This is a genomic window from Microbacterium songi, from assembly GCF_042747925.1.
In the GTDB taxonomy this organism is placed as follows: Bacteria; Actinomycetota; Actinomycetes; order Actinomycetales; family Microbacteriaceae; genus Microbacterium.
In genome coordinates this window covers 115,343-173,013 of record NZ_JBHZIE010000006.1, presented here as the reverse complement: position 1 = coordinate 173,013, position 57,671 = coordinate 115,343, and the positions used below count along the sequence as shown (strand labels likewise).

The following is a 57,671-nucleotide window of genomic DNA, read 5'->3' as shown; positions in this document are numbered from 1 at the left end:
CCCGGCGTGGTGCAGATCCTCGACAGCGCGGGCGAGGTGCTCATCTCGCACGAGGTCTCGACGGGCGACATCTGGCGCGCGACCCAGACAAAGCACATCCCGGTCATCGACTGGGTGCGGCTGGCCGCCGGACGCGCGCGCGCCACGGGCGTTCCCGCGGTGTTCTGGCTCGACGTCAACCGCGCACACGATGCGCAGCTGATCGCCAAGGTGCACCAGGCTCTCGCGACGCTCGACGCGCACGACGTGCAGATCCTGATCCTGGCTCCCGAAGAGGCGACGCGCTACACGCTGGCACGCCTCCGCAAGGGCGAGGACACGATCTCGGTCACCGGCAACGTGCTGCGCGACTATCTCACCGACCTGTTCCCGATCCTCGAGGTCGGCACGAGCGCCAAAATGCTCTCGATCGTCCCGCTGCTCGCCGGCGGCGGACTGTTCGAAACGGGCGCGGGCGGTTCGGCGCCGAAGCACGTCCAGCAGCTCATCGAGGAGGACTACCTGCGATGGGACTCCCTGGGCGAGTTCTTCGCGCTCGCCGCGTCGCTCGAGCACCTGTCCGAGTTCACCGGGAACACGAAGGCTCACGTGCTGGCCGAGACGCTGGATGCCGCGACCGGCACGTTCCTCGAGAACGACAAGTCGCCCGGTCGCAAGCTCGGATCGATCGACAACCGAGGCAGCCACTTCTACCTGGCGCTCTACTGGGCGCAGGAGCTCGCGGCCCAGAAGACCGATCCCGAGCTGGCCGCCGTGTTCGCGCCGGTCGCTGAGGCGCTCGCCGCGGAGGAGCAGAAGATCGTCGCGGAGCTGAACGCCGACCAGGGCTCGCCCGTCGACGTCGGCGGCTACTACCGCCCGAAGCCCGAGCTGGTCGACGCGGTCATGCGTCCGTCCGCGACATTCAACGGGATCGTCGACGTCATCAGCTGACGGCGGCGCAGCCTGACGAGGAGCGGATGCGGCCGCATCCGTTCCTCGTCCCCGGGTGTGAGCGTCCCTGACTTCTGCGAAGCAGGCGAAGCGTCGCGGGCGCCTGTCGTGTTCGCGCGGTCGGCGGCGAGAAGCGTCAACGGTGTGCAGAAGGCGGGCACGGCCCGCCGCTGATCCACCCCGCCAGGTCTTCCCTGCCACCACGTTCCACCCGGGTCTGTCAGGTGGCGCGGGCGCCGCGCTTCGCCGGTCAGCCGATCGGGCGCGGCCCCTGAACGACCGCGACCCCGCCGGCCGGCACGTGCACGGCGGCCGTCACCTCGCGGCCGGTGACGAGGTCGACTCCGGATGCCGCGACCTCGGCGTCTCGGTCGCCGTGGTTGATCGCGAACAGCCACGACGCCGCGGCGCCCACCCGGCGGACGGTCTCGACGCCGTCGACGACGGGCAGGCGCGGCGTCACCCGCGATGCGGCCGCGATCGTGTCGACGAGGTCGGAGAAGCCCTCATGCACGTCGGCGGAGACGTACCAGGCCTGCCCCGCGCCGACGGAGCGGCGGGTCACGGCGGGGAGCCCGGACAGCGAGCCCTCGGCGTAGGTGTCGACGACCTCCGCGTCGATGGCCCGTAAGCGCTCGGTCCAGTCGCGGGCGACGGCGCCCGAGGCGAGACGTGTGGCTGCGCCCTCGAGAAGCGGGGTGAACTCCTCGACGAACACTCCGAGCAGGTCCCGGAAAGCGCCCGGGTACCCGCCGAGGCGCACGCGGCCCTCGCCGTCGACGACACCCGACAGGTGGCCGATCACGACGGTCGCACCCGCCGCGGCCGCCGCGGCCAGCGCGGCGGCGGCGTCGTCGTCGGTCGCGTACATACCCGGGACGACCAGCATCTCGTAGCCGCTCAGATCGGCGGTCGGGGGGATGACGTCGGGGCCGTGACCGCGCCGCGACAGCTCTTCGTGCCACCGGCGGCCGGCGCGCTCGATCGGGTAGTCGTGCAGCGGGGGCTGAGCCTCCTCCCACGCCCATTTCGCGGGGATGTCAGCCACGATCGCGACGCGCGAGCGCTCCACGAGGCTGCCCGCCAGCGGAGCGAGGCGCTCGACGAGCCGCCCGAGCTGGACGACCTCGCGCCACTGCCGGGTCTCGGTGCCCGCGTGCGGAACCATCGCCGAGTGGTACTGCTCGACGCCGGATGCCGATGCGCGCCACTGGAAGAACAGCGCCCCGTCCGATCCGTGGGCGATGTGCTGCACGCTGTGGCGCGTCATCTCGCCGGGGGCCTTCGGCGGGTTGCGGGGCTGCCAGTTGACCGCACTCGTGGAGTGCTCCATCAGCAGCCACGGGCGACGGCGGTCCAAGCCCCGTGCGCGGGAGGCGACGAAGGCCAGATCGGTCTCGCGGTGCGGGTCGGCGGCCACGGTGTAGTGGTCGATGGCGACGACATCCAGGTCGGGCACCCAGTCCGCGTAGTCGGCGACGCTGCCGCCGACGGTGAGCATGAGGTTCGTCGTGACGGGCGTGACGACGCCGGCCGACCGCAGGGCATCGCGCTCGCGGCGGTACTGGTCGCGCAGGGCGTCGGAGCTGAAGCGGTCGTAGGCGAGCAGCAGCGACGGGCTCGTCCCCGATTCGCTCGCGAGCGGAGCGGTGATGTCGTCGAACCCGCGGTACCGCAGACCCCAGAACGCGGTGCCCCACGCGGCGTTCACCGCGTCGATCGTGCCGTAGCGGTGCCGGCACCACTCGCGGAAGGCCGCGGTCGACGCGTCGCAGTAGCAGAGCCGATTGCCGCCGCCCAGCTCGTTGCCCACGTGCCACATGCGCACGGCCGGGTGGGTGCCGTAGCGCTCTCCCAGCCGCGCAGCGATGCGGGCGGAGTAGTGGTGCCACGTCGGGTGGCTGGCGCACCAGCCGAGACGCCCGCCCTCGCGGAAGCGGATGCCCCGCCTGTCGACCGGGATGATCTCGGGGTGCGCGCGTTGCAGCCAGACCGGCGGAGCCGCCGTGGGCGTCGCCATGTCGATGCCGATGCCGGCGTCGCTCAAGCCGGCGACGACGCGGTCGAACCAGTCCCAGTCCCAGACATCGTCGTCGACCTCGAGGAAGCTCCACGCGAAGACCCCGAGCGTGACGGTGTTCACCCGGGCCTCGCGCATCAGGTCGAGGTCGTCCTGCCACACCGATTCCGACCACTGCTCGGGGTTGTAGTCGCCGCCGAAGAGAAGAGCGCCGTCCGTGATCGTCATGCGAGTCTCCTCGCCGCCTCCGCGTGATGGACGACGGCGGAGAGCGGATGCCTCGGCGACAGGTCGGCAAGGGCGACGGCGCCGTCGATCCCCACACCGCGCGGCTCGACGAGACGGATCGCGATGGGCGCGGCGCCCCTCGAAAGGTCGGCGGCGTCGAGCTCCCGATCGAACGACTCCCGCAGCAGGCGGGAGCGGAACACGCCTCCGATCGCGCACACCGAGAGCGTGGCGTCCTCGGGTCGGGCCACCCGTCGAAGCGACGCGATGACACTCTGCGCCAGCTCGTGCGCGGCCTGCCGCGTGATCTTCTCGGCGACCTCGTCCCCCTGGACTGCGAGGCGGGCGACATCGGCGGCGAACGACGCCACCACCTGCACGCGCCCTTCGTCTCCCTGCAGCTGGATGTAGGCCTGGGTGAGGTCGGGCCAGTGACCGCGGACGACCTCGGTCAGGGCCGTCGGCTCACCGCGGCCGTCGAACGCGCGCATGACAGCTTCGAGGGCCTCCCGGCCGATCCAATATCCGCTGCCGGCGTCGCCCATGAGATAGCCCCAGCCGTCGACCCGTGCGACGGCGTCGGCCCCGACCGCGAGAGTGACCACTCCGGTGCCCGACGCGACCACCGAACCGTGTGCGTCGCCGAGGGCGCCCAGGAACGACGTGGTCGAGTCGTGGGCCAGGACGACCTCGTGGATGCCGGTGTCGGCGAGCATCGACAGGAGCACATCCGGATCGGCGTCCCGATCGGTGAGCCCCGAGATACCCGCTGTGACCACATCGGCATGGGCCCCCGTGCGTGCGAGCGCCGCGCGCACGACGTCGGCCACCTGCGGCAGCAGCGCTTCGTGCGTGCGGATGCCGCCGAAGAGCAGATCTTCGGAGGACCGGCCGCTCACGAGTCGCACCTTCATGCCGCTCTGACCGGCGTCGATCGCCAGCACCGCTCTGGTGGTCATGCTCGTGCTCCCGTCAGCGCTGCCCCGTAGACCTCGCGCAGGTATTCTCCCGCGGGTTTGGCGTACGGGCAGTAGTCGTCGTTCGCGCCGGCGTCCTCCGGCCGATAGAGCGTGGCCGGCCAGTCCCAGAGCATGAACCCGCCCACCCAGGGGCGCTGCGCGCACGCCGTGAACATCGCACGGTAGTAGCGCAGCTGCTCGTCTCCCGACGGCTCTCCCGGCAGCGACCAGTCGTTCGGCAGATCCGGTGAGCCGGTGCGGCTCGGACAGCCCGCCTCCATGAAGAAGAACGGCTTGCCGGATGCCGCGACCACGGCTTCGATGCGGTCGAGCTCGTGCTCCCAGGTGTCGATGGGGTAGTAGCCGCTGGAAGAGACGAGGTCGACCGCATCCCACCACGCGACGTGGTCTTCCTGGTACTTGTCGCAGTTGTACGTGATCAGGCCGGAGTACACGGCGCGCACATCGGCGATCAGCGCCCGCCAGTGCGCCTCCTGGCCGTCGGCGCGCACCATCTCGCACCCGATGCAGAGCATCTCGCACTGCTCGGCGGCAGCGAGCTCGGCCGCGTGCAGGATGAAGGCGCGGTAGGACGCGAACCAGTCGCTCCAGCTGGGCTCGCGCGGCACGTCCCAGTCGAAGAAGCCGATGTGCGCACGCCACGTGCCGTCGGCACAGTTGACCACCGGCTTGAGGCACACCTGGAGCCCGAGGCTCTTCGCCTCGCGGATCGCCCAGACGATCTCGTCATCGGTCGCGGTCGGTGCTTCCAGGAAGCCGATCTCGGTGCTGAAGGGGGTCTCCTGCAGGGCCGAGTAGGCCAGGGCCGTCCAGTTGACGCCGTGCTCGGCCATCCGGGCCATCGAATCCGCGGCCGCAGCGGTCGCCCATGTGCCGCGGGTGCCGACCCATCCCCAGGTCATGCCGCACACCGGCGGGTACGGCCAGGCGGCGGCCGTGGGTTCGACCGTCACGAGGCGACCAGCTCATTGGCCGTGCGCAGGACTGCGGGGTGCGAGAGGGCGGGCGCCTGTGCCGAGGTGAGGCCGTGAACGTGGACCGTCACCGATTCGCCGGGCAGGAGCGTGATGAGTCCGTCGCCGGCGTGCGCGCCGGGCGCGACCTTGTCGACGAGGAGCGTCAGGTCGCGGACGAGTCCTCGCGTGGTCAGCGTGACATCGACTCCGCCGTCCACCTCGGTGACCGAGAGGGCGACCGTGGCGGTCTGGAGGGCGCTGTCTCGCGGCTCGGCGAAGAACCAGAAGCCGCGCACACCGTCGACCTCGGCCACGATCAGTTCGCGGGAGGTGTCGCCCGCGACGGCCACGTCGTCGGGCAGACGCACCGTCGCCGTGCCGCGTGCGTCCACCGCCACGCGGGTGACCGCGCGGGCGAGCTCCGTGCCGTCGAAGTCGAGGCGCCTCAGGGTCAGCTCCCCGTCCACGGACTGAGCTGTGTCGTTGCCGACGATGACCGACAGCCCGTCTTCGCGCGGCTGCACCGTCACGAGGACGGGAGCGAAGGCCGCGCGCAGTGCGTGGAAGAGGGGCTTCGGGCGCTCGTCGCCGTCGATGGCCGCCCAGGACGTCACCGGCCAGCAGTCGTTCAGCTGCCAGACGATGGCGCCCATCGTGTGCGGCGCCCAGGAGCGGAAATGCTCGAGCGCGGTGCGCACGGCGATCGCCTGGTTGAGCTGCATCGCCCAGTGCCAACGGTCCATGTCGTCCGGGAAGCGGAAGTGAGGCACGAGTCCGCCGGTGAGCTTGACGTTCCCCTCCATGGCCTTCTGGTGGACGATCATCCCGGGCGACTCGGGCGTGAGCGGGCTGTCGCTGATGGAGCGCGTGAGGGTCGTCCAGGTGGGCGGGCCCTGCCAGCCGAACTCGGCGACGAAGCGGGGACGGTGCTCGCGGTAGGTGAGCCAGTCCCGTCGGTTCCACTGCTCCCACAGGTGCATCGAGCCGTGCTCTTCGTCGTTGGGGTGCAGGCGTGACCGGTGCTCCGGCTCCCCACGATCGTCCGCTGACCCGCCGTCGCCCGGGCTGAACGGCGACCCCGGCGCGTACGGAACGTGCGGCGCGAGTTCATCGATCAGGCGGGGGAAGAGGTCGTAGTAGTAGTAGGCGCCCCAGGTCTTGCCGTCGAGGCGCTGCTTCCACCCCCAGTCCTCGTAGCCCCAGAGGTTCTCGTTGTTGCCCGTGAGGAGCACGAGCGAGGGGTGCGATGCGAGCCGCACGATGTTCTCGCGGGCTTCCGCTTCCACCTCGGAACGCAACGGCTCCTCTTCGGCATAGGCGGCGCACGCGAAGAGGAAGTCCTGCCAGGTCAGCAGGCCGAGCTCGTCGCAGAGCCCGTAGAAGTCGTCGGACTCGTACAGCCCTCCGCCCCAGACGCGGATCAGGTTGAGGTTCGCGGCCAGCGCCTGCTCCAGCCGGCGCCGATAGCGCGCGCGGTCCACGCGGACGGGCAGGGCGTCGTCGGGAATCCAGTTGGCGCCCTTCACGAACACCGGCTGGTCGTTGACGATCAGGGTGAACGGCGTGCCCGCGGCATCCGGTTCGGTGTCCCAACGCACGGTGCGGAAGCCGACACGGCGATGCGTATCGTCGAGCACGACGCCGCCGACCTGGTCGAGGACGACGTCCACGACATAGAGGGGCTGATCGCCGTAGCCCGCAGGCCACCACCGCCGCACGTCCTCGAGTTCGATCCGACCACGCACCCGGTCGCCGTCCACGTCGATGACGGCGATCGGCAGCGATCCGGCGTCGAGACCGGGTCCGTCGACGGCGATCCGCAGAAGCAGCGGGGCGGCCGCGGCATCCGCTGCTCGTTCCAGCGTCACGTCCACGTCGATCGTCCCGCCATTGCCGTCGGGCGTGGCGACGACCCGCACCTCGGCGAGGCGCGCGACCGACCAGGACTCCAGGGCGACCGGCCCCACGATCCCGCTCGTGTACGTCGCGATGCCCCAGTCCCACCCGAAGTTGCAGGCGGACTTGCGGATCGCGTCGTACGGGAGGGGGTATGGTCGCTCGCGCTGTCCGAGGGCGAGGCTCTGAGCGTTGGCGTACTTGATCGGGGAGCGGAAGAGGATCTGCAGGGAGTTCTCGCCCGGCGTGAGCAGATCGCCCACGTCGAAGCGGTAGGACCGATGCTGGTTGGCGGTCTGTCCGAGCAGAGTTCCGTTGAGGCGGATCTCGGTCACCGTGTCGAGGCTCTCGAAGACGAGATCCGTGCGATCTGCCGTACCCGGCTCCGCGGAGAACACCGTGGAGTACGCCCAGTCGACGAGTCCGATCCACGCGAGCGCCGACTCGTTGTCATCGAGATACGGGTCGGGGATGAGGTCGGCACGCAGCAGGTCGGTGTGCACGCACCCCGGCACCTCCGCGGCGACGGTCCGCCGTGCGATCGAGTCGGGCACGGGGCCGGCCGTCGCCTGCAGCGACCAGCCCTGGTGGAGTTCGCGCCGATGAAGGCCGGTGCGCGTGCGGCTCCCGGTCTGCGTCGCGCTCACTTGACCGCTCCCGCCGTGAGACCGCGATAGATCCAGCGCTGCAGAAGCAGGAAAGCGAGGATCGTGGGGATGATGACGACGATCGTACCGGCGGCGATGATCTCCCACTGGGCGCCGAACGGTCCCTTGAACCGGAACAGCGAGGTCGAGATGAACCCCTCCGACGGCAGGTAGAGGAAGGGGGCGTAGAACTCGTTGTAGATGGCGATTCCCTTGATGATGACGACGGTCGCAATGGCGGGTTTGAGGAGAGGGAGCACGATGCGCCAGTAGATGGTCCACCGGTTCGCTCCGTCGATCATCGCCGCTTCATCCAGCGAGATGGGGATCGACTGCATGAACTGGATGAACAGGTACAGCGCGATCACGTCGGTGCCCATGAACAGCAGGATCAGTGCGGTCTTCGTGTCGTAGAGCCCGAGACCGTTGATCAGCTGGAAAGTGGCCACCTGGCTCGTCACACTGGGGATGAGCGTCGCGGTCAGGAACAGGGCCATCACGAGCTTCTTGCCGCGGAAGGCGAACCTGTCGATCGCGTACGCCGCCATGGTTCCGATGAAGATCGTGCCGACGAGCGAGACCACCAGCACGATCGTGGTGTTGATGAAGCCCTGCAGCATCTCGCCGCTCGTGAACGCGGTGACGAAGTTCGAGAAGTTGAACCAGTCGGCGGGCGGGTCGAAGGGTCCGGTCGCTGCGTATTCCTGCTTCGTCTTGAGGCTGGCGAAGAGCACGACAGACAGGGGCAGCAGCGTGAAGAGCGCACCCAGGATGAGGCTCACGTATTTGGCGGTGGTCGCACTCATGCCGCGCAGCCGCGCGCCGGGCGACATGCCCTTGATCTGCCGACCTGCGGCGAGGGAACGATCGGCCGTGGTCGTCATGTCAGGTCCACCTTGTCGTCGGGGAAGAGCTTGCGTTGGATGATCGTCACGATGACGACGATCGCCAGGAGCACCACGGCCATGGCGGAGGCGAGCCCCACCTGCCGGAACTGGAAAGCGGTCTGCAGCGTTTGGATGACGAACGTGGCCGAGCCGTTGGCTCCGCCGGTCATCACGAAGGGGATCTCGAAGACGCTCAGCGCGCCGGCGACCGCGAGGATGAAGGACAGGCCGATGATGCGCCGGATGCCGGGGAAGATCAGTGCCTTGAACTGCTGGAAGCGGTTCGCCCCGTCGAGCTCGGCGGCCTCGTAGAGTTCACGCGGGATCGACTGGATCGCGCCGAGGAACAGCACGAAGTTCAGGCCGGTGTAACGCCAGATCGACGTGCCGGCCAACGACCAGTTGATGATGTCGGGGTCGCCGAGCCACTGCGGGGGGTCGGTCACGCCCACCCACGACAGGACGGTGTCCAGCGTGCCGCCCGGCTGGAACAGGTAGAGGAAGACGAATCCGATCGCGACGCCGTTGATCAGGTACGGGAAGAACAGGATGCCGCGGAACAGGTTCTGGAATCGCGTCGAGAAGCTCAGGATCGTCGCGAAATACAGCGCGATGCCCATCTGGGCGAACGTGGCGATGAAGTAGTAGAGGCTCACACCGAACACGCTGAAGATGCGCGGATCCGTGAACACCCGGACGTAGTTGTCGAGACCGACGAAGTTCTTCGTCTGGTCGATGCCGTCCCAGTCGGTGACGCTGAAGTAGAAGAGGTTCAGCGCGGGCCAGTAGGTGAAGAGCAGGAGCAGTCCGAGAGCGGTGGCCAGGAACAGCCACGGCGTGAGTTTTCCCAGGAAGGTCTTTCCCGTGATCGGTCCGCTCGTCTGCCCGCCACCGCCTGTTCCGCGGCGCGGGCCGCGGAACAGGCGTGAGCGGACGGGAGCGGAGAGGCTGGCAGGTGCGCCGCTCGGGGCAGCCCCTTCGGTGGTGAGTGCCATGATGCTTCTCCGTGTTCCCTGAGTGTCAGCCGGCGGCGAGCTTGTCGACCGAGGCGCCCCAGCGCTCGTTCAGCTCGGCGAAGTAGCTGTCCTTGTCGCCGTCGGCGGCGCCGCGGGCGATGTCGATCAGCTTCTGGCGGTAGATCGGCCCGTACAGGTCGATCTGCGAGTCGTTCGAGGTGTCGGCCAGCAGGCTCTCCTTGCCGGCGGGAGCGGCGTTGATCTCCATGAGGCTGACGCCCGCGTCGGTGAATCCGGCGAGGTTGTCGGGGAGGTCCTTCGAGATGAGCGGTGAGATCATGCCCTGCGCCTCGGTGTAGCCCGACTCGGTGGCGACCCACTGGATCCACGCCCACGATGCGGCCTTCGCCTTGGAGTACTTGCTGATCGCGAGGTTGTAGTCGCCGGCGATGACGGCGTACTGCGTGTCGTCGACGTTGGCCGGGAATGCCATGTAGCCGATGTCGTCGGCGGATCCGCCGTTCTCCTCGGCCGCGGCCTGCATCTGCGAGATGGCCCATGAGCCGAGGGGCATCGTCGCGATCTTGCCCGTCGCCAGGTCGACCTTGGACTGCTCCCAGTTGGTCGTCAGCGGGTCCTCCTCGGTGTAGCCGTCGGCGACGGTGTCGAACAGCAGGGAGTCGATCGCATAGACGTCGGTGCCTTCGGTCCAGGGCGCCTTGTCCTCGGCCATCGTGATGGGTGCGTCGGGGTCGTTCGTGACGACGCCGAGGTTGCCGAAGCTCTGCGTGAGCGGCCAGCCGTCCTTGTAGTTCGTGTACATCGGGACGGCTTCGGTGTTGTCCTTGACGAGCTTCATCGCGGCGAGCCACTCATCCTCGGAGGTCGGCATGGTCGTGATGCCGGCCTCCGCGAAGACCTTCTTGTTGTAGACGATGCCGTTCGCGTTGCCGCCGAAGGCGATGCCGTATTGGGTGCCGTCGTAGCTGGAGGCGGGGAGGAACCGGTAGGTGTCCTCGAAGTCCGCGGTCTTGCCGAGTGGCTCGAGGAACTGGCTGAACTGGTTCGGCGACAGCGTGGGGATGCCGATGACGTCACCGAAGTTGCTCGTGCTCAGGCGGGTCTGCATCTCACCGGCGTAATCGGTGATGCCCTCGAATGTGACATTCACATCGGGGTACTTCGCCGTGAACTCCTCTGCGTACTTGTCGAAAGTGCCGTCAGCGATGAGGTCGGTGCGCCACGTGATGACCTTGATGTCGCCCTTCACCTCGCCGTCGATGGTGTTGCTCGCGTCGCCGGCGCCGCCGGAGGCGGAGCAGCCGGTGACGGCGATCCCCGCTACTGCCAGCAGCGTGAGGCTCGCCATTGCCCTTCTAGCCATGTGATTTCTCTCCTTGTCAGATTCACCCTTGAACTGAGGATGCGGATGCCGCCGCACCATCGCGCAGGTTGTCGCGGGGTAACGATAAGCACCCCGGGGCGCCCTTCGCAAGCACCGTATGACAACGCTGTCTGAGACTGTCTTTTCGTTATCCGGAATCCAAGACTGGCTTCGGACCTGGGATTTATCCGACCTTCAGCGCGGCCGATCCCTCGTAATGTCTGAGAAATGTCCATCGTCGTCATTTCGCCCCGCGCCTGTTAGGCTGACCGCATTCGACGACGAAAGGCAGACCATGGTGGCGCAGCAGCGAGCGACGCTCGAAGACGTCGCCCGGCTCGCAGGAGTGAGTTCCAAGACGGTCTCCCGCGTCTTCGCCAGTCGCGAGCTCGTCGCCCCCGACACGGTGGAACGCGTCCTGGCGGCGGCCAAGCGCCTGCGTTTCCGGCCGAACACGCTCGCCCGGAGTCTGCGGCGCGGAGGTGCGACCAACACCATCGGGTTCATCATGGGCGAGCTCGGCAACCCGTTCTACTACAAGGTCGCAGCGGGCATCGAGAGGGAGCTGGCGGCTCACGGCTACGCCCTCGTGGTCGCCACGACCGACGACACCCCCGAGGGCGAAGAGCGCGTGGCCGACGCGCTGATCGCTCAGCGGATCGGGGCGCTGCTGCTGATCCCGGTCGCCGACGACCAGTCCTATCTCGAGGGCGAGCGTCAACTCGGCACGCCGGTGATCACGATCGACCGCCCCGCACGCAACCTCGTCGCCGACTCGGTCGTACTCGCGAACCATCGGGGCGTCTTCGACGCGACGACGCGGCTGCTGCAACGCGGCCACCGGCGCATCGGCTACGTCTGCAACCCCGCCTCGGTGTACACGCAATCGGAGCGGTTGCGCGGCTACCGCGATGCCCTCGCCGTCTACGGCATCCGCGACAGTGCGCGGTGGGAGCGCCTCGTCGACGATCTGAGCGTGCCGCCGGACCGGGTGGTCGGCGGCCTCCTCCGCGGAGAGGACCCGCCCACGGCGCTGATCGCAGGCAACAACCGCATGACGATCGGGGCCCTCCGCATCATGCGTGACGATGACCACGAGCGCCAGACCGCGCTGGTGGGCTTCGACGACTTCGACACCGCCGATGTCATCGGCGTGACGGTGGTCAGCTACGACCCGCAGGAGCTCGGGCGGCGCGCCGCGATGCTCGCCCTGGAGCGGATCGGCGATCCCGCGGCGTTCACCCGACAGATCGAATTGCCCACGTGGATCGTGGAGCGGGGAACGGGCGAGCGCCCACCCCAGGAAGGACGACCTCGTGCAGAACGTTGACACGACGGATGTCGAGCCGACGGAGGAACGAGACATGGGCGGTCTCATCCACCTGGAGGCGAATGGCGTCGCGGTGGTGCTGGATGCCGGACCCGGCGGACTCCCGTCGGTGCTGCACTGGGGCGCGCCGCTCGGAGGAGCCCGTCTGACCGGGCTCGCCGCGGCGGTGAGCAGGCAATCGTCGCCGGGGACGCTCGACGCCGCCTGGCAGCTCTCGCTGTCGCCGCAGGAGGGCGACGGTTGGACGGGCCGACCAGGGATGCAGCTGCGCCGTCACGGCGTCCAGCACCATCCGCGCTGGCACGTGCGGTCGATCGCCGCGGATACGTCGACCTGCGCGATCATCGCCGACGACGAGGCATCCGGACTCCGATTCGAAGCCCGTCTCACGGTCGAGCGCGGGGGAGTCGTGTGGGTCGCGCACACGCTGCGCCACACCGGTGCGGACGCCGTCGCCGTCGAGGTCGAATGGCTCGAAGCCACCATGCCCGTCCCCACGACGGCCGATACCCTCACCACTTTCGACGGCCGCTGGACCCGCGAGAAGCGGCCCGTCACGACACCCCTGCCGGCCGGCTCGACCGTGCGGCAGTCCCGCCGGGGGCGTCCGGGTCACGACTCGCCGACGATGCTGATCGCCTCGGAGAGCCGGCCCCTGTGGGGGGCGGGGCGCAGCTGGTCGACGCATCTGGCGTGGTCGTCGGATTCCTCCTACCGGGTGGACCGTGTCACCGACGCCGTCACGTTGATCGGCGCGGGGGAGCTGCTGCGTCCCGGGGAGATCGTCCTCGGTCCCGGCGACGAGTACGCCGCCCCGCGCGCAGCCTTCGTTCACTCCTCGTCGGGTCTCGACGGCCTGGCCGAGCGTGTGCACTCGTGGATGAGGGCGCGGCCGCAGCATCCGCGTACCCCCCGGCCCCTCGTGCTGAACACGTGGGAGGCGGTGTACTTCGACCACGACCCCGCGCGGCTCGATGCGCTCGCGGAGCGCGCTGCCGACGTCGGGATCGAGCGGTTCGTGCTCGACGACGGCTGGTTCCTCGGCCGGCGCGACGACACGACCAGCCTCGGCGACTGGGTCGTCGATCGCTCCGTCTGGCCCGACGGTCTGACACCGCTCGCAGACAGGGTTCACGCGCTCGGAATGCAGTTCGGGCTGTGGTTCGAGCCCGAGATGGTCAGCCTCGACTCCGACGTCGCGCGGGCGCACCCGGAGTGGCTGCTCCACGACCCGGGTCATCTCCGACATGACGAGCGGGTGTCCTGGCGGTCGCAGTACGTCCTCGACCTCGCTGTACCGGGTGCGTACGACCACGTGTGCGGGCAGATCTCGACGCTGGTGTCATCGTTGGGGATCGACTTCATCAAATGGGACCACAACCGGGACCTCGTCGAGAGCGTGCACGAGGGCCGACCGGGCGGGCACGCACAGATGCTCGCGGTCTACCGACTCATCGCCGAGCTCAAGGAGCGGCATCCCGGTCTCGAGATCGAATCGTGCTCGAGCGGTGGCGCGCGCACCGACCTCGGCATCCTGGACGTCTGCGACCGCGTGTGGGCGAGCGACTCGAACGATCCCGTCGAGCGTCAGGACATCCAGCGGTGGACCGGGCTGCTGCTGCCGCCGGAGCTCGTGGGCGCCCACGTCGGGCCGACGACGTCGCACAGCTCCGGCCGTACGACCGCGCTGTCGTACCGGATGGCGACCAGCCTGATGGGTTCGGCAGGCTTCGAATGGGACATCCTGTCGTGCGACGACGAGGAGACCGCAGCCATCCGCCGGTTCGGCGACCTGTACCGCGAGCTGCGCCCGGTGATCCACGCCGGGAGCGTCGTGCACCCCGACCTGCGGGATCCGGCATGGCGTGTGACCGGGTTCGTCGCCGAAGAGGAGGCCGTGGTGATCGTGGCGACGGTCGCCAGCCTCGAAGACGCGCGGGCCGAGAGGCTGCGCATGCCCGGGCTCGACGAGTCGCGGACGTACCGTGTGCGGGTGCGGCGTGAGATCGGGGACGCCGCGTACGGGTGGATCGCACCGGAGTGGTTCACGGCCGGCGAGATCGAGCTCTCGGGTGCCGTGCTCGCCCAGGTCGGCCTGCAGCTGCCGACGCTCTGGCCCGTACAGGCGTTCGTGCTGCACGTGACGGCCGTCTGACGCCGGGTTGCCGTGTGACGCCGTCCCCACCTTCTGCTTCGCGGGGCAGGAGGACGCTGTCGTCGTCCCAGGCACGGCGTTCAGGGCGGGTGCGCAGAAGTTCGGGACCGTGGAGCCGGTGAACCGGTCGCCGCGCCGCCGGATCAGCCCTGCTGGAGGAGCGCCAGCTGGGAGTAGAGCCCGCCCTATTCGACGAGCTGTTCGTGGGTGCCCGTCTCGACGATATGCCCGCCCCGGACGACCACGATCAGGTCGGCGCCGCGCACGGTGGAGAGCCGATGGGCGACCACGAGCGTGGTCCGTCCGTGCCGGGCTCGATCGAGGGCCTCGGTCACCTTCGCCTCGGAAGCGGGATCGAGTGCGCTGGTGGCCTCGTCGAGCACCAGGATGCGCGGGTCGCGGATGAGTGCACGAGCGATCGCGAGCCGCTGGCGCTGTCCGCCGGAAAGTCGCGAGCCGCGCTCGCCGACGAGGGTGTCGAGCCCATCCGGTGCGCCGTCGATGATGTCGAGCGCGTTCGCGTCTCGGAGCGCCCCCAGGATGTCGTCGTCGCTCACGTCGGTCGTGCCGTACGCGACGTTCTCGCGGATGGTGCCGGCCAGGAGCACCGTCTCCTGCGGGACGATCGAGATGCTGCGACGGAGAGCCCGGAGGTCGAGTCCGGCGAGGTCTGCGCCGTCCACGAGCACCGCGCCGGAGGTGGGGCGGACGAAGCCGAGGACGACGTTCAGGATCGTTGACTTGCCCGAGCCGGACGGGCCCACGAACGCGACGGTCTGGCCCGGTCGGATCTCGAGGTCGACGCCGTCGAGAGCCGGGCGGTCTTCGTCGTCGGGGTACCGCACCACCACGTCGCGCAGCGCGATCTCGCCGCGCACCCGCCCGGGGTCGGCTTTGCCCTGGTTCTGTTCCACGTCGAGCTCCTCCGCGACGTCGGCGATCGACCGGATCGCATCGAGCCCGCGCGTCAGGATCGGCGCGACGTTCATGAGCATGACGATCGCGTTGGTCAGCAATCCGAAGTACGTGCTCAGCAGCACCACCTGGCCCGGCGTGATCGAGATGACACCGGTGATCGCGACCGATGCCGCCCCGACGAGGCACAGCAGCCCGAGCACCTGGTAGGAGATCCACGAGATCGCGCCGAAACGCCCGTTGACCAGGTCGAGGTCGCGGCCGGCGCGTCGCACCGAGTCGGCGCGCTCCGCCACCCGGGCGGTCGCGACATCCTCCAGGCCGTGCCCACGCGTGATCGGCATGAGGGCGGCCATCTCGGTCACCTGGGCCGACAGCTGCTCGACCTCGCGGCGGAAGGCCTCGTTGCGCTCGGCGGCGCGCCGTCGGATGTACGTGATCAGCAGGGCGGCGACGGGGATCGCCAGCGCGAACACGACGACGAACTGCGGCACGCTGAGCGCAGTGACCACGATGGCGCCGACGAGGGTGGATGCCGCGGACACGACGGTCGGGAACAGCTGCGCGAGCATCAACTCGAGGTTCTCGACGTCTCGGACGATCTTGGTCTGCACCACGGAGGCGCTCTGCCGGTTGTGGTAGCCGAACGACAGCCGCTGCAGGCGCGCCGCCAGACCCGTACGGACCGCGTAGGCGACCGAGCGCGTCGCGTCACTGGTCAGGCGCACCACGATCATGCTGAACGGGTAGTTCAGCAGCAGCAGCGCCAGCGCCAGGCCGGCCCACACCCCCACGTGCCACAGCGGTCCGCCGGCGACCACGATGTCGATGATGGCCGCCGTCACCGGGGGGAGCACCCACGCGGGGCTGTCCTTGATGACGAACGCGAAGACCGCGAAGATCATGCCGCGGCGGTGAGGACGCAGGAGGCGGAACAGGGAGCGCAGCGGCTCGGCCCGTCGGACGCTGCGGGTCAGCAGCGCCTCGGAGTCGACGAGGGGGATGCGTCCGGTGCGGGGAGCGGGCATGAGTGCGTCTCTTCGATGGCTGACGGGGAGAACGCGCTGAACGTTCAGAACGTCAGCGCTGCGACTCACGATTGTAGTACTGAACCGGTTAATCTCGCCGTCCGCACGCGAAGTGAGAGGATCGGCTCATGACCCGCGTCACGATCAGCGACATCGCCGAGGCCGCGGGTCTGTCGAAGGGCGCGGTGTCATACGCCTTGAACGGCCGTCCGGGCGTCTCCGAGCGGACGAGGACGCGCGTGCAGCGGATCGCGGCGGATCTGGGATGGTCGCCGAACCTGGCGGCGCGATCGCTCTCGACGTCGACGGCCGATGCGATCGGTCTCGTGCTGACGCGCCCGGGAACGGCGCGCGGACTCAACTCGTTCTACCTGGAGTTCATCGCCGGCACGGAGCAGGTGATCGCGCAGCGTGGGGTGGCACTCATGCTTCACGTGGTGGCCACGCGCGAGGACGAACTGTCGACGTATGAGAAGTGGTGGCGGGAGGGACGCGTCGACGGAGTGCTGATCGTTGACCTCGACATCGACGACCCCCGTGGACCCGTCGTGCAGACGCTCGGGCTCCCCGCCGTCGCCGTCGGCAGTTCCGACCGCGGGCAAGCCCCCGCGCAGCATCTTCCCCACGTCTGGACCGACGACGACGCCGCGATGCGCGACGCCGTCCGCTACCTGGCCAGACTCGGGCACCGTCGGTTCGCGCGCGTGGGAGGTCGGTCGCTGCGCAGCTACACCGCGATCCGAGACGCGGCCTTCCTCGACGAGGTCGCGGCGGTCGGAGCATCCGCCGTTCCGGTCCTCGCCACCGACTACTCCGGCGAGGCGGGCGCGCGCGCGACGCGCGACCTGCTCACGCGCGCGCAGCCGCCGACCGCGATCATCTTCGACAGCGACGTTCTCGCGGTGGCGGGCCTCGGAGTCGCCCGCGAACTGGGGGTCGATGTTCCCCGAGAACTGTCGATCCTCGCGTGGGACGACTCCGCGCTCTGCGAGATCACGCACCCCCCGCTGTCGGCGCTGCGCCGGGATGTCGCGGGCTTCGGCGCGGCCGCCGCTCACACCCTCCTCGAGGTGATCGCGACCGGTCGGGGCGAGGATCGGGCCGTGGCTCCGGCGGTACTCGTCCCGCGGGCGTCCACCGGCCCATCGCTCGGCTGAGACCTCGGCGGCCGCCGGGCCCTCAGCCGTCGCGCGACGGGCGGCCAGGAGCGGACTCAGACGCGCGCGGCGAGGAAGGCGGTCTGCGCCAGCCACTGGAAAGACTGTCCGCCCTCATGCTCGTTGTGCGCGTACACCTCGATGTGCTTCTCGCCGGCATAGCGGTTGTAGGCGGCGTAGACCGTCGACGGAGGGCACACCGGGTCGAGCAGGCCGACGGAGAACAGCGCCGGGGCCGTGGCGCGGGTGGCCATGTTCGCCCCGTCGAAATACGAGAGGGTGTCGAAGACGCGATCCTCGGTACCGCGGTGCACCGAGAGGTAGCGGACGACCTCCTGGTACGGGTCTGCGCCGGTCATGCCCACCGCCCGCTCGAAGTGGCAGAGGAACGGCACGTCCGGCATCACGGCGACGAGGCCCTCGCTGAGCCCGGCGGCTGCCAGGGCGATGCCGCCGCCCTGGCTCCCGCCGCAGACCGCGACGCGGTCTGCGGCGACCACGTCGAGGGAGCGGACGGCATCCACGGCGCGCACGGCGTCGGTGAAGACCCTCCGGTAGTAGTAGTCCTCGGGGCTCTCGATCCCTCTCGTCATGAAGCCGCTCGATGACGGACCCGTCCCGTGCGGGTCGGCTGTCTCCCCGCCGCTGCCCCACATCGACCCCTGTCCGCGGGTGTCCATGAAGAGGTGCGCGTAGCCGCTCGCCGCCCACCCCAGCCGCTCGACCGGGAGCCCGCGGCCGCCGCCGTAGCCGTTGAACTCGACGACGGCGGGCAACGGGCCTTCAGCGGCCCGGGGGAGCGTGAGCCACGCCTTGACCGGGTCGCCCCCGAAACCGGGGAAGGTGACGTCGAACACGTCCAGCGCCGTGAACGGGGTGGGGTGGGGACGGACGACGAGGTCCCCGCCGAGGGCGCGCGACTCCGCCAGCGTGCGCGTCCAGAACGCGTCGAAGTCGCGAGGCTCGCGGACGTCGGGGCGGTAATCCTGCAGTTCAGGCAGCGAGAGATCGAACCGGGGCATCGTGACACCATACCCACTGGTGCGACGCGAGCACGTCCGTCGTGCCATGCAGCCGTGCCGGACGACGGCGTCAGTAGGTGACGGTGACCTCGGTGCCCATGGGTGCCCAGTCGAACACGTTGGCGGCCTTGTCGAGCGGCATGTTGATGCAGCCGTGACTCATGACGTTGCCGAAATTGTTGTGCCAGTAGGCGCCGTGCAGGGCCTCGTCGCCGTTGTAATACATGACGTCCGGCACGTTCGGCGTGTAGTAGTTCGGCGCCTTGGTCAGATCCTGGTTGCCCATGTTCTGCGATGTCAGCTTCGCGGTGATGCGGAAGTTGCCCGTGTGAGAGGAGAATCCGGCCTTGCCCGACGAGATCAGGAAGCTGTCGATGACCTGACCGTTCTCGTACAGGTAGGTGCGCTGTTCGCTCAGGTTGACCACGATGTTGCGCGAGGTCTTCGTGACCTGGGCCGGCACCACCGTGACCGGAGTGGCGAAGACGCCGTTGCCGTCCGCGAGCTGCGCGGCGTAAGCGGCGGCCACGCCGCTGGTGTCGCCCACCGTGCGGCCGTCGGCACCCGCCGTGATCGTGCGCAGCACCTTGCCCTGGGTGTCGGTGATCTCGGTGCCGTTCACCGGGTCGCGGTTGATCGCTGCCGCCAGAGCGTCGACCGAGGGTTGGATGGCGGCTTCGTCCACGTCGTAGCTGTACGTGCCGTCGTCGCCCGTCGAGAGCGTGATCCAGGATGCGGCGACCGCGCGATCGATCGGTACGGTGCGCTCTTCTCCGACGTAGAAGCCGGCGGTGTCGAGGATCGTGTTGAGCTGGGTGGCCGTGGCCGTGACGGCGTCCGTGGATGCGGAGGCGGGCACCACCGTCGGGGTCGCGGCGATCTCGACGCGTGACTCGCCGGCGGCGAAGCCCTTCTCCAGCGCGGCGCGGATCGACTCGATGTCGACCCCCGCGCCGTCGACGGCGGGGGTGACTGCGTACGACGCCGTCGCTGCGTCGAAGGCGATGGTCGCGTTGACGGGTTCGACGAAGAGAGCCGGTGCGACGGCGCGGAGGGCGTCGGCCGCTTTCGTCTCGTCCAACGTGACGGCCGGCGCGGCCGCCGGCTCCGCGTTCCAGGAGGACACCTTCCACATGGGACTGTCGGAGAACGCCTTTTCGGCGAGCGCCTGCGCGTCGACGGAGGCGCCGAGCTCGTCGCCCGTCACCTGCGCGTCCGTGGCCGCCGCCGAGACGCTGGCGCCCAGCTGGCCGGCCGTGACCTCGGCCGAGCCGTCGACGCCGGTGATGACGACCGTCGTGTCGGCGAGCTTCTTGCTGATGGTCTCGGCGGCCGACCCGACGGTCATTCCGCCGATGCCGACGCCTGCCACGGTCGTTCCGGGCGCGATCAGCACGAGCGATGCGACGACGAGCGACACGACAGCCGCGGCTGCCGGGATGCCGATCCACAGCCCGAGATGACGCTTCTTCTTCGACGGCTCAGCGGGCGCCCACTCGTAGGACTCGGTGTCGGCGGCGGCAGAATCCACGACGGCGGTGTCGGATCCGGATGGATCGTTCGACACGTCACCTGCGTTCTGCCTGGCAACCAGATCAGTCACGCCATCACCCCCGACTGTGAGAAAGCACTCATCTCATGGTACGGGACGAATTCGCTCGAACCGGCGCGGCCGACAACGTTCGTATCACGACCGGGTATTGTTCGCCCCGCCCCGCATCGGGGTGCTCAGGGCGCGCAGAGGGCCTGGAACTTCTCGCCGGTCTCCTGGAACTGCGTGCCCAGGTCGCTCAAGTCGCCGAGCTTGGTGACGTCGCCCTTTGCGACGGCGGCCATCACCTCGGCCGTTTTCGCGAACATCTCCTGCAGAGGGGCGACGACGCCTGCGACCTCGTCGTTCGTGATGCTCGGGGCCGCGTCGGCCAGCTTCGACGCGGCCGCGTTCATGCTCTCGACCACCGCGGCCGGATCCTGGGCGGCCACGGATTCGAACTCCGCGGAGGCGTCGGCGATCGTGTCCTGGATGAGAGCGCACGCATCCGTGACGGACTGGCCCTCGTCTCCGGTCTGATCGACGGCTGCGGGCGCGCCCGACGACGTCGGGGAGGCGTCCGACGTCGATCCGGTGCAGGCGGTGAGGCCCAGCACCGCGCACAGGGCGATGGTCAGACCGGCGATGGTGCGTCGCATGAGTGTCCTCTCGTCGACCTTCAGCCTACGGCCCGTGTCCGGCTGGGCAGCTGAGGCGGTCAATGTAACAAGTTTGTAAACCTGCCGCGCAAATAGGGTCGGGCGCTTGCGCCAGCGGCATTCGTAAGCTCTACTAACAAACATGTCTGCACCGGAAGCGCAGCGAGGCTCTTCCACTTTGGAACCCTCGCACACCTCAGGAACGAACCCTCGTTCGTTCGGCCCCGGGCGTGCGCTGCGCCAAGGCGGCAAGGTCCTGCCCGAGCATGCGCGGGGGCACAACCGCTCGCTGGTGCTGCAGACGCTCTTTCACCAGGGCGCCATGAGTCGCGCCGACCTCGCCCGCGAGACAGGCCTGACCCGGGTCACGATGTCCGACCTCGTGGCCGAGCTGATCGCCGATGGGTTCGTCGCCGAGAAGGGCACCCGTGAGGCGTCCGGTCCCGGCAAGCCGGCGATGCTCGTCGACCTCGACCGCGACGGACACCGCATCGTCGGCATCGACCTCTCGCAGACCGACGCGCTCATCGGCGCCGTGCTCACCCTGGACGGCGACATCGTCGTCCGCAGGGAGGAGCCGCTGCCGGCAGACTCGGGGCAGCTGGTCGAGACCGTGATCGCGCTTGCCCGCGAACTCGTCAGCGAGTCGCACGCTCCCGTGCTCGGTATCGGCGTCGGCGCACCCGGGGTGGTCGATGACCGAGGCGTGATCCTGGCCGCGCCCAACTTCGGGTGGGCGGGTTTCGATCTCGAGGGCGCCCTGCGCGAGGCGCTCGGACTTCCGGTCCTGGTCGCGAACGACGCCAATGCGGCGGTGCTGGCGGAATACACCTTCGGCGGCGCGGGCGACGATGTGCTGCTGGTCAAGGTGGGCCGAGGCGTCGGGTCCGGTTTGCTCTCCGGAGGGCAGCCCATGCGCGGCAGCCACTTCGCCGCAGGCGAGATCGGCCACGTCACCGTCGGCACGGATGGCGGGCCCGTCTGCGTGTGCGGAAAAGTCGGATGCCTCGAGGCCTGGCTGTCGGTGCCCTCGCTGTCAGCCCGGCTGGCCGCGGCATCCGATCCCTCCGATCGGGAGGGAATCCTGCGCGACGCCGGGGAGCGACTGGGCATCGCGCTCGCCCCCGTGGTCGGCGCCCTCGACCTGTCGGAGATCGTGCTCTCGGGGCCTGCCGAGCTGCTGGACGGCTCGCTGGCCGCGGCGACGGTCGAAACGCTGCGCACACGCACGCTCGCCCGATTCCACGACGGCGTCCGCGTGCGGATGACCGAGCAGGGCCAGGACATCGTGCTTCGCGGCGCGGCCGTCATGGTGCTCTCCGGCCAGCTGGGCGTGTCGTAGCGCCCACCCTCCGGGTTCGCCCGAGATCCCCCGGATGGGCCGCCCGGCCCACCCCCAACCAAGAGAAACAAGGAAGGCACCATGAAGAAGAAGCTCGGAGCCCTCGCCCTTCTGGGTGCGTCGGCCATCGCCCTCGCCGGCTGCTCCGGCAGCGCCGCCGGCGGCTCGTCGGACTCCGCGGAGTCGGGAACGCTCACCGTGTGGCTGGTCGGCACGGATACTCCGCAGGACGCCCGCGACTACTTGAAGACCACCTTCGAGGAGGAGAACAAGGGCTGGACGCTCGACATCGAGGAGAAGACCTGGGCCGACACGAGCGACAACTATGTCGCCGCGCTGTCCTCCAGTGATGCCCCGGACGTGGTGGAAGTCGGCAACACGCAGGCGCAGGGCTTCATCTCCCAAGGTCTGTTCGAGGACATCAGCGACATCAAGGACGCCCTCGGGGGCGACGACATGCTGAAGAGCTTCGTCGAGCTCGGTTCGGACGGCGACAGCCTCTACGCGGCGCCTTACTACGCGGGGTCGCGCGTCGTGTTCTACTCGCCCACGACGTTCGCCGGAACCGTCCCCACCACGCTCGACGAGTACGTCGCCGACGGAATCGCCGCCAAGACCGACACGAAGTCGGGCATCTATGCGCCCGGCAAGGACTGGTACAACGCCCTGCCCTACGTCTGGGCCCACGGCGGCGAGATCGCCGTGAAGGACGGCGACACGTGGGACGCGGAGTTCTCCAGCGACGACAGCATCAAGGGCCTGACCCAGCTGCAAGACGTCTACCTCAACGCGAACGTCGCTCCCGCCGACGGCGATGAAGCCGACCCGCAGGTGCCGTTCTGCGCCGGGGAGGTCGGATTCCTCTCGGCTCCGGCGTGGGTGAAGTGGTCGATCCTCGCGGCCGCCGACGCCAAGGCGCCCGGCTGCCCCGACACCTTCGGCACCGGCCTCGCGGCATTCGCGCTCCCGGGTGTCGAGGCCGGTTCGGTCGCTCCGGTGTTCGCCGGCGGCTCGAACGTCGCCGTCGCCGCCAAGAGCGATGCGAAGGACAAGGCCAAGGCCGCCCTGGAGATCCTCCTGTCCGAGGGCTACCAGAAGATCCTGGCCGAGAACGGGCTGATCCCCGCTCTCACCACCTTTGCGCAGTACTTGCCGCAGGACGCCATCACCGCGGAGGCCGCCAAAGCTGCCGCCGGTTCCAAGGCCGTTCCCGCGAGCCCGAACTGGGCCGAGGTCGAGTCCGCCGGGGTCATCAAGGACGCGCTCGTCAAGATCGCCCAGGGCGACGACGTCAAGACGGTCGCCGAGGGTCTGGACTCTCAGATCGAAGCCATCCTCAACAAGTAGCCCCCACGCACCGGGCAAGGGGTTCCGGCCTCGCCGGACCCCCTTGCCCGCTGGTGTGCCCCCCGAACGTGCTGCACCCCCCATTTCCCTGAAAGGAGGCGTCATGACGGAAGCGATCGTCACGGCGGCCTCGCGACCGGCTTCCGGCAGGAGCCCGCGTCCCCGATTGACCGCCCGCGAGGCATCCCGACGGCGCAGGGAGACCCGCGGCGCGTGGACCCTGCTCGCCCCGTCAGCCGTCATCCTCGCCGTCATGGTGGGCTACCCCGCGGTGCTGATGGTCATCCAGTCCTTCACGGATTACTCCATCAAGAACAAGGTGCAGGGCACTCTGCCGAACTTCGTGTGGTTCGAGAACTACGTCACGGTGTTCACAGAGTCGGACTTCCCGATCGTGCTGGTGCGCAGCCTCGGCCTGATGGTGGCGATGACCATCCTGATCGTGCTGCTCGGCATGCTCATCGCCGTGCTCATGACGCGACTCGGCAAGGGGTGGCGCATCACCGTGTCGGTCGGTCTGCTCCTGGCATGGGCCATGCCCCCGCTCGCGGCGACCGTCGTCTGGGGCTGGATCTTCGACACGCAGTACGGCGTCGTCAACTGGGCGCTGAACACCCTCACCGGAACGTCGGACTGGACCAACCATTCCTGGCTGCTCAATCCGTGGTCGTTCTTCATGGTGCTCATCATCATCGTGGTGTGGCAGGGCGTGCCGTTCGTCGCGTTCACGACTTACGCGGCACTGGGGCAGGTGCCCGCCGAGGTGCTCGAGGCATCCTCGCTCGACGGCGCCACCGGCCTCAGCAGGTTCCGGCTCATCGTGTTCCCCTACATCCGCAGCGTGATCACGGTGATCATCGTGCTCCAGGTCATCTGGAACCTCCGCATCTTCACGCAGGTGTATGCGCTGCAGAGCAGGGGCGGGCTGATCTCCGAGACCAACGTGCTCGGCACGTATCTGTTCCGCCAGGGAGTCGGAGAGTTCGCCGTCACGAGTGTGATCGGTGTCTTCATGGTGATCCTCCTGCTGGCCATGTCCTGGGGCTACGTCCGCACCACCCTGAAGGAGGAGGAGCTGTGAGCACTCAGGTCAATGCCGCCACCCAGCTCGGCACCGTGGGCGTCGAAGAGGTCCTCGAGGACGGCGGCGTCCCCCGGACGCCGCGCCGGCGCTCGATCGAGGCGCGACGACCCTCTTCCCGCAAGGTCGCGACGCGCACACTGCTGAACATCGCCGCGCTGATCGTCTTCGTGTGCTCGGTCTTCCCCGTCTACTGGATGCTGAACATGGCGTTCACGCAGGGGCAGCAGATCATCAGCCGCACCCCCGATCTGCTCCCGATCAAGTTCACCTTCCAGAACTTCATCACCGCGTGGACGAGAGAGGCCGCCCCCGGCCAGACCGACTTCCCGCACGCGCTGATGACCTCGTCGATCGTGACCGTCGGCGTGCTGATCCTGACGCTGCTGTTCGCCTTCCTCGCATCCATCGCTGTGGCCCGTTTCCACTTCCGGGGGCGCCGGGGGTTCATCGTCTCGGTGCTGATCATCCAGATGATCCCCGGCGAGGCGATGATGTTCACGATCTACGGCATGATCGACGACTGGCGTCTCATGAACACGCTGCTGGGTCTCGGCATCGTCTACCTGGCCTCCGTGATCCCCTTCACCATCTGGACGCTCCGCGGTTTCGTGGCGGGCGTGCCCGCCGACCTCGAAGAAGCCGCCATGATCGACGGGTGCACCAAGACGCAGGCCTTCTGGAAGGTCACCTTTCCACTTCTGGCTCCGGGCCTGGTCTCGACAGGGATCTTCGCGTTCATCCAGTCCTGGAACGAATTCACGATGGCTCTGCTCCTCATGAAGGGGTACAACCTCACACTGCCGACCTGGCTCAACTCGTTCCAGTCGGCGACCGAGGCCACGAACTGGGGTGCGGTGATGGCGGGGTCGACGCTCATCTCGATCCCCGTCGTGATCTTCTTCCTCATCGTGCAGGGACGCATGACCGGAGGACTGGTGTCCGGGGCGGTCAAGGGCTGATGGGTGCACGCTCACGTCCGTCCGCCCGCGGTGACCGCTCATGAGGGTCGGTCTCGACGTCGGCGGAACGAAGACCGACGCCGTCCTGGTGGACGCCGGGGGAACGATCATCGCCCGCCGGCGCCGCCCGACCGGATGGGGACCGGACGCGGTCACCTCGACCATCGTCGCTGCGGTCGGCGAGCTCGCCGCCGAGGCCGGTATGGGCCTCGACGAGATCGAATCGGTCGGCGTCGGTATGCCGGGGCAGGTCGAGCCGGGGAGCACCCGCATCGCGCATGCCGTGAACCTCGGAGTCGATCAGCTCGACGTGGCGGCAGCGGTGCTGCCCGCCCTCGGCATCGCCGTGCGCATCGAGAACGACGTGAAAGCCGCCGCCCTCGGCGCCTATGCCCTGCACGGCGCGACGGGCGCGATCGGCTACCTCAATCTCGGCACCGGCATCGCCGCCGGCATCGTCCGCGCCGGCGAACTGTGGCGGGGGGCGCACGGCACAGCGGGCGAAGTCGGTCACATCTCCGTCGATCCCCGAGGACCGCTCTGCCGCTGCGGCCAGCACGGCTGCATCGAGGCCTTCGCCGGCGGCGGTGCGATCGCCGCGCGGTGGGGCCGGGCCGGCGCCTACCCCGTCCGCGACGTGTTCGACGCCGCCGAGTCCGGGGATCCCGCGGCGCTCGCGCTCCGCGGGGGTCTCGCGACGGGCGTCTCCGCCGCGATCCGCGTGCTCGTGCTGACGGCAGACGTCGACACCGTCGTCCTCGGCGGGGGCGTGACGGCGCTCGGCGACCGATTGATGGCGGATGTCGCGGCTGCGCTCGATGCAAGCGCCCAAGCATCCCCGTTCATGCGTTCGCTCCGGCTCCGCGAGCGTGTCACACTGCTTCCCGCGGGCTCGCCGGCCGCCGCTCTCGGCGCGGCCCTCATCGGCGCCGCGCGCGACACAGAGGAGGTCATGGCTCATGGCTGAGGTCGTCATCGTCCCCACGCCCGCCGCGGGCGGCGAGATCGTCGCCGACGAGATCGTCCGCCTCGTCCGCTCCACGCCCACCGCGGTGCTCGGATTGGCGACGGGGTCGACACCTCTGCCCGTCTATGAGGCGCTCCGGCCGCGCCTCGCGGGGGTCGATGTCTCGCAGGTGCGGGGATTCGCCCTCGACGAATACGTCGGCATCGAGCCGCGGCATCCTGAGTCCTACCGCGCGGTCATCACGCGCGAGGTCGTCGAGCCGCTCGGGCTCGACCCCGACCGCGTGCAGGTGCCGGACGGATCACTGGACGGAATCGAGCACGCGGGGAGCGATTACGAAGCGGCCCTCCGGACAGCGGGGGGCGTCGACCTGCAGATCCTCGGGATCGGCACGGACGGGCACATCGGCTTCAACGAGCCCGGCTCTTCGTTCGCCTCCCTCACCCGCGTCAAAACACTCACCGCGCAGACACGCGAGGACAATGCCCGGTTCTTCGACAGCATCGATCAGGTCCCGATGCACTGCATCACCCAGGGCCTCGGCACGATCCTCCGCGCGCGCCATCTCGTGCTCCTCGCCTTCGGCGCCGGAAAGGCCGACGCGGTCGCGGGAGCGCTGGAGGGGCCGCTCAGCGCATCGCTGCCGGGGTCTGCGATCCAGCTGCACCCGCACGCCACGGTGGTCGTCGACGAAGCCGCCGCAACTGCTCTGCGCTTCGCGGACTACTACCGCTACACCTTCGCGAACAAACCGGAGTGGCAGGGGCTGTAGGGGCGGCTGGGCGCTGGAGGTGAGGGTCTCGAGTTCTTCCTGCGCGCGGCGGCCCCGGGACGGGCCTCAGGGCGCGAAGACCTTGCCGGGGTTCAGAATGCGGGCGGGGTCGAAGACCGCCGCGATGTCGCGCTGCAGCGCCCACTGATCGTCGCCGAGTTCGTCGGCGAGCCATCGCCGCTTGAGCACGCCGATGCCGTGCTCGCCCGTGAGGGTGCCGCCGAGGCGGAGCGCCGCGCGGAAGAGGTCGTCGGCGGCATCCCAGATCTCGGGCGGCACGTCGGGTCCGTCGAAGATGAAGTTGGGGTGCAGGTTGCCGTCGCCGGCGTGCGCGACCGCGGGGATGACGATGCCGTACTCGCGCTCGACCCGGGCGATCTCGTCGAACATCGCCGGCAGCGCCGATCGCGGCACCGAGATGTCTTCGATGAGGGCGGTGCCGAGCGTCTCCATCGCCGGATGCATCGACCGGCGGATCGCGAGCAGACGCTCACCTTCTTCGGGGTCGGCCGACAGCGCGACGCTGCCGCCGGCGCCGCGCAGGACCGCGGCGATCGCCTCGGCTTCGACGAGCGCCGCCGGGCCGTCGGTCTGGATCGTGAGCTGGGCCGCGCCCGGGAGCGGATCCGCCAGGTGGAGGAGGGCGTGGACGGCCGCGAGGGACGCGGCATCCATCAGCTCCATGATCGCCGGCTGCACGCCCGAGGCCGTCACGGCGGCAGATGCCTCGGCGGCGGTCCGCACGCTGGGGAAGGTGGCGGCGATCGTGCACACGTCGCCGGGGACGAGCCGACGGAGCTTCAGCGTGGCGCCGACGATCACACCGAGCGTGCCCTCCGAGCCGATCATCAGTGACGTCAGGTCGAGGCCCGTGACGCCTTTGACGCTCCGGTGGCCGAAGTGCATGAGCCGCCCGTCGGCGAGGACCACATCGACACCGAGCACCGCGTCGCGCACCACGCCGTACTTAGCGCAGAGCAATCCCCCCGCCCCCGTCGCGATGTTGCCGCCGACCGTCGAGATGGCGCGGCTGGCGGGGTCGGGGGCCCACCACAGGCCGTGCGCGCCCAGCGCAGCATTGAGGTCGGCGTTGATGATGCCCGGCTCGACGACGGCGAGCAGGTCGTCCGGACGCACCTCGAGGATGCGGTCCATCTCTCGCAATGAGAGCGCGATCTCTCCTGCGCCGGCGTTCGCGCCGCCCGCGAGCCCCGTCCCGGCTCCGCGGGTGACGACGGGGGTGCCGGTCGCGGACGCGATGCGCATCGTCTGCCGCACATCGTCGACGCACGAGGCGCGGACGACGGCGAGGGGTGCCCCGGATGCCGCGTGCCCCGACTTGTCGGCGCGCGCGGCCTCTTTCGCGCTCGTGGTGGTGTCCACACGATCGCCCAGCGCTGCGCGCAACAGGTCGAGGACGTCTGCCGCCGGCGGCGTCATGCGAAGCGTCGGCGACCGGCGAGCACCCCGACGGTGACCGCGACGACGGCGAAGCCGATGCCGAGCCACGTCGCGCCCATGCTCCACAGCACGATCGTCGTCGACGCGTAGACGAGCAGCTCGACGACGGCACGTACGAACGGGTGCACCGCGAACACGGCGCGCGGCGAGACGAAGAACGCCCACACGAGGATCGCCAGCGCGGGTGCGCCGATTCCGACGACGATGTTCCACGGGAAGGGCCACGCCGCGAAACCCCAGAATGCGAGGGCCGCGAAAGCGAACATCTCGCAGGCGAAAGCGAGGAGGTCGAGGGCCGAGAGCGGGCGCCGTGTACCGGCGGCTAGCGGCTCGGCCGGGGGCGTCGGGTGCACGCGCGCGCTGTCGGACATGTCCTCATTCTACCGGGGCACGCGTGCTCGGTGCCCGGGGCCGTGGGCCTCCGCGCTCTCAGTCGAGCAGGCTGAGCAGGCGGATGCTGCGGGTCGGGCCGGTCTCATCGCCGGAGAGGTATCTCAGGCCGAGCAGCGGGTTGCGCAGGAGTTCGGCGGCCGTCGGCCGGAGTGACAGCGTGGCGTTGCCCGCATCGTCCGCGACGACGGTCTGGCGTGGCTCGTCGCCGACGAGCAGCTCGACGGTGCTGCCGGGCGATGCGCTCACGGTGAGCGTCAGGGTGAGACGCGTGCCCTCGAACCCGATGCCCGCGCCGACGATCGCCGGCGAGCCCTCGGGCAAGGGTGGGGCGGTGGGCTCGGTCGGCTCGGTCGGGTCGGTGGGTCCGGTCGGCCCCGTGGGTCCGGTCGGGTCGGTCGGGTCCGTGGGACCGGTCGGGTCGGTGGGGTCGGTCGGGTCCGTGGGACCGGTCGGGTCGGTGGGGTCGGTCGGGTCCGTGGGACCGGTCGGGTCGGTCGGCTCCGTAGGTCCGGTCGGGTCGGTGGGTCCGGTCGGCTCCGTGGGCGTGACCGGAGCGGTGGGATCTACCGGCGTCGCCGGATCGGAGGGAGCGACCGGAACCACTGGTGCGGGATCGGCCGTGGCAGGCGTGGGAGTGTTCCCTGCACCGCCGCCGGCGGGCGCCGGGGGAGTGCCCGGTGTCGCGGCCTCCGCTTCGGACGGTGCGACCGGGGTCTCGGCATCCGGAGTCGTCCCCTCGTCCACCGGCGTCTGCGGAACCTCGGGGGCCGGGCCATCGAGCTGCCCGTCGTCGGGGCCTTCGATGGATGACGATTCGCGAGCGATGCCGGCGGCGGTGTCGGAGGTGTCGAGGGCGGGGACGACCACGGCCGCGGTGACGACGGCGCCGGCGACCACGACGGCGGCAGCCGCCAGGCCGACGATGGCGCTCATTCCGGAGAAGACGCCGCCTGCCGCCGCGGCGGTGGTGCCTGCCGCACCGGCGGTCGCCGCAGCGCCGATGGTGGCACCGGATGATGAACCGACCGCAGAGGACGCGCCCACGGACGATGCCGTGCCCAGGGTCGACGCACCGGGCGCAGCCCCCGCCGTGCCCATAGACGCCGTGCCCATGGACACCGCGCCGTGCACGACGCTCGAGGGCATCGCGGCGAGCGCGACCACGGCGGTGCCGCCGCTCTGCAGCGACGCCAGGTAAGCGCCTGCTCCGGTGACACCCAGCACGAGCGGGAGAAGGACGAGCGCGAGGTGGTCCGAGACGTGACGGGCTTCGGCGGCCACGATCGTGCAGCGCGTGCACCCGGCGAGATGGTCGTCGATCTTCCGGCCGTCGCGCTTGCTGACGTTGCCGCGCGCGTAGGCGCCGAGGCGTTCGATCGTCCACTGGCAATCGGACCCGTCGGCCACGCTGACCAGGTGCGCCTGGATCCACGCCTCGCGCAGTCCTTCGCGGGCGCGGAAGGCCAGCTGCGCGACCGCGGTCGCCTTCAGTCCGAGCAGCGGCGCGATCTCCGCGGGCTTCATCTGCTCGATCTCGGAGTACCAGAGCACCTCCTGCCACCGCGTGGGGAGGCTGCGGAAGGCGCGGTGCGTGATACTGCGGTCCAGTGCGTCCGAGGTCGCCTGCTCGGTCGTCGCCGGGTCTTCGACGGCGGCGAGTTCGTCGATGGTCGTCTCGCGACGCGCGCGCCCCCACCCGGCGGCGGTGTTGCGGATGCTGGTGAACAGGTAGGCACGGAACGACCCCGTGGGGCCGCCGCCCTTGAGGATGGACTGGTAGATGCGGGCGTACGCCTCCTGCACCAGATCGTCGGCGTCGAGGCTCGACGTCACGGAGCGGGCGACGACGATACCCGACCGGTAGTGGCGTCGCCACAGCTCGCCGAACGCGTCGCTGTCGCCCGAGCGCGCGCGCAACACCAGATCGGCGTCGGCGGGGGCATCCGAGGCATCGGAATCGCCGACGTCGTCGGCGTGCGGGTGCTCATGCATGGGTGATCCTGACGCGGTTCGGGCCGCAGTGTCGGGTGTGATGACGGCCTCACCTATGAGACGGGTCCGGGGGCCGTTTATTACGCGCTCCCACCATTCTGGCCCCGATAGGCGACGTCGCGGCCGCGAACCTGTTCCGTCGTCGCCCTCCAGCCGGTTCACGACGGTGCATGAGGAGGGGTGGCCGGCGTTCGTCCCGCTGCGCGCGCCCGGCGACGGGACGGCCGGCGTTCGTCTTCCGGCCTCGCCCGGAAGACGGCTCAAAAGAAAGTTCTGCGTTTCGCGTCATGGATCGAAGGGCATCGCATCTCATGGGTGAGAGACACCGTCTGAGCTCCCTGGGGTTGGAGTGCAGAGGCCAGTGGTGCGGGGGTCGAGAGATCGAACCGCTGGGAGCGGGTTTCGGATGCGTCTGGGGGGATGGCATCTGAAACCCGCCCTCTCGACCCGGGGACGAGGGTCGCTGCGCGGGGGCGCAGCGACCCCGCACCCCGCCGGTGAGCGGCCTGCTCTAGGCGACGGGCCGCCCGGCCGTCCAGACCTGCGCGACCCGCAGATCGGCGCCGAGGAGGGCCGCGTCCGCGAGGTACCCGGGGGCGAGTCGGCCGAGGTCGTGGCCGCGCCCGATCGCGGCGGCCGGGGCGCCGGTCAGCGCGTGGACGACGGCCGGGAGGGCGACACCGGCGTCGACACAGACGCGGAGCGCAGCATCCTGCGTCAGCGTCGACCCGGCGATCGACCCTCCGTCCACAAGCCGCGCCACGCCGTCTCGCACGTCGACCGGGCGTCCACCGAGCTCGTACCGGCCGTCGACGGATCCGGCGGCGGCCATCGCGTCGGTCACGAGGGCGATCCGGTCGGGCGCCGCCGCGAACGCGATGCGCAGGATGTCCGGGTGCACGTGCACCCCGTCGGCGATGAGTTCGAGGGTGACCCGGGGATCGGATGCCGCGGCTCCGACGGGGCCAGGATCGCGATGGCCGAGTCCAGGCATCGCGTTGAAGGCGTGCGTCAGGATGGTGGCACCGGCGGTGAAGGCGGCGGCGGTGATCGCGGCATCCGCCGTCGTATGCCCGACGGCGGCCGCCGCACCTGCCTCGACCACGCGGCGGACGGCGTGCAGCCCGTTCGGGAGCTCGGGCGCGAGCGTCACCTGGCGGATCGTGCCGCGGCCCGCCCGCAGCAGCGTGTCGAGCACGCCCTCTTCAGGCGCGCGCAGCAGATCCTCGTCGTGGGCGCCCTTGCGCTCGGCGGCGAGGAAGGGCCCTTCGAGATGGGAGCCGAGGATGTCGGCGTCGCTGTCCACGAGGTCGGCGATCATCGCCGTGCTCCGCGTCAGTTCGCCCAGCGGCGCGGTCACCAGCGAGATGACCGCTCTCGTCGTGCCGTGCGCGCGGTGCAGATCGCGGGCTCGACGGACGGCCTCCGGGCCGGCGTCGTACGAGGCGCCGCCGCCGCCGTGCCCGTGGATGTCGATGAAGCCGGGAGTGAGGATCGCACCGGCACCGGCGGTCGCTACGGCGTCGACCACGGTGGCCGCGATCAGGCCTCGCCATCCGTCGCCGTCCCCGACCGCTGCGACGCGGTCATCGACGACGTGCATCCACGCGTCCTCGCGCACGGCGCCGTCGGTGACGAGCCGTGCCGAATGGATGATGAGGCCCGCCATCAGGGCGCCCGAGGAAGGGTGATGCCCTGGGACGTCCAGAGCGGTCCGAGGCCGTCCACTCGGGTGCGGAACGAGTCCCACGTGCGCTCGACGCCGCGCGCGGGCGACCAGGAGATCTCGGCGGCCGCGGCGATCCGCGGGAAGGCGAGCGCGTCGAGATCGGCGAGGGTGCGGGGTGTCTCGCTCCACAGGGGCGCCTCGACGCCGAGGATGTCGCTCTCGTCGACCCCCTCGATGGTGGTGCCGGGATCCCAGGAGTACGCCCGCTCGAGGCTCGTCGGACCGTTCGCCCAGGTGAGGCCGAGCGCGCTGTCGGCGTGGGGTTTCATGTCGAGGTAGATCGCGTCGGCGGGGGAGAGGATGACCCGCGAGCCGCGCTGCACGAAGGTCCTGGTCTTCTCGCCGGCGCCGTCGATCGGTGTGGTGAAGCCCCAGTACTGACCGATCGTGGCCCGATCCAGGCCCGCGGCCGCCCCGGCCTCGTGCCAGGCGATCGGCGTCTTGCCGAGCGAGACCACCATCGACGACGCTCGCGTCATGAATTCGGCGAAGTCCGCGGGGTCGGTGCCCAGGGCCTCGTCGCCACCGATGTGCACGTAGGGGCCGGGGGTGAGCTCGGCCAGCTCGCCGAAGACGTCGGCCAGGAACGCGTAGGTCGCCTCGTCATGGATCTTCAGTGAAGAGAACCCGACCGCGACCCCGTCGTACGGCACGCCCGCCTCGGGCAGCGAACCGCCGGATTCCTGAACGGTCTCGAGGGTCTGAGCGCTCAGCACGGGCTTCTCCACGAGCTCGGGGTAAGCGACGCCGACGGCGTGGGTGTGCCCCGGAACGTCGAACTCGGGCACGACCGTCATGTGACGGGATGCCGCGTGCCGGACGATCTCGGCATAGTCCTCGTGGGTGAAGAAGCCCCCGGGATCGCCGCCGACCGAACTCCCGGACGACACCTCGGTCAGTCTCGGTCGTGAAGCGAGCTGCAACCGCCACCCCTGGTCGTCGCTCAGGTGCAGATGCAGATGGTTGAACTTGAGCGCCGCCGCCCGGTCGATGTAGGCCGTGACGGTCTCGACCGGGAAGAAGTGCCGGGCGACGTCGAGCATGACGCCCCGGTACGCGAACCGCGGTCGGTCCTCGATCGCCACCGTCGGGAAGAACCAGCCACCGGCGTCCTGCTGCACGAGCTGCACGAGGGTCTGAGCTCCGTAGAAGAGGCCCGCCGCGTCGGACGCGGTGATGACGGCGGATGCCTCATCGACGACGATCTCGTACGACTCCGGTGAGCCACCCGCGCGGAGGCGCAGATCGATGCGGGCCCATTCGGACTGCTCCGGAGAGGCCTCGACGGCGAGGCCGGTGCGTTCGCTCAGCCGCTGCGCGAGGCCGGCCGCGATCGAGGACTCGCCCGCGATCGTCGCGCCCTCGCGGAGGCGCAGCCCACGGCCTTCCGTCGCGGTGAGGGCGAGCGGGAACGGGACCAGCGCGAACGTCATGTAAGGAACCCTAACAAAACGGGAGGGCCCATGACAGGGGCCGAGAAAGGCTTCGCTGTAGAGCACGTGGGCCGCGGCATCCGGTATGCTCGCTGTGTCGCGACTGGCGTTGAGGTGGATACCACCGGGGAGCGACCGACACGGCATTCGACCGCACGCCTGGGCCGATGCGGACCTTCTTTTTCCGAGCCGTCGTCAAGGAGATCGCCATGACCGATCAGTACTTCAATGCCCCGCTGTCCGAGGTCGATCCCGAAATCGCTCAGGTGCTCGAGCGCGAACTCGAACGCCAGCGCGGCTACCTCGAGATGATCGCCTCCGAGAACTTCGTCCCGGTCTCGATCCTGCAGTCGCAGGGGTCGGTGCTCACGAACAAGTACGCCGAGGGCTACCCGGGCCGACGCTACTACGGCGGCTGCGAAGAGGTCGACGTCGCCGAAGAGCTGGCGATCGAGCGCGCGAAGTCGCTGTTCGGTGCCGAGTACGCCAACGTGCAGCCGCACTCGGGCGCCACCGCGAACGCGGCGGTGCTGCACGCCATCGCCCGCCCGGGCGAAACGCTGCTCGGTCTGTCTCTGGATCAGGGCGGTCATCTGACGCACGGCATGAAGATCAACTTCTCGGGCAGGCTCTACGACATCGTCGCGTACGGCGTCGACCCCGAGACATCCGTCATCGACATGGATGAGGTCCGGCGTCTCGCCCTCGAACACAAGCCCAAGGTGATCATCGCCGGTTGGTCGGCGTACCCGCGTCAACTCGACTTCGCCGCGTTCCGCGCCATCGCCGACGAGGTGGGCGCGTACCTGTGGGTCGACATGGCGCATTTCGCGGGACTCGTGGCCGCAGGGCTGCACCCGTCGCCGCTGCCGCACGCGCACGTCGTCTCCTCGACGGTGCACAAGACGATCGGCGGACCGCGGTCGGGTTTCATCCTCACGAACGACGCCGACCTCGCGAAGAAGCTCAACACCGCGGTGTTCCCCGGCCAGCAGGGTGGCCCTCTCATGCACGTGATCGCCGCGAAGGCGACCGCCTTCAAGCTTGCGGCGACCCCGGAGTTCAAGGAGCGCCAGGGGCGCGTGCTGAGCGGTGCCCGCATTCTGGCGGAACGGCTGTCGCAGCGGGACGTGCAGGAGGCCGGGATCTCGGTGCGCTCGGGCGGCACGGACGTGCACCTGGTGCTCGTCGACCTGCGGAACGCTCAGATCGACGGCAAGCAGGCAGAGGATCTGCTGCACGAGATCCACATCACGGTGAACCGGAACGCCGTGCCCAACGACCCGCGTCCGCCGATGGTGACCTCGGGGCTGCGGATCGGCACCCCCGCGCTCGCCACCCGCGGATTCGGCGACGCCGAGTTCGCCGAGGTCGCCGACGTGATCGCCCTGGCACTGCTGCCCGACGCCGATGTGGAGTCGTTGCGCGCCCGCGTCGCGGCGCTGACCGCCGCGTTCCCGCTGTACCCCGGGCTGGTGCAGTAGCACCGCTTGCCGGACCCCTATACCTACGGGCATAGTGATTCCAGCGCCCCGACTCACGCGAGCAACATCCGGCGGGCGAAGCGGCAGACTTCGGCCGTCGCTTTGACCCAGGAGCGGTTCGCCGCCGGGGGCGCCGCCCCACGTGCCCCACGATGAAGCGAGGACAGACGGATGACAGCGCAGAGATTGGACGGCACGGCCACGGCGGCCGCCATCAAGGACGAGTTGCGTGGGCGCGTGGCCGCCCTCGCCGCACGGGGCGTCGTGCCCGGGATCGCCACGGTCCTCGTCGGCGCCGACCCCGCGTCGCAGCTCTACGTGGGCATGAAGCACAAGCAGTCCGAGGCGATCGGGATGAACTCCATCCAGCGCGAACTGCCCGCCGATGCCACACAGGAGCAGGTCGAGGCGCTGGTCGACGAGTTGAACGCCGACCCCGCATGCCATGGTTACATCGTGCAGCTGCCGCTGCCGAAGCACATCGACACCGATGCGATCCTCGAGCGCATCGACCCCGACAAGGACGCCGACGGACTGCACCCGACGAACCTCGGCAGACTGGTCCTGAACGTCAACTCGCCGATCACGTCGCCCCTGCCGTGCACCCCCCGAGGCGTCATCGAGCTCCTCACCCGCAACGGCTACGACCTGCGCGGCAAGCACGTCGTCGTCGTCGGACGAGGCGTGACGATCGGCCGTTCGATCGGACTGCTGCTGACGCGTCGCGAGTTCAATGCGACGGTGACGCTCACGCACACGGGGACGGTGGATGCCGCGCAGTATCTCCGACAGGCGGATGTCATCGTGGCCGCCGCCGGTGTGAAGCACCTCGTCACCGCCGCCGACGTCAAGCCGGGCGCAGCGGTTCTCGACGTCGGCGTGACCCGCGAGAGCGACCCGGAGTCGGGCTCATCGAAGGTCTACGGCGACGTGGCCCCCGACGTCGCGGAGGTCGCGGGCTACCTGTCGCCGAACCCGGGCGGCGTCGGACCCATGACCGTGGCGCTGCTGCTCACCAACGTCGTCGAGGCCGCCGAACGTTCGGTCGCCTGACGTCGGCCGAGTGGCGAGGGCGTCAGCTCTTGCCGAGCTCGTCGAACATACGTCGCTGTTCGGGCGTCAGGCCGTCCTGCACCTCTTGGCGGGCGCCACGCGTCACGGTGGGCGATGCGCCCGTCGCTGACCAGGGGGCGACGGACGCGGCATCCGCCGACCTGTTCGTGGCCCTGTCGTAGAGCCGACCCGCGTGCCCCTCGATACGGTCGTCGACCACGTCGTAGATCGCCCAGGCGACCATGAGCAGGAGCGGCGGGATGACGTAGCCCCAGAACCAGCCGTGCACGTTGACGCCCGAGAAGATAACCGTGAACACCCAGATGATGTACGCGACCAGCAGCACCAGGAAGAACTGGACGACCTTCTCGCCCATCTTGGTGCGCTGACCCGCCGACCTGCCGGCCATACCCCGGAACCAGGTGGTGATGAGCGGCTTGATCCACAGGGAGGCAGCGGTGAGCACGACGGCCGCCCACACGACCGACCAGCCCACGGCCACCTGCGGGAGCACCAGTCCGATCAGCAGCAGCACCACGATGTTGAAGACGAGGAGCGAGACGAACCGGATCAGCCATGCGCGCATGTTGTCACTCTACCGACCGCCTCGGGAACGGCGGCGAGACGTGCTCCCCGCGACCGACCGGCTACGAGATGGTGACGTACTCGTCGAGATTGTCGTCAGGTAGCGAGTCCGCGACGGCGGTGACCTGCACGTCGACGAGCTGGGTGCCGCCCGACAGGGTGGTGAGGAAAGCCGAGTCCGAGGCATCCCGTCCCGTGGCGATGCGCACGAGCGTCGACCGCGGGGCGAGTGTGGTGGCGTCGACGACACGCCACGCGCCGTCGATCCACGCCTCGGCGACGGCGTGGAAGTCCATCGGCATCAATCCCGGCGCGTAGACCGCGACCAGTCGGGCGGGGATGTTCAGTCCGCGCAGGAGCGCGACGACGAGGTGCGCGTAGTCGCGGCAGACGCCCTGGCGGGCGAGCAGCGTCCGCACGGCGCCGTCGGTGGGCAGGCTCGACCCCGGGACGTATGAGAGGCGAGTGCCGACCCATGACGAGACGGCCTGCAGCAGCTCGTTCTCGGGCACGCCCTGGAACTCCGCGAACGCCGTCGGGGCGAGCATGTCCGATTCCGCGTAGCGGCTCGGGCGCGTGTACCGGATGAGGTCGGTCGGCGTGCCGATCGGCGTGTCGCCGTGCCCGAGGATGTTCGCAGCGTAGGTCACCTCGAGGCGGCCGACGCCCGGAGAGATGGTGTGCAGGCGTGTGCCGTGCGCGTCGGGGAGGTCGGTGACCTCGACGGGGGTGCCGTCGAGCACCGCCGTGAACGACTCGGTGACCGGGGTGTAGTGACCCGACACGGCGACGGCGAAGACCAGCTCGGCGGGCGCAGTGACGTCAAGGACGATGGAGCTCGAGACTTCGCGTTTCATGCCTCCATGGTGGCATGGATCACTGTGCCGCTTTTCGCGGCGAGGACGGATGCCGCGGCCCGCCGGGACCGTGTTCAGTAGCTTGCGCGGCCCGGCGCGACCGTGGTGTCGCCCGGCCCGTCGGCCTCGTGCGCCCACGCCGCCGCGAGTGCCTCCGAACCCCGCGCGAGCAGGGCGACGTCCGCGCCGACCAGCAGGAAGCGGGCACCGTCCTGCGCGTAGGAGCGCGCGACCACGGGGTCGAACGCGTTCACCCCCACCGGAATGCCCGTCGCCGCTGCCGCCGCGAACACGCGGCGGACGGCTGCGGTCACGTCGGGGTGCGTCTGCTGTCCGAGCAGACCCATCGACGCGGCCAGATCGGACGGTCCGACGAAGATCCCGTCGACGCCCTCGACCTCGGCGATGGCGGCTGCTGCCTCGACGCCGGCGGCGGTCTCGATCTGCACGAAGAGCGAGACGTGCGCGTCGGCGTTCTCGAGGTAGCCCTCGACGCGATTCCAGCGCGCCGAGCGCGCGAGCGCGCTGCCGACGCCGCGCACCCCGTGGGGCGGATAGCGCACGGCCGCTACAGCGGCCGCGGCGTCGGCCGCCGAAGAGACCATCGGCACGAGGATGTTCTGCGCTCCGAGATCGAGCACCTGCTTGATCAGCACGACGTCGTTGGTCGGCACGCGGACCACCGGGGTGATGGCGTAGCCCGCGACGGCGTGCAGCTGCGCGAGCACCGACTCCAGGCCGTTCGGGGAGTGCTCCATGTCGATGAGCGTCCAGTCCATGCCCGACCCCGCGCAGACCTCGGCCACAAGAGGGCTGCCGGAGCACACCCAGATGCCCGCGAGCGGGGCGGATGCCGCGGACAGAGCGTCCCGGAAGGTCGGCGCTAGACGAAGCGGCATCGGATCTGTCCCATCGGTCCATAGTCGCAGAGCACGTCGTCGCCGCGAGAGACCCACATGGGTCTCGTGAATGACCCGGCCAGGATGATCTCGCCGGCCTCGAGCCGCGCGCCGTGCTGGTGGAACTTGTTGGCGAGCCAGGCGACCCCGGTAGCGGGGTGGCCGAGCACGCCGGCGGCGACCCCGGTCTCTTCGATCTCGCCGTTGCGCGACAGCACCCCGGGCACCCATCGCAGATCGATCTCGTCGGGTCTCCTGTGCACGTCGCCGAGCACCATCCCCCCGTAGGCCGCGTTGTCGGAGATCGTGTCGACGATCGTCCGGCCCTCGAGCTCGATGTGGGAATTGAGCACCTCGAGCGCGGGCACGGCGTAATCGATCGCGCGGAGGGCGTCCTCCAGAGCGCAGCCGGGGCCGGCCAGCGGCTCTTTCAGCACGAAGGCGAGCTCGACCTCGATGCGCACGTTGGTGAACAGATCGACGGGGATCTCGGCCCCGTTCCGGTAGACGGTGTCGTCGAACATCACGCCGTAGTCGGGCTCGGTGATACCGGTGGCCTGCTGCATCGCCTTCGACGTCAGACCGATCTTCCGTCCGATGAGCCGGCGGCCGGCGGCGAGGTTCTTGTCGCGCCAGATGCCTTGGATGGCATATGAATCCTCGATCGTCGCGTCCGGGTGGCGCGCGGTGATCCGCGGGATCAGTCGGTGCGTGCGGTCGGCATCAGCGAGCTCGTCGGCGAGCTGGGCGATCACATCGGGGGGCAGCATCCGGTCTCCTTCTTCGTCGGTGATCAGAGCTGATTGCCGAGCTTGTACTCGCCCGGCACGGAGCCGGCGATGGAGCTCTCGGTCGGGCGCGTGTACGAGAAGCCGTCGGCGCCGATCGTGACGGCCATCTCGCTCGAGTCGGTGCGGGCGGCAACAGGCTGCGGGTTGCCGTCGAGGTCGAGCACGAGGGATGCCTCGGTGTACCAGGACGGAACGACCGGATTGCCCCACCAGTCGCGACGCTGGTTGTCGTGGACGTCCCACGTGATGACCGGATTGTCCGGGTCGCCCGTGTAGTAGTCCTGCGTGTAGATCTCGACGCGGTGGCCATCGGGGTCTCGCAGGTACAGGTAGAACGCGTTGCTCACTCCGTGGCGTCCGGGGCCCCGCTCGATCGCATCGGAGCGGCGGAGGGCCCCGAGCTTGTCGCAGATCGCGAGGATGTTGTGCTTCTCGTGGGTGGCGAAGCACACGTGGTGCATGCGCGGCCCGTCGCCTCCGGTCATCGCCGTGTCATGCACGCTGGGCTTGCGCCGCATCCACGCGGCATACACGGTGCCCTCGTCGTCCTGGATGTCTTCGGTCACCCGGAAGCCGAGCGTCTGCATGAAGTTGACGGCGCGGGGCACGTCGGGGGTGACCTGGTTGAAGTGGTCGAGCCGCACCAGTTCGCCCGGCGTGTGCAGGTCGTAGCGCCACGACATACGTTCGACGTGGTCCGTCTGGTGGAAGAACTCGTAGGGGAAGCCGAGGGGGTCCTCGACGCGGACGGAATCGCCGATGCCCTTCGTGAACCCGCCGGGTCGCCGTTCGACGCGGCATCCAAGCTCTTCGTAGAACGCCACCGCCAGATCGAGGTCTTCCGGGCCGCGCACCCGGTACGAGAAGGCGGCGACGGCGGCCACCGGACCCTGACGGAGCACCAGGTTGTGGTGGATGAACTCCTCCGTCGACCGGAGATACACGGCCGTGTCGTCCTCCTCGGTCACGTAGAGCCCGAGGATGTCGACGTAGAACGCCCGCGACGCGGCGAGGTCGGTCACGACGAGCTCCATGTAGGCGCAGCGCAGGATGTCCGGCGGCGAGGACAGGGGCGTGGGGACCGGGTCGTCACTGCGGATCGGCGTCTCCTGCGAGACGTAGAACCCGGACGAGGTGAGGGTGCGATCGTGGAGGTGGGTCATGTCAGCGTCCTTGCTACGGGTTCAGGCCTTGCCGAAGGTGGGATTGTGCACTTCGCCGAGGGTGATGTGGACGGCCTGCTGGTCGGTGTAGAAGTCGATGGAGCGATAGCCGCCCTCGTGTCCGAGACCGGAGGCCTTCACCCCCCCGAACGGGGTCCGCAGGTCGCGGACGTTATTGGAGTTGAGCCACACCATGCCCGCCTCGACCGACTGCGCGAAGTTGTGGGCACGCTTCAGGTCGTTCGTCCAGACGTAGGCGGCGAGTCCGTACTTCGTGCTGTTCGCGAGAGCGAGAGCGTCGTCGTCGGTGTCGAAGGGGGTGATCGCGACGACGGGGCCGAAGATCTCCTCCTGGAAGATGCGCGCGTCGGGCGCGACGTCGGCGAACACGGTCGGAGACACGAAGTTGCCGGTGTCGAAGCCGTCGGGGCGACCACCGCCGGCGACGAGGCGCGCCTCGGTCTTGCCGATCTCGACGTAGCTCATCACCTTGTCGTAGTGCTCGGGATGCACGAGGGCACCGACTTCGGTCGCCGGGTCGTGCGGATACCCGACGACGACGCGCTCGGCCTGGGCGGCGTAGCGCTCCACGAATTCGTCGTAGACGTCGCGCTGGACCAGGATGCGGGAGCCCGCGGTGCAGCGCTCTCCGTTGAGTGAGAACACCCCGAAGATCGTGGCGTCGATCGCGGCGTCGAGGTCGGCGTCGGCGAAGACGATGGCGGGTGACTTGCCACCCAGTTCCATCGACAGACCCTTGAGGAACGGCGCGGCGTTGGCAAAGATCAGCTGCCCCGTCGAGCTCTCCCCGGTGAAGGAGATCAGCGGGACGTCGGGATGCTTCACCAGGGCGTCGCCGGCGTCCTCACCGAGACCGTTGACGAGGTTGAAGACGCCGCGGGGGAGGCCTGCTTCCTCGAAGATGCCCGCCCAGAGCGATGCCGACAGGGGGGTGAACTCCGCCGGCTTCAGCACGACGGTGTTGCCCGTCGCGAGTGCCGGGCCGAGCTTCCACGACTCGAGCATGAACGGAGTGTTCCAGGGGGTGATCAGACCCGCCACGCCGATCGGCTTGCGGTTGACGTAGTTGATCTGGCGGCCGGGCACCTTGTAGGTGTCGTCGGCCTGAGCGACGATCAGGTCGGCGAAGAACCGGAAGTTCTCGGCGGCGCGCCGCGCCTGACCGAGCGCCTGTGTGATCGGCAGGCCCGAATCGAACGACTCGAGCTCGGCGAGACGGGCATCGCGCGACTCGACGATGTCGGCGATGCGGTGCAGGATGCGGGACCGCTCACGGGGGAGCATCCGAGGCCATGGGCCGTCGATGAAGGCGCGTCGGGCGGCGGCGACGGCTTTGTCGATGTCGGCCTTCTTGCCGGCGGCCGCCTTCAGATAGGTGCGGTTCGAGACCGGGTCGAGGACATCGAACGTCTCGCCGTCCTCCGAGTCGACGAATTCGCCGTCGATGTAGTGCTGGATGCGTGTCGGCAGGTCGTGGGGCACGCGCCCCGTCGTCGGTGCGGTCGCGGTGTCGGTCATGGTTCTCTCCTGTGGGGTCAGAAAGCCGGGAGCCCGAGCGACTCGTCGGGGTGCTCGTGGATCATGTACGCGTCGAGGGTGGCGGAGCGGTGTCTGCGGGCGACCTTCTCGATCTCGCCGAGGGGCGCACCCGCTTCGATCAGCTGCAGGATGGTCTCGTGCTCGCGCACCGACTCGGCCGCCCGGCCGGGGACGAAGCTGAAGGTGGAATCGCGGAGGTGGCCGAGGCGCGCCCACTCGGCGTCGACGAGCTCGAGCATGCGCGGGTTCGCGCAGGGCGCGAAGAGGATCGAGTGGAACTGCTGGTTCAGTCCGGTGAACGACCGCGGGTCGAAGTGATCGAGGGTGCGGATCATGAGTTCGTTGACCTCGCGTGCACGGCGGACGTCGTCCGCGGTGAGTCGGCGGGCAGCCAGCGCGGTGGCCGCGCCCTCGAGGATGCTGAGCGACTGCATGCTGAAGCGGTACTGGGAATCGTCGATCATCGACACGCGTGCCCCGACGTTGCGCTCGAAGGTGACGAGACCCTCCGCCTCGAGCTGGCGGATCGCCTCGCGCACGGGCACGACGCTCATATCGAGCTCGCCGGCGATGGAGCCGAGGACGAGTCGGTACCCGGGGGTGAACTCCTGCAGGGCGATGCGCTCCTTGACCCACTGGTACGCCTGCTGGGACTTGCTGCGCGTGTCGACGGGGGTCACGTGCGCACCGCCTGCGCGGCGTCGTAGCGCGCTCGCCACTCCGCGTTCATCGGGAACAGGCCGTCGATCGGATGCCCCGCCGCGACCTGCTGCGCGATCCAGGCGTCCTCGTGCTCCTGCGCGAGGGTCGCGTCGGCGACCTCGTCGGCCATGTCCGGCGGGATCACGATGACGCCGTCGCGGTCGCCGACGATGATGTCGCCCGGCTGCACGGTCGTGCCGCCGCATGCGATCGTCACGTCGTGGTCCCACGGGACGTGCTTGCGGCCGAGGACGGCGGGGTGCGCGCCGCCGGAGTACACCGGGATGCCCACGGCGGCGACGGCCTCGGCGTCGCGCACGCCTCCGTCGGTGACGATGCCGGCGGCACCGCACGCGTGGGCGCGGATCGCGAGGATGTCGCCCAGAGTGCCCGAGCCGAGCTCGCCGCGCGCTTCGATCACGATGATCTCGCCCTCGTCGACGGCGTCGAACACGCGCTTCTGCGCGTTGTACCCGCCGCCGTGCGACGTGAAGAGGTCTTCCCTGCCGGGCACGAACCGCAGGGTCTTCGCGGTGCCGATGAGTTTGGCGTCCGGGTGCATCGGCCGGACGCCGTCGATCGTGACGTTGTTCAGTCCGCGTTTGCGCAGCTGCGCCGACAGCCCGGCCACCGGGGTCCGCTCGAGCTTGGCGCGCAGCGCGGGGGAGAGGGCGGGTTCTCCTGTGACCGGGACCGCGGCCCGGGCCGAGCCCCAGGCCTCGGTGCGCTGCAGGTCGTCGACGGCGGGGAGGGAGCCGAGACCGGGGTCGAAGGCTCGGTCGCCCTGCGCGACCGTGGTCAGGAGTCGCCCCGTCGAGGGGCCACCCGGCACGTCGACCTCGACCTCGACGCGGTCGCCGGGAACGACCACGGACGACCCGGCGGGTGTGCCCGTGAGGATCACATCTCCGTACTCGAGAGTGAAGTGCTGCGACAGGTCGGCCACGATCTGTGCGAGCGGGAAGAGGAGCCCGGCGGTCGTGTCGTCCTGCACGAGGGCGCCGTTCACCCACGTACGCAGGCGCAGTGCGGCCGGGTGGATCGTTCGCGCCTCGAGCAGGGCGGGACCGACCGGCGTGTATCCGTCGCCGCCCTTGGAGCGGACGTTCGATCCCTTGTCGTTCGCGCGCAGGTCGTAGAGACCGAAGTCGTTCGCGGCCGTGACCCATCCCACGTGCGACCACGCGTCCTCGACGTTGACGTGGCGCGCCGGGCGCCCGATCACGAGCGCGATCTCGCCCTCGAAGGCGAGCAGCTCGGTGCCCGCGGGGCGTTCGATGACGGCGCCGGATGCTGCGACCGAGCTCGACGGCTTGAAGAAGTACGACGGATCGGCGGGCCGGCGGCCGCGCTGATCGGCGCGCGACGTGTAGCTGAGGTGCACCGCGATGATCTTGCCGGGGCGCATCGGCAGTCCCGAGAAGCGGGCGGCCGCGGCATCCGGTGCCGGTGTCGTCGTGTCGGTCATGAGCTCCCTCGCCCTTGCGTCGTATCTCAGATCGTATATGATCCTCGTTATCGGAGCAACCGTCGACCCGGCTGCACCGTGACAGCGAAGTCCGCAGCAGCGCTGCACCACCGACGAAGGAGTCACCACGATGTCCGCCCCCGCATCCCGTCCGCCCGCACCCTCCGGGTTCACCCCGACCGGCACGATCGCCTCGACCACCGATCGGCGTCGCGTCGTGTTCGCCACCGTCGTCGGCACCACCGTCGAGTGGTACGACTTCTTCATCTACGCCACGGCCGTCGGCCTGGTGTTCGGGCAGCTGTTCTTCGCCCCGCTCGGGGCGAACAGCGCGATCATCGCCTTCGCGACCGTCGGCGTGAGCTTCCTCTTCCGCCCCCTCGGCGCATTCCTGGCCGGCCACTTCGGCGACAAGTACGGCCGCAAGGTCGTGCTGATGTGGACGCTGATCCTGATGGGGTTGGCCACGGCACTCATCGGCTTCCTTCCGACCTACGACGCGATCGGGATCGCCGCGCCGATCCTCCTCGTCGTGCTCCGCATCCTCCAGGGCCTGTCCGCCGGCGGAGAGTGGGGCGGTGCGGTGCTCATGGCCGTCGAGCACGCCCCCAAGTCGCGGCGCGGGGCGTTCGGCGCTTCGCCGCAGATCGGCGTGCCCCTGGGTCTGCTGCTCGCCTCGGGAGTCATGGCCCTCATGGCGATGATCGCCCCCGGCGACGCCTTCGTGCAGTGGGGCTGGCGCGTGCCGTTCCTGCTGTCGGTCGTGCTGATCCTCATCGGGTGGTACGTGCGCCGTCGCGTCGAGGAGAGCCCGGTGTTCGCCGAGCTCGCCGAGCGCAAGGAGAAGGCGCAGATGCCCATCGTGCAGCTGTTCCGCAAGCATGCGCTGCTGGTCCTCATCGCCGCCCTCGTCTTCGCCGGCAACAATGCGGTGGGCTACATGACCACCGGCGGCTACATCCAGGGCTACGCGACCAACCCCGACGGGCCCCTCGCCCTCGAGCGCGGGCCCGTGCTGTGGGCGGTCGCGGGTTCGGCCGTCACCTGGTTGCTGTCGACGTTCTTCGCCGGATGGATCTCGGACCGCATCGGCCGCCGCACGACCTATGTCATCGGGTGGATCCTGCAGCTGGTCGGTGTGTTCACCCTGTTCCCGCTCGTGAACACCGGCGACATCGGGCTGCTGTTCCTCGGGCTCGCGATCCTCACGATCGGCCTCGGCTTCACGTACGGCCCGCAGGCGGCGCTCTACTCCGAGCTCTTCCCGGCGTCGATCCGCTTCTCGGGGGTGTCGATCTCCTACGCGATCGGCGCCATCCTCGGCGGCGCTTTCGCCCCGACCATCGCGACCGCTCTGGTGCAGGCCACGGGGACGACGATGTCGGTCACGTGGTACCTCGCCGGCATGACGGTCATCGGCCTCATCGCCACGCTCCTCCTTCGCGACCGGTCCGGCATCCCGCTCGGCCTCGATCACGAGGCGGAGCAGTCGGTGAGCCCGATCTACGGTCTGTCGAAGGTCTGAGCGCGATGCAGTTCCACCACCACGGCTACGTCTCGGGTGACCCGCGGGTGAGCGCCCCCGCGGGCACCGGGATCGACCGGCCAGCGGATCTGCCCGACGAGATCGACGTGCTCATCGTCGGATCGGGACCGGCGGGAATGCTGCTCGCCGCGCAACTGGCCCAGTTCCCGGACGTCTCGACCCGGCTGATCGAGAAGAGGGACGGGCGGCTCGTGCTCGGGCAGGCCGACGGCATCCAGCCGCGCAGCGTCGAGACGTTCCAGGCGTTCGGCTTCGCCGAGCGCATCGTCGCCGAGGCTTACAACATCGGGTGGATGAACTTCTGGGGGCCCGACCCGGAGAACCCTCGGCGGATCGTCCGGCGCTCGCGCACCGCGGATTACGCGTACGACATCAGCGAGTACCCGCACCTCATCGTGAACCAGGCGCGGGTGCTGGACTACTTCGCCGAGGCGGCGGCGCACGGCCCCGGGCGTATCGTGCCGGACTACGGCGTCGAGTTCGTCGGCCTCACCGTGCGCGACCGCGGGGAGTACCCCGTCGAGGTGCGGCTGCGTCACACCGCCGGCGAGCGCGCGGGGCAGGAGCGGACCGTGCATGCCAGGTACGTCGTCGGCTGCGACGGCGCGCGCAGCGGAGTGCGCGAGGCGATCGGCCGCACACACCTCGGGGGCAGCTCGGCGCACGCCTGGGGAGTGATGGACGTGCTGGTCGACACCGACTTCCCGGACTGGCGCATCAAGTGCGCGATCAATTCGGAGGCGGGCAACATCCTGCACATCCCGCGGGAGGGCGGCTACCTCAGCCGTATGTACATCGACCTCGGCGAAGTGGCGGACGACGACAACCACCAGGTGCGCCAGACTCCGATCGACGAGATCATCCGCCGGGCCAACGAGATCCTGCAGCCGTACACGATCGACGTGAAGAGCGTCGCATGGCACAGCGTCTACGAGGTCGGGCATCGCATCACCGACAAGTTCGACGATGTGCCCGAGGGCCTGGACCGCAGCCCGCGGGTGTTCCTCACCGGCGACGCCTGCCACACCCACAGTGCGAAAGCGGGCCAGGGCATGAACGTGTCGATGCAGGACGGCTTCAACCTGGGTTGGAAGCTCGGGAGCGTGCTCGCCGGCCTGAGCTCGGAGAGTCTGCTCGCGTCGTACAGCGCCGAGCGCCAGCCGGTGGCGCAGCAGCTCATCGACTTCGACAAGGAGTGGTCGTCGCTGATGGCACGGAAGCCCGAGGAGATCTCCGACCCGGAGAGCCTCGCGACCTACTACCTCGCCACGGCCGAATTCCCCTCGGGCTTCATGACGCAGTACGGCCCGTCGGCGATCATCGCGGACGGCGCCCGGCAGGAGCTCGCGTCCGGGTTCCCGCTCGGCAAGCGCTTCAAGTCGTCGCCGGTCTCGCTCGTCGCCGACGGCAACGTCGTGCACCTCGGTCACCACGCGAAGGCCGACGGTCGCTGGCGCATCTATGCGTTCGCCGACGCGGAGGGGCTGAGTGCTTCCTCGGCGCTCGCGACGTGGGCGGCGTGGATGGACTCGGAGGAGTCGCCGGTCGCCCGGTTCACGCCGGCGGGGGCCGATGCCGACGCCGTCTTCGACGTGAAGGTGATCTACCAGCAGGGTTACGAGGCCATTGACGCGACCGCCGTGCCCGCGGTGTTCCGACCGCGCACGGGCGCGCTCGGCCTGCCGGACTGGGAGAAGGTCTTCGCCGCCGGCATCAACCGGTGGAATCCGAGCGACATCTTCGCAGAGCGCGGCCTGTCGCGTGACGGCGTGGTCGTGGTGGTCCGCCCCGACCAGTACGTCGCCCACGTGCTCCCGTTGACCGCGACAGCCGAGCTCGAAGCCTTCTTCGAGGGGATCCTGCTGCCGCAGCGCGCAACCGTCGAAGCCTGACTGCGCGCCGCGATCGCCTCCGGCCGGTCCTCAGGAGTTCACGCGGATGATCTCCTCCTGGTACGGCGCGATCACCGTGCCCGAGATGCGCAGATCCAGCAGCAGGAAGGGGCGGGATGCCGCATCCTGCGTCGTCCATTCGGCGAGGCGGTCGAGGTCGGCGAGCGAGCGCACCACGACACCCTCGGCACCGACCGCTCGGGCGAGACCGGCGAAATCGACCTCGGGGATGCGCATCGGTTCCTCGGCCAGGCCTTTGAGTCCGTAGAGGTTGACCTCGGCGCCGTAGGCGGCATCGTTCCAGACGACCGCCACGCCGCGGCCGCCCGCCACACGGACGGCGCTCTCGAGGTCGGCGAGCGCCATCAGTCCGCCGCCGTCGCCGGTGGTCAGGACGATGGTCGCCTCGGGTTGGGCGGCCGCGGCCCCGGCGACGCTCGGCCAGCCGAGGCCTATGGACTGGAACGCGGTGCCGATCATCATCATGCGATCGGGGGAGGCGACGGGCCAGTACATGTTCGCCCAGCCGATGAAGTGGCCGCCGTCCGAGACGACCACGCGATCGTCGGGCAGCAGCTCACCGATCCGCACTGCGGCCGACCGTGGGTCGAGTCGTCCATCGGGGGCCAGCCCGTCGCCGTGGTCGCGGCGCAGGGCAGACGCGACGTCGACCGACTCGCGCCATCCGCTCGCCGTCGCCCCGCCGGCGCGCAGCTGTTCGACGAGCACACCCGCGATGACCCGCGCGTCTCCGCGCACGTAGCCGCCGACGTGCGGGTGCGTCGCCGTGGGCGCGATGTCGACTTGCACGACCCGCGTACCGGGGGCGAAGAGGTCGCCGAACCGCATCGTGAACTGGTTCAGCGATGCGCCGAACACGACCGCCACATCGGCTTCGCGGATGCGCTCCATCGCGCCGTGAGCGCCGAAACCGCCGGTCACGCCCAGGTCGTAGCGGGGGTCGGGGAACACGCCACGCCCGAGCGCCGTGGTCGCGGTGAGTGCGCCGGTCGCGTCAGCCAGTGCGCCGAGAGCCTCACGTGCGCCGGCCAGCCACGCCCCACGGCCGGCCAGCAGCACCGGCCGTTCGGCGTGGGCGAGGGTGTCGGCGAGGTCCGCCACGGCGCGTTCCGCGAACGATCCCGTCACCGGAAGGGGCCGGGGCAGTCGAGGCGCCGGGGAGGGCAGGACCGGGCCCGCCTCGAGGGCGGCGACGTCGTACGGGATCGCGAGCACGGTGGGCACCCGATAGGTGAGGGCGTGCTCGATGGCGATGACGGTCGTGGCCGCGGCATCCGTCCGTCCCACCGTGTAGGTGCGCGCACCGACGGCTGACGCGAGGGCGATCTGATCGACGTCCCAGGGCCGAGGACCCGACGTGGGCTCATCTCCGACGACCAGCACGAGCGGCACGTGCGCCTGAACGGCTTCGGCGAGGGCGGTGAGCGTGTTGGTGAAGCCTGCGCCGTAGGTCGAGGTCGCCGCGGCCAGGCGGCCCGAGGCGCGGTAGTGCGCGTCGGCGGCCACGACCGTGCCGGCCTCGTGGCGCATCGCGACGTACTCGGCATCGGTCTGGGTTTCGAGGGCGTCGATGAAGTAGGCGTTGCCGTTGCCCATGAGGCCGAACACGTGATGGACGTGCTGGGCGAGGGTGACGGCGACGTGCGCGGAGACGGTGGGCATGACGGAGCCTTTCGAGACGGTGACGGATGCTGATTCCCGTATGTGTCTCGCGCGCCCCGACGTCGAGGGTGGCTGCGTGCCCCTTTTGCGGGCACCGGTGATCTCACGCACCGGACGCGTTCATCCTACGGCGGTGCGTCCCGTCCCGCGCCTCCCGCCCTCTTCGCGTCCGTTCCCGCCGTCGTCGGGTGGGCCCGCGAGGGTCAGAAGTCGAAGAGGGTGGGGGCGGGTCCTGCCGCAGGGGCGGCGGAACGGGCGGGGTTCCGCGAGGTCGGGTCGGCGTCGGCCTCCTCGGCCGTACCGGCCGAGACCCCCCGCCGGTCCGCGGCGCCAGCGGTCACCGCACCCGGGTATCCCGGTCCGCTCTGCACGGGGGTGCCGCGTTGGTAGGCCTCGGCGGCACCGCGGGCGCGCACGTCGGCGGCCCCGTTCAGCGGGTGACCCGCGTGCCCCTTCACCCATTCGAACCGATAGCGCCGGCCGGCGATGGCGGCGTCGAGCGCCTGCATCAGCTCGAGGTTGAGCACCGGCTTGCCGTCGCCCTTCCGCCAGCCGCGCTTCTTCCAACCCGGCATCCACGTGGTGATCGATCTGATGACGTACTGGCTGTCGCAGAGGATCAGCAGGTCGTCGTCGACATGGGCGGTGGCGCGGAACAGCTCCAGCACCGCCGTGAGCTCGCCGATGTTGTTCGTGCCGTGCGCCCAGCCGCCGGCCGCCCACGCGCTGTCGTCGACATACCAGGCCCAGCCTGCAGGTCCGGGGTTGCCGAGGGCGGATCCGTCTGCGGCAGCGGTGATCGTCACGTGTCTCCTGAGGTCGAGGGACTTCCATCCTCGCCGATCCCGGCGGTGCCATCGGCCCGACCGCAGCGTGTACGTCGTGGCCCATCCACATCGTGTCACTCGCCGTCGCGGCGAGCGCGAGGCCGTTCCCACCTCCCCAGAATAGGAGGAGCGAAAACGCTGGATCGTATACGATGCACAGAGCGGATGCTGCGGGCTGCAGCATCCCGTCGTGCGACGAGGGAGTCCCCATGAGTGAGAACCGCGAAACCCCGCTGCTGGCCGACGTGCCCGACGGGCTCTTCATCGACGGCGAGTGGCGCGCGGCCGAGGGCGGCAAGACGCTCAAGGTGTACGACCCCTCGACCGGCGCGGTGATCAAGGAGATCGCGTCGGCCTCGCCGGCCGACGGCATGGCCGCGCTGGCCGCCGCCGATGCGGCGTTCCCCGGATGGGCCGCCACCCCCCTGCGGCAGCGCGCCGAGCTGCTCCGCCGGGCGTTCGACCTCCTGCAGGAGCGCAAGGAGGACTTCGCTCTGCTCATGACCCTCGAGATGGGCAAGCCGCTCGCGGAGGCGCGCGGGGAGGTCGTCTACGGCGGCGAGTTCGTGCGGTGGTTCAGCGAAGAGACGCCCCGCATCCAGGGGCGCTACGGCGCGAACCCCGAGGGCACGGGTCGCATGATCGTGTCGCAGCATCCGGTCGGCCCGTGCTTCCTGATCACCCCCTGGAACTTCCCGCTCGCGATGGCCACCCGCAAGATCGCCCCGGCGCTCGCCGCCGGCTGCACGGTCGTCATCAAGCCCGCCGAGCTGACACCGCTGACCACGCTGTTCTTCGTGAAGCTGCTCGAAGACGCCGGCCTTCCGAAGGGCGTCGTCAATGTCATCACCACATCGACGTCGGGCGCGGTGTCCGAGCCGATCATCCGCGACCCGCGCCTGCGCAAGCTCTCGTTCACCGGCTCGACCCCCGTCGGCGTGAAGCTGCTCGAGCAGGCCGCGGGTGGCGTGCTGCGCACCTCCATGGAACTCGGCGGCAACGCCCCGTTCGTCATCTTCGACGACGCCGACCTCGACAAGGCCGTCGAGGGTGCGATCGCGGCGAAGTTCCGCAACATCGGCCAGGCCTGCACGGCCGCGAACCGGTTCATCGTGCACTCGTCGGTCGCCGATGAGTTCGCCCAGCGCGTCACCGACAGGGTGAAGGCCATGAAGATCGGCCGCGGCACCGAAGAGGGCGTCACGATCGGCCCGCTGATCGATGACCGTGCGGTCGCGAAGGCCGAGCAGCTGGTGGCGGATGCCGTCTCCCGCGGCGCGACCGTGCGCACGGGCGGGCACGCGATCGAGCGTGACGGCACGTTCTACGAGCCCACCGTGGTGTCGGGGGTGCAGGAGGGGAGCGACATCCTCCGCGAGGAGATCTTCGGCCCGGTGCTTGCGATCGTCACCTTCGACGATGAGGACGACGCCGTGCGACTCGCCAACGACACCGAGTACGGACTGGTCTCCTACGTCTACACCGAGAGCCTGGCCCGCGGTCAGCGCATGATCGAGCGTCTCGAGACCGGGATGATGGGCCTGAACGTGGGTGTCGTCTCGAACGCGGCGGCTCCGTTCGGCGGCTGGAAGATGTCGGGCCTCGGGCGCGAAGGCGGCGCCGAGGGCATCCACGAGTACATGCAGACCAAGTACACGCTCACCCCCAACCCGTTCGGGTAGGGCGCACCGGCCGCGTCCGAGCGCGTTCCGCATCCGTCCATCCGTGCCAGGCTGGGCGGATGAAGACCATCCAGTTGCGCAGATACACGCTCGTCGACGGCGAATACGACGCCTTCCTCTTCTGGTGGCAGGGGAGCATGCCCCGGGTGCGGCCCGAGGCGGGCTTCGCGATCGAGTTCGCGTACGGGCTGCGCGAGACGAACGAGTTCGTGTGGGCGGTCAGCGCGCCCGGCGACCAGGACGCATTCCTCGCGCTCGAGGCCACCTACATGGAGTCCGACGCGCGTGCCGCCGTCTTCGCCGGGGTCCCTCAGCGGGTGGCCGAATACAACGTGCGCTTCGTCGACGACTTCGCCTGATCCGCGCCGCTCGCGGTCGGCGGCAGGAGGGGACGGGCGCGTGCCGTGTCGGTACCCCTCGCCATGATGGGTCGCATGGACGTCGCCGTCGCTCGGGCTGAGAGGCTCCGCTCGCACCGCCTCTCCGCCCCTGCGGCGACGCTCGCCGACGTCGGCGCGCACATGCTGGCGGTCCAGGCGCAGGATTTCGCCGGCGCCCGCTGGGCTCTGGCCGTGCGCACCCGGGGCGACCCCACGGTCAGCGACGTCGACGCCGCGTTCGACCGGGGCGAGCTCGTGCGCTCGTGGACGATGCGCGGCACCATCCACGTCATCCCGACCCGGGATCTGTCCTGGGTGCTGGCTCTCACCGGAGAGCGCCAACTGCGGACGGCGGCCGGCGTCCATCGCGCCGAGGGGATCGACGAGGCGGAGATCGCGCGGGCCGAGACCGCGACGATGGCCGCGCTCGCCGGTGGCAACCGCCTCACGCGCGACGAGCTCTTCGCCGTCCTCGAGCAGGCGGGGATCTCGACGCGGGGTCAGCGCGGCTACCACGTCCTGGTCGCACTGTCGGTGCGCGGGGTGGTCTGCCAGGGGCCCGTCGTCGCGCGGAGCGACGGTCCGACGCGCGAGCAGTTCATCGTGCGCACCGACGAATGGGCGACGGATGCCGCGTCCCCGGCCGATCCCCTCGCGGAGATGTTCGTCCGCTACGTCGCGTCGCACGGTCCGGCGGGCCCGCGCGACTTCGCGTGGTGGGCCGGGCTGCCCCTCGGGGTCGCCCGCGCGGCGGCGGAGGCGGCATCCGATCGTCTTCGTATCGTGGACGCCGCGCCACCGGCGGATGGCCTCGACGAGGGGCGGACACCCACCGCCGTCGCGGAGCCCGTCTACCTCGCGGCCGCGCCCGCTGCCCGACGGACCGGACGGGCTCCCCGTGTGCTCGCGCTGCCCGCCTTCGACGAGTACTACCTTCCCTACGCCGACCGGACGGTCCCGTGCGCACGCGAGGCGCTCCCGCGCATCGGGCCGGGCAGGAACGGGATGGTACGGCCGATCCTCGTCGCCGACGGCGAGATCGTCGGGGTCTGGACGCATTCCCGGGCGGTCGGGCGGCTCCGCGACGAGCCGGTGCCCGAGCTCTTCGCGGCCGGCGGCGCCCCGGCGGACGACGTCGCGGCAGCGCTGTCGAGGTACGCCCGCTTCCTCGCTGCGTGATGGGCGTCCGCAGGGCTGAGCATCCCGTGCCACACTGGCCACGTGTCGAGCAGCCGCGCAGACGACCCGCCGCGGGGTCGACGGGCGCCCTGGCTCGTGATCGGGCTGGTCGCGGGCTTCGTCGTTCTCTATGTGGCGGTTGTGCTGCTCTACGTCGTCACGAGTCGTCCCGCCACCGACGGCCTGCCCAGCGAGGTCCCCGACGACGGCATCGGCCTGACACTGCAGCCGCAGTCCGTCTCCGCCGCGGGCAACAGGTTCGGCATGACGATCGATCTGACCTCACCCGGCCCGCTCGACGACGGTGACGGAAGGCTGTCGGAGCCGGTGACCCTGGTGGTGACCGAGAACGACGGCCCCCGCCTGTTCGAGTTCCCCGCCCACACGCTCACCTCGTCGGTGAGCGTCGATCTCGTCACGCACGGCTACGTGGAGCTCTGGCCCTTCGACCGATACTCGGTGGTGACCACGATCGTGGCCGGGTCGGGCACAGGCGACGACATCGAAGCAGTGAACGCCTACCTCGCGGGGCGGGGCGGGGTGCCGGGCTGGTCGATCCAGATCGAGCCCGAGAAGCGGGGCGCGACCGCCACCGTCAACGGCATCGACACCCCCGTCGATTCGCTCGTCATCACCGCATCACGCTCGGGGGCGACCATCGTGTTCGGGATCGTCCTGCTCTCGCTGATGGTCGCGATGGCGGTGCTCGTGCTCGTCGTCACCGTCACGGTGCTGCGAGGTCGGCGGAAGGTCGAGCCCTCGCTGATGAGCTGGACCGCGGCCATGCTGTTCGCGACGATCCCGTTGCGCAACTTCCTGCCCGGGTCTCCGCCGATCGGCTCGTGGATCGACTTCATCGTCGTCCTGTGGGTCATCGCCGGTCTGGTGGCCGGACTGGTCATCTACGTCGTCGCGTGGCTGCGTTGGTCGCCCCGTCTTCGCGCGGGCAGGGGCGACGCGGATGCCGCGGCCATCGTCGCGCCGACCGCGGCGGGTGACGCGGCGAAGGGGGACGCGGCGGCGGCCGACACCTGATGCGCGGCGAGGATCGCTCCGCTCAGGCGTGCCGGTCCAGGAAGGCGTACACCTCGTTGTCGTCCACGCCGGGGAAAGCACCCCGGGGGAGCGGCGAGAACATGTGCATGTGCACGCGCGCGCTCGGCCACGCCTTGCCCGCCCATCGCGATGCGGTCTCCGCCGGGGGTCGACGGCAGCACGCGTCGTCCGGGCAGGTCGACACGTCGCGCTTCTGGGTCTCGCGTCCGCGGAACCACTTCGCGTCGTCGAACGGCACCCCGACGGTGATGGAGAACTCCCCGGCATCCGTCGTCCCGGTCTGGGTCGAGCACCAGAACGTCCCGGCGGGGGTGTCGGTGTACTGGTAGTGCTCGGTCGTGCGATTCTGCTCGGCGAAGGCCGAGCGAGCGAGGAACCGGCGGCACACGATCTGCCCCTCGACGGCGCCGGTGACGTCCATCGGCAGGGGGAGGTCGTCGTTCTCGTAGACGCGGGAGATCGCGCCCGATCCGTCGACCCGCAGGAAGTGCAGCGGAATGCCGAAGTGCTGTGTGAGGAGGTTGCTCATGCGCATGCCGGCCGCCTCGTGGGTGACCCCGAAGGCGTCGCGGAAGTCTTCGACGGCGAGGTCGCGGTCGCGCTTGGCCTGATCGAGGAAAGCGACCGAGGCTGTCTCGGGCATGAGGCAGCAGGCCGCGTAGTAGTTGATCTCCAGACGCTGCTGCAGGAAATCGGCGTAGTCCGTGGGGCGTTCGTGGCCGAGGAGGCGGTGCGCCATGGCCTGCAGCGCCATCGAACGCAGCCCGTGTCCGCCGGGGATGGACGCGGGCGGCAGGTAGATGCGTCCGTTCTCGAGGTCGGTCACCGAGCGGGCCGAGTGCGGCAGATCGCCGGCATAGATCAACTCGAAGCCGAGCTGCCCGGCCATGACGCTCACGGTGCGGTGCGTGAGGGCTCCTGATCCGTGTCCGGCGGCCTTGAGCTGCTTCTCGGCGAGTCGCTCGATCTCGGGCAGGTAGTTGTTGCGCGCGCGCATCCGCAATCGCAATTCCGTGTTCGCGCGACGAGCCTCCTCCGGTGTCGCGATCGTCTCGCGCTCGCGGCGCTGCAGCTCGCGGTGCAGTCCGAGGATCGACTCGATCGTCTCGTCGCTGATGCCCTTCGTGACCTTCACGGGCGCCACGCCGAGCTGCCGGAACACCGTGCCGCTCTGCGCACGGTCGAGCTCGATCTCGAGCGCCGCACGCCGGTTCGGGGGCTCGGACGACAGCAGATCGGTGACGTCGACCCCCGTCGCGGTCGCGATCGCCTGCAGCAGCGACAGCTTGGGCTCGCGCTTGCCGTTCTCGATGAGGCTGAGCTGGCTTCCCGCGACGCCGACGCGCTCGCCGAGCTCGTCCAGCGTGAAGCCGTGGGCCACGCGCTGGTGTCGGATGCGGTGGCCGAGGGTGGTCAGCTCGAGGGGGGTGGGCGCCATTCTTTGATGTTATCGAAAGATTCGCATTTCTTAGCGAGGACATCTTCGATAAGAACAGATGCTGCGCGTCAGAGTGGAGGTGAGCCCCGATCCGAGATCGACCCACGCTGATCGACACGAAGGAAAGACCATGGCATTGGCAGACATCTTCACCCGCCCCGTCACCCGTCCGACGGCCATCGGCGGCGCGGTCGCCGGCCGCTCGTCGCTTCGCGGCTACGGCGCCCGCCCCCAGGTCGCGAGCGGCGCACTCGATGAGCTGTTCGCCTGGGTGGACGAGATCGCGGAGCTGACGCAGCCCGCTCGCATCCATTGGATCGATGGCTCACGCGGCGAGAACGACGCGCTGCTGCACGAGATGGTCGCCGAGGGGAAGCTCATCAAGCTCAACCCCGAGTGGCGCCCGGGTTCCTACCTCGCGCGGTCCCACCCGAGCGATGTCGCTCGCACGGAAGGCCGCACCTTCATCGCCTCGGAGCTCGAGGAAGACGCCGGCCCGACCAACAACTGGGCGCACCCCACCGAGATGCGCGCGAAGATGAACGGGCTGTTCGAAGGCTCGATGCGCGGCCGGACGATGTATGTCGTCCCCTTCTCGATGGGTGCCGTCGGCGGCCCGCTCTCGCACATCGGCGTGCAGGTCACCGACAGCCCCTACGCCGTCACGTCGATCGGCATCATGACGCGCGTCGGCTCGGCCGTGACGCAGGAGATCGCGGCCGGTAAGCCGTGGGTGAAGACGGTCCACACCGTCGGTGCGCCGCTGGCCCCGGGCGAGAAGGACGCCGACTGGCCGTGCAACGACGACAAGTGGATCGTGCACTTCCCCGACACGCTCGAGGTCTACTCCTACGGCTCGGGCTACGGCGGGAATGCGATCCTCGCCAAGAAGTGCTTCGCGCTGCGGATCGCCTCTGTGATCGGCCGCGACGAGGGCTGGCTCGCCGAGCACATGCTGCTCATCCGGGTGGTCAGCCCCGAGGGCAAGGCCTACCACGTGGCCGCAGCCTTCCCGTCGGCATGCGGCAAGACGAACCTCGCGATGCTGCGACCGACGATCCCCGGCTGGCGGGTCGAGACGCTCGGCGACGACATCGCGTGGCTGCGCCCCGGCGACGACGGACGGCTCTGGGCGATCAACCCCGAGGCAGGCTTCTTCGGCGTCGCGCCCGGCACCGGCGAATCCACGAACGTCACCGCGGTCGAGACGCTCTGGGGCAACACGATCTTCACGAACGTCGCTCTCCGTCCCGACGGCGATGT

46 protein-coding genes and 1 riboswitch (2 of these 47 running past the window's edge) are annotated in these 57,671 nt (G+C 69.7%); of the genes, 19 read left to right on the top strand and 27 right to left on the bottom strand.

Translation table 11 applies throughout. The features are described from left to right. Positions 1-933, top strand: partial view of an NADP-dependent isocitrate dehydrogenase gene (locus ACFM35_RS09340; RefSeq protein ID WP_378841287.1) — the end only. Its footprint begins 1,287 nt before the window's first position; 933 of the gene's 2,220 nt are visible here — the last part of the coding sequence; its start codon lies off the left edge, out of view; it ends in the stop codon at positions 931-933. 250 nt (positions 934-1,183) lie between these two features. Here the strand turns inward: ACFM35_RS09340 and ACFM35_RS09335 are convergent, their stop codons facing one another. Genes ACFM35_RS09335 through ACFM35_RS09305 form a run of 7 tightly spaced genes read right to left on the bottom strand, consistent with a single transcriptional unit; the run spans position 1,184 to position 10,872 of the window. Further along, a complete protein-coding gene (locus ACFM35_RS09335) occupies positions 1,184-3,181 on the bottom strand; it encodes a beta-galactosidase (protein WP_378841285.1) in 1,998 nt (665 codons plus the stop codon). Then, positions 3,178-4,140, bottom strand: coding sequence for an N-acetylglucosamine kinase (locus ACFM35_RS09330; RefSeq protein ID WP_378841284.1), 963 nt, complete (start codon positions 4,138-4,140; stop codon positions 3,178-3,180). The genes ACFM35_RS09335 and ACFM35_RS09330 overlap by 4 nt, the downstream gene beginning before the upstream one ends. After that, positions 4,137-5,114: a glycoside hydrolase family 113 gene (locus tag ACFM35_RS09325; RefSeq protein ID WP_378841281.1), complete on the bottom strand. Its 978-nt coding sequence runs from the start codon at positions 5,112-5,114 to the stop codon at positions 4,137-4,139. The genes ACFM35_RS09330 and ACFM35_RS09325 overlap by 4 nt, the downstream gene beginning before the upstream one ends. Then, the gene (locus ACFM35_RS09320) at positions 5,111-7,660 is read right to left on the bottom strand and encodes a glycoside hydrolase family 2 protein (RefSeq protein WP_378841279.1); all 2,550 of its coding nucleotides are present in this window, start codon (positions 7,658-7,660) and stop codon (positions 5,111-5,113) included. Before ACFM35_RS09320 ends, ACFM35_RS09325 begins: the two co-directional genes overlap by 4 nt. Then, entirely contained in the window at positions 7,657-8,544 is an 888-nt protein-coding gene (locus ACFM35_RS09315; RefSeq protein ID WP_378841277.1) for a carbohydrate ABC transporter permease, read from the bottom strand. The genes ACFM35_RS09320 and ACFM35_RS09315 overlap by 4 nt, the downstream gene beginning before the upstream one ends. Continuing rightward, positions 8,541-9,542: a carbohydrate ABC transporter permease gene (locus tag ACFM35_RS09310; RefSeq protein ID WP_378841275.1), complete on the bottom strand. Its 1,002-nt coding sequence runs from the start codon at positions 9,540-9,542 to the stop codon at positions 8,541-8,543. The genes ACFM35_RS09315 and ACFM35_RS09310 overlap by 4 nt, the downstream gene beginning before the upstream one ends. 25 nt (positions 9,543-9,567) lie before the next feature. After that, a complete protein-coding gene (locus tag ACFM35_RS09305; protein ID WP_378841273.1) occupies positions 9,568-10,872 on the bottom strand; it encodes an ABC transporter substrate-binding protein in 1,305 nt (434 codons plus the stop codon). A 310-nt stretch (positions 10,873-11,182) separates the two neighbouring features. Between ACFM35_RS09305 and ACFM35_RS09300 the strand changes: the two genes are divergently transcribed. Together ACFM35_RS09300 and ACFM35_RS09295 are read left to right on the top strand one after the other, a co-directional pair. Then, positions 11,183-12,217, top strand: coding sequence for a LacI family DNA-binding transcriptional regulator (locus tag ACFM35_RS09300; RefSeq protein ID WP_378841271.1), 1,035 nt, complete (start codon positions 11,183-11,185; stop codon positions 12,215-12,217). Continuing rightward, positions 12,204-14,372, top strand: a complete 2,169-nt coding sequence (locus ACFM35_RS09295; protein ID WP_378841269.1) for an alpha-galactosidase — start codon at positions 12,204-12,206, stop codon at positions 14,370-14,372. Before ACFM35_RS09300 ends, ACFM35_RS09295 begins: the two co-directional genes overlap by 14 nt. A gap of 185 nt (positions 14,373-14,557) precedes the next feature. Here ACFM35_RS09295 and ACFM35_RS09290 read toward each other — a convergent pair whose 3' ends face one another. Then, entirely contained in the window at positions 14,558-16,315 is a 1,758-nt protein-coding gene (locus ACFM35_RS09290) for an ABC transporter ATP-binding protein (protein WP_378841267.1), read from the bottom strand. A 128-nt stretch (positions 16,316-16,443) separates the two neighbouring features. Here ACFM35_RS09290 and ACFM35_RS09285 point away from each other — a divergent pair, with 128 nt between their 5' ends. Then, positions 16,444-17,472, top strand: a complete 1,029-nt coding sequence (locus ACFM35_RS09285; protein ID WP_378841266.1) for a LacI family DNA-binding transcriptional regulator — start codon at positions 16,444-16,446, stop codon at positions 17,470-17,472. 56 nt (positions 17,473-17,528) lie between these two features. Here the strand turns inward: ACFM35_RS09285 and ACFM35_RS09280 are convergent, their stop codons facing one another. The 3 genes from ACFM35_RS09280 to ACFM35_RS09270 form a co-directional block, all read right to left on the bottom strand. Beyond that, a complete protein-coding gene (locus ACFM35_RS09280) occupies positions 17,529-18,494 on the bottom strand; it encodes an acetylxylan esterase (protein ID WP_378841265.1) in 966 nt (321 codons plus the stop codon). 70 nt (positions 18,495-18,564) lie between these two features. Then, a complete protein-coding gene (locus ACFM35_RS09275; RefSeq protein ID WP_378841264.1) occupies positions 18,565-20,097 on the bottom strand; it encodes a L,D-transpeptidase family protein in 1,533 nt (510 codons plus the stop codon). 125 nt (positions 20,098-20,222) lie between these two features. Next, positions 20,223-20,684 (bottom strand): hypothetical protein, encoded by a 462-nt coding sequence (locus tag ACFM35_RS09270; protein ID WP_378841263.1) that lies wholly within the window; start codon positions 20,682-20,684, stop codon positions 20,223-20,225. Between the two features lie 142 nt (positions 20,685-20,826). Here ACFM35_RS09270 and ACFM35_RS09265 point away from each other — a divergent pair, with 142 nt between their 5' ends. The 6 genes from ACFM35_RS09265 (at position 20,827) to ACFM35_RS09240 (ending at position 27,155) form a co-directional block, all read left to right on the top strand. Next, entirely contained in the window at positions 20,827-22,026 is a 1,200-nt protein-coding gene (locus tag ACFM35_RS09265) for an ROK family transcriptional regulator (protein WP_378841262.1), read from the top strand. A gap of 81 nt (positions 22,027-22,107) precedes the next feature. Then, positions 22,108-23,373 carry an extracellular solute-binding protein gene (locus tag ACFM35_RS09260; protein ID WP_378841260.1) on the top strand — a complete coding sequence of 422 codons (1,266 nt, stop codon included), beginning with the start codon at positions 22,108-22,110 and terminating at the stop codon, positions 23,371-23,373. Between the two features lie 103 nt (positions 23,374-23,476). Beyond that, a complete protein-coding gene (locus ACFM35_RS09255; RefSeq protein ID WP_378841258.1) occupies positions 23,477-24,454 on the top strand; it encodes a carbohydrate ABC transporter permease in 978 nt (325 codons plus the stop codon). Further along, positions 24,451-25,416, top strand: coding sequence for a carbohydrate ABC transporter permease (locus tag ACFM35_RS09250; protein ID WP_378841256.1), 966 nt, complete (start codon positions 24,451-24,453; stop codon positions 25,414-25,416). Before ACFM35_RS09255 ends, ACFM35_RS09250 begins: the two co-directional genes overlap by 4 nt. A gap of 40 nt (positions 25,417-25,456) precedes the next feature. Next, positions 25,457-26,383 (top strand): ROK family protein, encoded by a 927-nt coding sequence (locus tag ACFM35_RS09245; protein WP_378841254.1) that lies wholly within the window; start codon positions 25,457-25,459, stop codon positions 26,381-26,383. Continuing rightward, a complete protein-coding gene (locus ACFM35_RS09240) occupies positions 26,376-27,155 on the top strand; it encodes a glucosamine-6-phosphate deaminase (RefSeq protein WP_378841253.1) in 780 nt (259 codons plus the stop codon). Before ACFM35_RS09245 ends, ACFM35_RS09240 begins: the two co-directional genes overlap by 8 nt. Positions 27,156-27,221: 66 nt before the next feature. Here the strand turns inward: ACFM35_RS09240 and ACFM35_RS09235 are convergent, their stop codons facing one another. The 5 genes from ACFM35_RS09235 to ACFM35_RS09215 all read right to left on the bottom strand — a co-directional run bounded on the left by ACFM35_RS09235 (position 27,222) and on the right by ACFM35_RS09215 (position 34,163). After that, the gene (locus tag ACFM35_RS09235) at positions 27,222-28,595 is read right to left on the bottom strand and encodes an FAD-binding oxidoreductase (RefSeq protein WP_378841251.1); all 1,374 of its coding nucleotides are present in this window, start codon (positions 28,593-28,595) and stop codon (positions 27,222-27,224) included. Continuing rightward, positions 28,592-28,987, bottom strand: coding sequence for a YrdB family protein (locus tag ACFM35_RS09230; protein ID WP_378841249.1), 396 nt, complete (start codon positions 28,985-28,987; stop codon positions 28,592-28,594). The genes ACFM35_RS09235 and ACFM35_RS09230 overlap by 4 nt, the downstream gene beginning before the upstream one ends. A 58-nt stretch (positions 28,988-29,045) precedes the next feature. Next, positions 29,046-31,001, bottom strand: a complete 1,956-nt coding sequence (locus ACFM35_RS09225; protein ID WP_378841247.1) for a sigma-70 family RNA polymerase sigma factor — start codon at positions 30,999-31,001, stop codon at positions 29,046-29,048. Positions 31,002-31,512: 511 nt separating this feature from the next. Further along, a complete protein-coding gene (gene nagA, locus ACFM35_RS09220; RefSeq protein ID WP_378841245.1) occupies positions 31,513-32,670 on the bottom strand; it encodes an N-acetylglucosamine-6-phosphate deacetylase in 1,158 nt (385 codons plus the stop codon). Further along, positions 32,670-34,163 (bottom strand): beta-N-acetylhexosaminidase, encoded by a 1,494-nt coding sequence (locus ACFM35_RS09215; protein WP_378841243.1) that lies wholly within the window; start codon positions 34,161-34,163, stop codon positions 32,670-32,672. Before ACFM35_RS09215 ends, nagA begins: the two co-directional genes overlap by 1 nt. An 89-nt stretch (positions 34,164-34,252) precedes the next feature. Further along, positions 34,253-34,335: riboswitch (ZMP/ZTP riboswitch) on the top strand. A gap of 37 nt (positions 34,336-34,372) precedes the next feature. On the opposite strand from ACFM35_RS09215, the gene glyA reads away from it, so the two are divergent. Then, a complete protein-coding gene (gene glyA, locus ACFM35_RS09210) occupies positions 34,373-35,647 on the top strand; it encodes a serine hydroxymethyltransferase (RefSeq protein WP_378841241.1) in 1,275 nt (424 codons plus the stop codon). Positions 35,648-35,818: 171 nt separating this feature from the next. Then, positions 35,819-36,700: a bifunctional methylenetetrahydrofolate dehydrogenase/methenyltetrahydrofolate cyclohydrolase gene (locus ACFM35_RS09205; RefSeq protein ID WP_378841239.1), complete on the top strand. Its 882-nt coding sequence runs from the start codon at positions 35,819-35,821 to the stop codon at positions 36,698-36,700. A 22-nt stretch (positions 36,701-36,722) separates the two neighbouring features. Here the strand turns inward: ACFM35_RS09205 and ACFM35_RS09200 are convergent, their stop codons facing one another. From ACFM35_RS09200 to ACFM35_RS09165, 8 genes are all read right to left on the bottom strand, one after another. Continuing rightward, positions 36,723-37,286 carry a hypothetical protein gene (locus tag ACFM35_RS09200; RefSeq protein ID WP_378841237.1) on the bottom strand — a complete coding sequence of 188 codons (564 nt, stop codon included), beginning with the start codon at positions 37,284-37,286 and terminating at the stop codon, positions 36,723-36,725. A 61-nt stretch (positions 37,287-37,347) separates the two neighbouring features. After that, positions 37,348-38,142 (bottom strand): transglutaminase-like domain-containing protein, encoded by a 795-nt coding sequence (locus ACFM35_RS09195; protein WP_378841235.1) that lies wholly within the window; start codon positions 38,140-38,142, stop codon positions 37,348-37,350. Positions 38,143-38,216: 74 nt separating this feature from the next. Then, a complete protein-coding gene (locus ACFM35_RS09190; RefSeq protein ID WP_378841233.1) occupies positions 38,217-39,041 on the bottom strand; it encodes an aldolase/citrate lyase family protein in 825 nt (274 codons plus the stop codon). Then, positions 39,026-39,811 carry a 2-keto-4-pentenoate hydratase gene (locus ACFM35_RS09185; protein ID WP_378841231.1) on the bottom strand — a complete coding sequence of 262 codons (786 nt, stop codon included), beginning with the start codon at positions 39,809-39,811 and terminating at the stop codon, positions 39,026-39,028. The genes ACFM35_RS09190 and ACFM35_RS09185 overlap by 16 nt, the downstream gene beginning before the upstream one ends. 23 nt (positions 39,812-39,834) lie before the next feature. Further along, positions 39,835-40,995: a 3,4-dihydroxyphenylacetate 2,3-dioxygenase gene (gene hpaD / locus ACFM35_RS09180; RefSeq protein ID WP_378841229.1), complete on the bottom strand. Its 1,161-nt coding sequence runs from the start codon at positions 40,993-40,995 to the stop codon at positions 39,835-39,837. 21 nt (positions 40,996-41,016) lie between these two features. After that, positions 41,017-42,534 (bottom strand): 5-carboxymethyl-2-hydroxymuconate semialdehyde dehydrogenase, encoded by a 1,518-nt coding sequence (gene hpaE, locus ACFM35_RS09175; protein WP_378841227.1) that lies wholly within the window; start codon positions 42,532-42,534, stop codon positions 41,017-41,019. Positions 42,535-42,551: 17 nt separating this feature from the next. After that, positions 42,552-43,235, bottom strand: a complete 684-nt coding sequence (locus ACFM35_RS09170) for a GntR family transcriptional regulator (RefSeq protein WP_378841225.1) — start codon at positions 43,233-43,235, stop codon at positions 42,552-42,554. Continuing rightward, positions 43,232-44,725: a fumarylacetoacetate hydrolase family protein gene (locus tag ACFM35_RS09165; protein WP_378841223.1), complete on the bottom strand. Its 1,494-nt coding sequence runs from the start codon at positions 44,723-44,725 to the stop codon at positions 43,232-43,234. Before ACFM35_RS09165 ends, ACFM35_RS09170 begins: the two co-directional genes overlap by 4 nt. Positions 44,726-44,855: 130 nt before the next feature. On the opposite strand from ACFM35_RS09165, the gene ACFM35_RS09160 reads away from it, so the two are divergent. Together ACFM35_RS09160 and ACFM35_RS09155 are read left to right on the top strand one after the other, a co-directional pair. After that, positions 44,856-46,250 (top strand): MFS transporter, encoded by a 1,395-nt coding sequence (locus ACFM35_RS09160; RefSeq protein ID WP_378841221.1) that lies wholly within the window; start codon positions 44,856-44,858, stop codon positions 46,248-46,250. Between the two features lie 5 nt (positions 46,251-46,255). Further along, the gene (locus ACFM35_RS09155) at positions 46,256-48,163 is read left to right on the top strand and encodes an FAD-dependent monooxygenase (protein ID WP_378841219.1); all 1,908 of its coding nucleotides are present in this window, start codon (positions 46,256-46,258) and stop codon (positions 48,161-48,163) included. A gap of 30 nt (positions 48,164-48,193) precedes the next feature. On the opposite strand, the gene ACFM35_RS09150 is transcribed toward ACFM35_RS09155, so the two are convergent. Together ACFM35_RS09150 and ACFM35_RS09145 are read right to left on the bottom strand one after the other, a co-directional pair. Then, a complete protein-coding gene (locus ACFM35_RS09150; RefSeq protein ID WP_378841217.1) occupies positions 48,194-49,846 on the bottom strand; it encodes a thiamine pyrophosphate-binding protein in 1,653 nt (550 codons plus the stop codon). A gap of 203 nt (positions 49,847-50,049) precedes the next feature. Continuing rightward, the gene (locus ACFM35_RS09145; protein ID WP_378841214.1) at positions 50,050-50,652 is read right to left on the bottom strand and encodes an RNase H family protein; all 603 of its coding nucleotides are present in this window, start codon (positions 50,650-50,652) and stop codon (positions 50,050-50,052) included. 230 nt (positions 50,653-50,882) lie between these two features. Between ACFM35_RS09145 and ACFM35_RS09140 the strand changes: the two genes are divergently transcribed. Genes ACFM35_RS09140 through ACFM35_RS09125 form a run of 4 tightly spaced genes read left to right on the top strand, consistent with a single transcriptional unit; the run spans position 50,883 to position 54,949 of the window. Continuing rightward, the gene (locus ACFM35_RS09140) at positions 50,883-52,355 is read left to right on the top strand and encodes an NAD-dependent succinate-semialdehyde dehydrogenase (protein ID WP_378841211.1); all 1,473 of its coding nucleotides are present in this window, start codon (positions 50,883-50,885) and stop codon (positions 52,353-52,355) included. A gap of 59 nt (positions 52,356-52,414) precedes the next feature. Then, complete coding sequence (locus tag ACFM35_RS09135) at positions 52,415-52,714, top strand: hypothetical protein (protein ID WP_378841208.1); 300 nt, start codon at positions 52,415-52,417, stop codon at positions 52,712-52,714. Positions 52,715-52,759: 45 nt separating this feature from the next. Next, complete coding sequence (locus ACFM35_RS09130; RefSeq protein ID WP_378841206.1) at positions 52,760-53,914, top strand: winged helix DNA-binding domain-containing protein; 1,155 nt, start codon at positions 52,760-52,762, stop codon at positions 53,912-53,914. Between the two features lie 42 nt (positions 53,915-53,956). After that, complete coding sequence (locus ACFM35_RS09125; RefSeq protein ID WP_378841204.1) at positions 53,957-54,949, top strand: DUF8686 domain-containing protein; 993 nt, start codon at positions 53,957-53,959, stop codon at positions 54,947-54,949. Positions 54,950-54,971: 22 nt separating this feature from the next. On the opposite strand, the gene ACFM35_RS09120 is transcribed toward ACFM35_RS09125, so the two are convergent. Then, complete coding sequence (locus ACFM35_RS09120; protein ID WP_378841201.1) at positions 54,972-56,408, bottom strand: helix-turn-helix domain-containing protein; 1,437 nt, start codon at positions 56,406-56,408, stop codon at positions 54,972-54,974. A 130-nt stretch (positions 56,409-56,538) separates the two neighbouring features. On the opposite strand from ACFM35_RS09120, the gene ACFM35_RS09115 reads away from it, so the two are divergent. Continuing rightward, positions 56,539-57,671: the 5' portion of a phosphoenolpyruvate carboxykinase (GTP) gene (locus ACFM35_RS09115; RefSeq protein ID WP_378841198.1), read on the top strand. Its footprint extends 772 nt past the window's final position; only the first 1,133 of its 1,905 coding nucleotides appear in the window; its start codon is at positions 56,539-56,541; its stop codon lies off the right edge, out of view.

What these genes read in the sequence shown, in the direction of transcription:
- ACFM35_RS09335 (WP_378841285.1), bottom strand. Translation starts at nt 3,181, where the DNA reads ATGACGATCACGGACGGCGCTCTTCTCTTCGGCGGCGACTACAACCCC.
- ACFM35_RS09330 (WP_378841284.1), bottom strand. Translation starts at nt 4,140, where the DNA reads ATGACCACCAGAGCGGTGCTGGCGATCGACGCCGGTCAGAGCGGCATG.
- ACFM35_RS09315 (WP_378841277.1), bottom strand. Translation starts at nt 8,544, where the DNA reads ATGACGACCACGGCCGATCGTTCCCTCGCCGCAGGTCGGCAGATCAAG.
- ACFM35_RS09310 (WP_378841275.1), bottom strand. Translation starts at nt 9,542, where the DNA reads ATGGCACTCACCACCGAAGGGGCTGCCCCGAGCGGCGCACCTGCCAGC.
- ACFM35_RS09305 (WP_378841273.1), bottom strand. Translation starts at nt 10,872, where the DNA reads ATGGCGAGCCTCACGCTGCTGGCAGTAGCGGGGATCGCCGTCACCGGC.
- ACFM35_RS09300 (WP_378841271.1), top strand. Translation starts at nt 11,183, where the DNA reads ATGGTGGCGCAGCAGCGAGCGACGCTCGAAGACGTCGCCCGGCTCGCA.
- ACFM35_RS09290 (WP_378841267.1), bottom strand. Translation starts at nt 16,315, where the DNA reads ATGCCCGCTCCCCGCACCGGACGCATCCCCCTCGTCGACTCCGAGGCG.
- ACFM35_RS09285 (WP_378841266.1), top strand. Translation starts at nt 16,444, where the DNA reads ATGACCCGCGTCACGATCAGCGACATCGCCGAGGCCGCGGGTCTGTCG.
- ACFM35_RS09280 (WP_378841265.1), bottom strand. Translation starts at nt 18,494, where the DNA reads ATGCCCCGGTTCGATCTCTCGCTGCCTGAACTGCAGGATTACCGCCCC.
- ACFM35_RS09270 (WP_378841263.1), bottom strand. Translation starts at nt 20,684, where the DNA reads ATGCGACGCACCATCGCCGGTCTGACCATCGCCCTGTGCGCGGTGCTG.
- ACFM35_RS09265 (WP_378841262.1), top strand. Translation starts at nt 20,827, where the DNA reads ATGTCTGCACCGGAAGCGCAGCGAGGCTCTTCCACTTTGGAACCCTCG.
- ACFM35_RS09260 (WP_378841260.1), top strand. Translation starts at nt 22,108, where the DNA reads ATGAAGAAGAAGCTCGGAGCCCTCGCCCTTCTGGGTGCGTCGGCCATC.
- ACFM35_RS09255 (WP_378841258.1), top strand. Translation starts at nt 23,477, where the DNA reads ATGACGGAAGCGATCGTCACGGCGGCCTCGCGACCGGCTTCCGGCAGG.
- ACFM35_RS09245 (WP_378841254.1), top strand. Translation starts at nt 25,457, where the DNA reads ATGAGGGTCGGTCTCGACGTCGGCGGAACGAAGACCGACGCCGTCCTG.
- ACFM35_RS09240 (WP_378841253.1), top strand. Translation starts at nt 26,376, where the DNA reads ATGGCTGAGGTCGTCATCGTCCCCACGCCCGCCGCGGGCGGCGAGATC.
- ACFM35_RS09235 (WP_378841251.1), bottom strand. Translation starts at nt 28,595, where the DNA reads ATGACGCCGCCGGCGGCAGACGTCCTCGACCTGTTGCGCGCAGCGCTG.
- ACFM35_RS09230 (WP_378841249.1), bottom strand. Translation starts at nt 28,987, where the DNA reads ATGTCCGACAGCGCGCGCGTGCACCCGACGCCCCCGGCCGAGCCGCTA.
- ACFM35_RS09225 (WP_378841247.1), bottom strand. Translation starts at nt 31,001, where the DNA reads ATGCATGAGCACCCGCACGCCGACGACGTCGGCGATTCCGATGCCTCG.
- nagA (WP_378841245.1), bottom strand. Translation starts at nt 32,670, where the DNA reads ATGGCGGGCCTCATCATCCATTCGGCACGGCTCGTCACCGACGGCGCC.
- ACFM35_RS09215 (WP_378841243.1), bottom strand. Translation starts at nt 34,163, where the DNA reads ATGACGTTCGCGCTGGTCCCGTTCCCGCTCGCCCTCACCGCGACGGAA.
- glyA (WP_378841241.1), top strand. Translation starts at nt 34,373, where the DNA reads ATGACCGATCAGTACTTCAATGCCCCGCTGTCCGAGGTCGATCCCGAA.
- ACFM35_RS09205 (WP_378841239.1), top strand. Translation starts at nt 35,819, where the DNA reads ATGACAGCGCAGAGATTGGACGGCACGGCCACGGCGGCCGCCATCAAG.
- ACFM35_RS09200 (WP_378841237.1), bottom strand. Translation starts at nt 37,286, where the DNA reads ATGCGCGCATGGCTGATCCGGTTCGTCTCGCTCCTCGTCTTCAACATC.
- ACFM35_RS09195 (WP_378841235.1), bottom strand. Translation starts at nt 38,142, where the DNA reads ATGAAACGCGAAGTCTCGAGCTCCATCGTCCTTGACGTCACTGCGCCC.
- ACFM35_RS09190 (WP_378841233.1), bottom strand. Translation starts at nt 39,041, where the DNA reads ATGCCGCTTCGTCTAGCGCCGACCTTCCGGGACGCTCTGTCCGCGGCA.
- ACFM35_RS09185 (WP_378841231.1), bottom strand. Translation starts at nt 39,811, where the DNA reads ATGCTGCCCCCCGATGTGATCGCCCAGCTCGCCGACGAGCTCGCTGAT.
- hpaD (WP_378841229.1), bottom strand. Translation starts at nt 40,995, where the DNA reads ATGACCCACCTCCACGATCGCACCCTCACCTCGTCCGGGTTCTACGTC.
- hpaE (WP_378841227.1), bottom strand. Translation starts at nt 42,534, where the DNA reads ATGACCGACACCGCGACCGCACCGACGACGGGGCGCGTGCCCCACGAC.
- ACFM35_RS09165 (WP_378841223.1), bottom strand. Translation starts at nt 44,725, where the DNA reads ATGACCGACACGACGACACCGGCACCGGATGCCGCGGCCGCCCGCTTC.
- ACFM35_RS09160 (WP_378841221.1), top strand. Translation starts at nt 44,856, where the DNA reads ATGTCCGCCCCCGCATCCCGTCCGCCCGCACCCTCCGGGTTCACCCCG.
- ACFM35_RS09155 (WP_378841219.1), top strand. Translation starts at nt 46,256, where the DNA reads ATGCAGTTCCACCACCACGGCTACGTCTCGGGTGACCCGCGGGTGAGC.
- ACFM35_RS09150 (WP_378841217.1), bottom strand. Translation starts at nt 49,846, where the DNA reads ATGCCCACCGTCTCCGCGCACGTCGCCGTCACCCTCGCCCAGCACGTC.
- ACFM35_RS09140 (WP_378841211.1), top strand. Translation starts at nt 50,883, where the DNA reads ATGAGTGAGAACCGCGAAACCCCGCTGCTGGCCGACGTGCCCGACGGG.
- ACFM35_RS09135 (WP_378841208.1), top strand. Translation starts at nt 52,415, where the DNA reads ATGAAGACCATCCAGTTGCGCAGATACACGCTCGTCGACGGCGAATAC.
- ACFM35_RS09120 (WP_378841201.1), bottom strand. Translation starts at nt 56,408, where the DNA reads ATGGCGCCCACCCCCCTCGAGCTGACCACCCTCGGCCACCGCATCCGA.